Consider the following 56554-nt stretch of genomic DNA (forward strand, 5'->3'; position numbering starts at 1 on the left):
CCCGGGCGCGCCGGGCGGACGGGGGCCCTCGGGGGTGCGCCCGACCGGCAGCCGGCCGCCGCGCCGGCGGCCCGCGGGCGCCGGTGCGGGCGTCGCCGTCGTCCTCGTCATGGGCGCCGTCGTGGTCGGTGCCCTCGTGTACGGCCTCGACCGTCTCCGCGACCCCACCGTCGCCGCGCCCCAGCCCACCGTGACGCAGACCGTCCAGCCGTCCGCGGCGGAGCCGAGCCCCGAGCCCAGCGAGCCCGCGCCGAGCGAGCCGGAGCCGAGCGGGCCGGTGGAGCCGGAGTTCGTGAGCCCCGCGGGCGTCCAGCCGCTCGACCCGCTGGGCGACGGCGAGGAGAACGACCAGGAGGCCCCGCGCGCCATCGACGGCGACCCGTCGAGCGCGTGGACCACGCAGCGCTACAACTCGCAGGCCTTCGGCGGGCTCAAGGACGGCCTCGGCCTCGCCTTCGACCTCGGGGAGCCGCGGCTCGTGTCGGGGGTCAGCGTCGTCGCGCCCGGCAGCGACGGGGCCCTCGAGGTGCGGACCGCACCGGACGCGTCGTACGACGGCTCGGAGGTCGTCGGGACGCTCGGGACGGGCGGCGGCGAGCAGGTCGTCGAGCTCGACGAGCCCGTCGAGGCCCAGTTCGTCGTCCTGTGGTTCACGTCGCTGCCGGAGAACGAGGGCGACTGGCGCGCGCTCGTCAGCGAGGTCCAGGTGCAGGTCGCGCCGTGACCGCCGGCGGGAGCGACGCCGCCCTGCTCGACGCGCACCTCGCGGGTGACCCCGACGCGTTCGCCGAGCTGGTGCGCCGGCACCGGGACGTGCTGTGGGCCGTCGCCGTGCGCACCACGGGCAACCCCGCCGACGCGGAGGACGCGCTGCAGGAGGCGCTGGTCTCCGCCCTGCGCTCCGTCGAGCGCTTCGAGCGGCGGTCGGCGGTCCGCACGTGGCTGTACCGCATCGTCGTCAACGCGTCCCTGGACCGCCTGCGCCGCGCCGCCGCGCGACCCACCACCCCGCTGGACGAGCGGGTCGACCCCCCGTCCGGGGTCGACGAGCCGGCCCGCACCGCGGAGCGGCTCGACGTCGACGCCGCGCTGCGCACGCTGAGCCCCGGGCAGCGCGCCGCCGTCGTGCTCGTCCACATGCACGGGCTGTCGGTCGCCCAGGCGGCCGAGGTGCTCGAGCTGCCGGAGGGGACGGTCAAGTCGCGCTGCTCGCGCGGGCGCGCCCAGCTCGCCCGCGTGCTCCGGCCCGGCGGTGACGAGGAGCGCGCCGGTCCCGGCGACGACCACGCCGGCAGTGACGCGCACCACGCCGGGACGGGCGAGGGGAACCCGCGCGCCGACCACGACGTCCAACCCGGGACGCCTCCGACCGGGGGCGCGCGACCGCACGCGACGGGGACGGCAGGTGAGAACCGGTGAGCACGCACGACGACGACGCCTGGGTGGCCGAGCTGCTGGCCGCCGCGCCGCCGCCGGCCCTGCCGGACGACGTGGCCGCCCGCCTCGACCGCGCGGTCCGCGACGCCGTGGCCGGCCACCCCTCCGCAGGTGCCGCCCCGGCCGTCGTGAGCGCACCCACGGGAGCCGGTGCCCCCGCCGTGGCCACCGCGGCCACCGAGCCCACCGAGCCCACCGAGCCCACCGAGCCCACCGGGCCGGCGGACGGGCCGAGCGCGACGGACGCGACGGACCCGACCGCCACGACAGGTGCCGCGGGCGCCGCGGGGGGTGCCACAGGTGGTGCCACAGGTGGTGCCGCGGGTGCCGCCGCGGCGACGCCGCCCGCCGCGTCGGCCCCCACCCTCGGTGGTGCGGCAGCCGCCGTGCCGCTGCGCGGCGACGTCCCGCCCGCCGCGGCGGTCCCGCCCCGAGCCGCGGTCCCGCCGGCCGCGGCGCCGACGCCCGTCCCGTCCGGCGGGGCCGGTGACCCGGAGGGCGCCGACGGCCCCCTCCCCCGCGACCCGGACGCCGCGGACCCGGCCGCGGTGGGGGCCGAGGGCGGCCCGCGCCCGACGCCCGTCGCCGCCGTGCTCGGGACGTCCGCGGGGTCGGCCTCGCGGCGCGAGCAGCGCGAGGAGCAGCAGGACGAGCGGCGTCGCGCCCTCGCCACCCGGTGGCTGCCCGTGGCGGCCGGCGTCCTCGTGCTCGGCGTCGCCGGCGCCGTCGCGGTCGGTCAGCTCGGCGGCGGCGACGACGCGGCCGTCACCGAGGCCGCGGACGCGGGCGGGGCGGAGTCGGCCCTCGCCGACGCCCCGGCCCCGCGGGCCCTCGTCGCGACCGGCACCGACTACGCGACCGCCGACGAGGCCGCGTTCGCCGCGCAGGTCGACGCCCTCGTCGCCGCGGCGGCGTCGGGCTCCCCCGGCGAGATCGCCGAGGTCACCCCCGAGGACAGCGCCGGGGCCGCCGCGGAGGCCGAGGCGGGCGCGGACACCGCCGTCGGCGGGGACAGCACCGTGGCGCCGGAGGAGCCCGGGAGCGAGGAGGGCGAGCTGCTGAGCAGCGCGGGCGCGGCCGACTCGCGGTTCGACGCCCGGGCGGGTGCCGTGGGCAGCCCCCTCGCCGACCCCGCGCTGCTCGGCGAGTGCGTCGCCTCGCTGCACGGCAGCGAGGCGCCGGCCGCGGCGGTCGACGTCTCCGCGACGGTCGACGGCCTCGAGTCCACGGTCGTCGTGGTCCCCGACGCGTCGGGGCAGGGCTACTTCGTCTACGTCACCGCGCCGGACTGCGGCGACCTGCGCAACTTCTACCGCGTCGGCGGCTGAGCCGACGGGCCGCGCTGCGCCGGTCGGGTGCCCGCCCCGGGGTCGCGGCCGGGCCCGGAACACCGGGACCGCCCGTAGTGTTGACGACCCCGGAACCCGCTGATGTGCAGGAGGCGCACGCATGAGCACCGCCACGACCGTCACCGACGGCCAGGTCCGCGAGGTCGTCGTCGTCGGCTCCGGCCCCGCCGGCTACACCGCCGCCATCTACGCCGCCCGGGCGGAGCTCGCCCCGCTGGTCTTCGAGTCGTCGGTCGAGTCCGGCGGCGCCCTCATGAACACCACCGAGGTCGAGAACTACCCCGGCTTCCCCACCGGTGTCATGGGCCCGGACCTCATGGAGCAGCTCCGCGCGCAGGCCGAGCGCTTCGGCGCCGAGCTCGTCGCCGACGACGTCGTGGAGATGCGGCTCGCCGGCGAGGTCAAGGAGCTCGTCACCGGCAGCGGCGACACCGTCCGCGCCCGGACCGTCATCCTCGCGACCGGCAGCGCGTACCGCGAGCTGGGCCTGCCCGACGAGAAGCGGCTGTCCGGTCGCGGCGTCAGCTGGTGCGCCACCTGTGACGGCTTCTTCTTCAAGGAGAAGGACATCATCGTGGTCGGCGGCGGCGACTCCGCCGTCGAGGAGGCGACCTTCCTCACCCGGTTCGCCCGGTCCGTCACCATCGTGCACCGCCGCGACGAGCTGCGCGCCAGCAAGATCATGCAGCGCCGGGCGTTCAACGACCCGAAGATCTCGTTCCGCTGGAACAGCGAGGTCGCGGCGATCCTCGGCGACTCCTCGGTGACCGGGGTGCGTCTGCGCGACACCGTCACCGGCGAGGAGAGCGAGCTCGAGGTGAGCGGCGTCTTCGTCGCCATCGGGCACGACCCGCGCACCGACCTGGTCCGCGAGCAGCTCGAGCTCGACGAGAACGGCTTCGTCGTCGTCGAGGGCCGCTCCGGCAAGACGTCCCTGCCCGGGGTGTTCGCCGCCGGCGACGTGCTCGACCACGAGTACATGCAGGCCATCACCGCCGCCGGCTCCGGCTGCGCGGCCGCCCTGGACGCCGAGCGCTACCTCGCCGCGCTCGACGACACCGACGACGTGGAGACCGCGGTCGAGACCGCCTTCCCGGAGGCGACCGAGGAGCACCTGCAGCACGACCGGCCCGGCGAGCACGTCCTCGCCAGCGCCGACTGACCCACCCCACCGACCCACCACCACCACACCGACCACCGGGACCACCCGGGGAGAGGGAGCGACATGCCCACCAAGGCCACGACCGACGCCGACTTCGACAAGGACGTCCTGCAGTCCGACAAGCCCGTGCTCGTCGACTTCTGGGCCACCTGGTGCGGCCCGTGCCGGCAGGTCGCCCCGATCCTCGAGGAGCTGTCGAACGAGTACGCCGACAAGATCGACGTGGTGAAGGTCGACACCGACCAGAACCCCCGTACCGCGGCCGCGTACGGCGTCGTCAGCATCCCCACGCTCAACGTCTACAAGAACGGCGAGCTGGTGAAGAGCCTCGTCGGCGCCCACCCCAAGCCGCGCCTCGTCAAGGAGCTCGAGGAGTTCCTGGGCTGAGAGGGGCCGCCTCCGGCCCCGCGACACGAGGACCCGTCCACCCTCTGGGTGGGCGGGTCCTCGCACGTCGTGCGTGACAGACTTCGCCGGGTGACGGGCACGCGACTCGACCGGTGGCACGGCGCGTACAGCCGCCGCGCGACCGGCATGACCGCGTCCGAGATCCGCGCGCTGTTCGCCGTCGCGAGCCGGCCCGAGGTGGTGAGCCTCGCGGGGGGCATGCCGACGCTCGACGCGCTGCCGCTGGACGAGGTGGGCGCGATCGTGCGCCGCTGTGTCGAGGAGTCCGCCGCCACCGCCCTGCAGTACGGCTCGGGGCAAGGCGATGTCCTTGCGCAAGAGCAGATCGCGGACGTCATGACCACGGTCGGCTCCGACGTCGACCCGGACGACGTCGTCGTGACGACCGGCTCGCAGCACGCGCTCGACCTGCTCGTGCGCGTCATGGTCGACCCCGGTGACGTCGTCGTCGTGGAGTCCCCGAGCTACGTGGGGGCGCTCGGCGTCCTGCGCTCCTACGAGGCCGCAGTGCGCCACGTGGCCACCGACGAGGCGGGGGTCGTGCCGGACGCCCTCACGGAGCTCGTCGCGCGCGAGCGTGCGGCGGGCCGTCAGGTGAAGGCGCTGTACGTCGTGCCGCACCACCAGAACCCCAGCGGCGTGACGACGAGCGCGGCCCGGCGCGACGAGCTCGTCGACGTGTGCCGCCGGCTCGGCCTGCTGCTCGTCGAGGACGACCCGTACGCCCTCCTCGGCTTCGACAGCGAGCCGCTGGCCTCCCTGCACTCCCGCGACACGGACGGGGTCGTCTACCTCGGCTCGTTCTCCAAGACCTTCGCCCCGGGCCTCCGTGTCGGCTGGGCGGTCGCCCCGCCGGCGCTGCGGGCCAAGCTCGTGCTCGCCGCCGAGGCGTCGGTGCTCTGCCCGTCCGCCTTCAGCCAGCGCGTCGTCGCGACGTACCTGCGGGGCAGCGACTGGCGCGCCCACGTCAAGGTGCTGCGCGGGCTGTACCGGGAGCGCCGCGACGCCCTGCTCGGTGCCCTCGCACGCCACCTCCCGGACGCGCACGTCACCCGGCCCGACGGCGGCTTCTTCACGTGGGTCCGTCTGCCCGACGGCCTCGACACCGCCGCGATGCTGCCCCGGGCCGTCGCCGCCCGGGTCGCCTACGTGCCGGGGACCGCCTTCCACGCCGACGGCGGCGGGGCCGCCTTCGCGCGGCTCTCCTTCTGCTACCCCCCGCCGGACCGCATCGTGGAGGGGGTGCGCCGGCTGGCGACGGTCGTCGCGGCCGAGCAGGAGCTCGTCGCCACCTTCGGTGCCTCGCCGACGGGCGTGCCGCGGGTGCCCGCCGGCGACGCCGACCGTCCCGCGACGGACACCGCATGACGGCCGTCGAGGCCGGGCGCGGCCGGGCGGGCGGGGAGCGACCGGCGGCGACCACCCAGGTGCTCGTGCTCGCCGGCGGCCTGTCCGCCGAGCGCGAGGTGTCGCTGCAGTCCGGTCGCGGCGTCGTCTCCGCCCTCGCCGAGGTCGGGGTGGACGCGGGTGTCGCCGACGTCGGCGCCGACCTGCTCGACGTCGTGCGTCGCCACGCGCCCGACGTCGTCTGGCCCGTCCTGCACGGGGCCGGTGGCGAGGACGGCACCCTGCCGCAGGTGCTCGAGCTGCTCCGCGTCCCGTTCGTCGGCTCGCCGTCCGGCGCGGCCCGGCTCGCGTGGGACAAGACGGCGGCCGCCGAGGTCGCGGCCCGGGCCGGTGCCGCCGTGCCGCCGTCGGTCACGCTGCCGCAGAGCCTCGTCCGTGACGTCGGCCCCGCCCGGCTGCTCCCGCTCGTCGCCGAGCGCATCCCCGGTCCCGTCGTGGTGAAGCCGGTCCACGGCGGCTCGAGCCTCGGGGTCGGTGTCGTGCACGACCCGGGGGACCTGCCGCACGCGATGGTGAGCGCCCTGGGGCACGACAGCCAGTGCCGGGTGGAGCGGTTCGTGCCCGGGACCGAGGTCGCCGTCACGGTCGTCGACGACGGCGGGGGTCCGGTCGCCGCGCCCGCCGTCGAGATCGCCCCGGACTCCGGGGCCTACGACTACGGCTCCCGCTACACCGCCGGCGCCACGGTCTTCCACTGCCCGGCCCGCCTGCCCGACGACGTCGCGCAGCGGCTGCTCGCGCAGGCCGTCGCGGTCCACGTGGCGCTCGGGCTCGGCCACCTGAGCCGCAGCGACTGGATCGTCGACGCCGACGGGCGGGCCTGGTTCCTCGAGGTCAACACCTCTCCCGGGATGACGGGGACGAGCCTCGTCCCCCAGGCGCTGCAGGAGCAGGGCGGCGCGGCCGCGGTCTACGCCCGCCTCGTCGCCGCGGCCGGAGCCTCCTCAGCGGGCTGAGTACTCCTCGTCGGCAGAACCGGACGACCCGTCCGTGCTCCCGCCCCGGAGGCCGGGACCGCCGGGGTCGAGCACCGCCAGGATGCGGTCGAGGTCCTCGACCGTGGCGAACTCCACGGTGAGGCGGCCACGGTTCCGGCCGAGCGCGACCTTGACGCGGGTGTCGAGCCGGTCCGACAGCCGGCTCGCGACGTCGTCGAGCAGCGGCATGTGCCGGCCCGCGCGGGGACCGCGCGCCCGGGCCGGTCGCGCGCCGCCGCTGGCGACGATCTCCTCGACCGCCCGGACCGACAGCCCTTCGGCGACGATGCGGGAGGCGAGCCGCTCCGCCGCCTCCTCGTCGTCGAGCGCGAGCAGAGCGCGGGCGTGGCCGGCGCTCAGCACCCCGGCCGCCACACGTCGCTGCACGGCCGGTGGCAGCCGGAGCAGGCGCAGCGTGTTCGACACCTGCGGGCGGGACCGGCCGATGCGGCGCGACAGCTCGTCCTGCGTGCACCCGAAGTCGTCGAGCAGCTGCTGGTAGGCGGCCGCCTCCTCGAGCGGGTTGAGCTCGCTGCGGTGCAGGTTCTCCAGCAGGGCGTCACGCAGGAGGTCGTCGTCCTCGGTCGCGCGCACGACCGCCGGGACGGTGGCGAGACCGGCCTCGCCCGAGGCGCGCCAGCGGCGCTCACCCATGATGAGCTCGTACCGGACCTCGCCCTCGGGCTCGGAGAGGGGGCGTACGACGACGGGCTGCAGCACGCCGATCTCGCCGACGCTGTGCACGAGCTCGGCCATCTCGTCCGCATCGAAGACCTGTCGCGGCTGACGGGGGTTCGGCCGGATCTCCCCGAGCGGGATCTCGGCGAAGGTGGCGCCCGGCACGGCGACGAGGTCCGCACCGGCCGACGCCGTTTCACGTGAAACACCGGTGCTCGCGCGGTCGTCGACCGTCTCGTCGTCCGGCGCCACGGCGACGCGGTCGTCTTCCGAGGCGGGCCGCGTCACCGAGGGGAAGAACACGTCGACGGGACGCTCGCTCGGCGGAGCGACGACCGGGCGTGCCGCGGCCGGCGCGGGAGGGATGAGGGCGCCGATACCTCGGCCGAGCCCGCGTCGGGGGGTGCTCACGTGGCAGCTCCTCGCATGGCGATCTCCTGCGCGGCCTCGAGGTAGGAGAGCGCGCCGCTGGACGTCGGATCGTAGGTCATGACGGTCTGCAGGTGGCTGGGCGCCTCGCTCACGCGCACCGAGCGCGGGATGTTCGTCCGCAGCACGCGCTCCCCGAAGACCTCACGCACCTGGGCGGCGACGTCGGCGGACAAGCGGGTGCGGCCGTCGAACATCGTGAGCACGACCGTCGACACGTCGAGGTCCGGGTTGAGGTTCTGCTGCACGAGCTCGACCGTGCGCATGAGCTGGCTGACCCCCTCGAGCGCGTAGTACTCGCACTGGATGGGGATGAGGACCTCGCGGGCCGCGACCAGCGCGTTGAGGGTCAGCAGCCCGAGGCTCGGTGGGCTGTCGACGAGGACGTAGTGGGGAGGCTCGTCGCACGCCGCCACGTAGCGGTCGATCGCCTTGCGCAGCCGGTACTCGCGGGCGACGACCGGGACGAGCTCGATCTCGGCACCCGACAGGTCGAGGGTGGCCGGGGCGCACGACACCCCGCTCACGTGGGGGCAGGGGCTGACGACGTCCGCGAGCCCCACCTCGTCGAGCAGCACGTCGTAGACCCCGGCCACGTCGCCGTGGTGGTCGACCCCGAGCGCCGTGCTCGCGTTGCCCTGCGGGTCCGCGTCGACCACGAGCACTCGCAGCCCACCCTGCGCGAGAGCCGCGGCGAGGTTGACCGTGGTCGTCGTCTTCCCCACCCCGCCCTTCTGGTTCGCGACGGTGATGATCCGGGTGGTGGTCGGCGCCGGGAAGGTCCGGCCGTGCAGCGCGATACGCCTCCGTGCGTCGGTCGCGAGCTCGCGGGCCAGCGGCGTCTCCTCGTCGGGCGACGGCAGCGCGGAGGCGAGCTCGTCGCGCCAGCCGTCGTCACCGGCCGCCGCGGCCCCGTCGAGACGGCTGGCACTCCCGGACGAGGCCTCCGACGACGTCGATGTTTCACGTGGAACGGCGGGCGCGGACGACGAGTCGTTCGCGTCGGTGGCGGTTCCGTCTACCTGCGGGCTCCCTACGGGGGCGGATGCCCCGTCCACCGCGACGGCCGGCGCGGGGTCGACGGTCGACGTTTCACGTGAAACGTCCGCCGCCCCCGCCTCATGTGCCTCGGAGCCCACCGACGTGGTCTCCGGGCGTGCGGCGCCGGTCCCAGTGCCCACAGGAGCGTCCGCTCCCGCCGCGTCGCTGTCCGCGGGTTCGTGCGTCGTCGCCCCAGCGACACCGGGGTCACGCTCGCCGCGGGACTCGACCGACTCGGCTGTTCCACGTGAGACGTCGTCGTCGGTACCGGCCGCCGGGACGACCGACGCCCCGTTCACGGGCGCCACCGTTGCCGCTGCTCGACGCGGGTCAGCGGCCACGACGGCGTCGGCGGTACGCAACGACGACCGTCGTCTCTTCTGCCAGTACCCCACTCCCGCATCGTGCCACGCGCGCACCCGGCTCCCAGTCCGTCCACAGACGGGCCGGGACCGCAGCCATCTCCTCGCCGGCGGAGGCTCCCTTGAGCGCGAGCAGCAGACCGCCGTCGCGCACGAGGGGGGCACTCATCGGCAGCAGCCGCTCGAGCGCCGTGACCGCCCGAGCCGTGACGACGTCGGCGTCCCGGCCGCGCGCGGCCGCCGCCCGAGCCCGTGTGACGGTCACCCGGTCGGCGAGGCCGAGCTCGTCGACGACCTCCTCCAGCCAGGTCGTGCGGCGCAGCAACGGTTCGAGCAGCTCGACGGTGAGGTCCGGCCGCGCGACGGCGAGGGGGATGCCCGGCAGACCGGCCCCGCTGCCGACGTCGAGGACACCGGCCCCGTGGGGCACGAGCTCGGCGACGACGGCGCAGTTGAGCACGTGACGCTCCCACATGCGTCCGTGCTCCCGCGGCCCGACGAGGCCGCGCTCGGTCCCGGAGCCCTCGAGCAGACCGACGTAGGCCGCCGCGACGTCGACCCGCTCACCGAAGACGGCACGAGCCGCCTCGGGGACGGTCACCTCAGTCGGGCAGGACGACGACGAAGCGGTTGGGCTCGACGCCGTCGGACTCGCTACGCAGGCCGGCCTCGGCCACGGCGTCGTGCACCGCCTTCCGCTGGTACGCCGGCATCGGCTCGAGCTCCACGCTCTCGCCGGTCGCCCGCGCCCGCTCGACCGCCTCCGCCGCGATGCGCGAGGCGGTGCTGCGCCGCTGCTCCCGCCAGCCCGCGATGTCGAGCAGCAGGCGGGACCGCTCACCCGTCTTCGCCTGTGCCGCCAGCCGGGCCAGCTCCTGCAGCGCCTCGAGGACCTCGCCGTCCCGTCCGACCAGGCGGAGCAGGTCCTTGGCGTCGGAGCCGTCGGCCACGACCGCGACGCTCGCCCGGCCGTTCTCGACGTCGATGTCGATGTCGCCGTCGAGGTCGACGATGTCGAGGAGCTCCTCGAGGTAGTCCGCGGCGGCGTCGCCCTCCTGGTCGAGCAGCTGCTGACGCCTGGAGGGGCTGCGCTCCTCCTCGGCCGACCCGCTCGCGCCGGCCCCCGCCGTCGTGGCGCTCGCCGCACCGGGCTCCGCGCCCTCGGCCGTCGCCGTGCCTGTCGTCTCGTCCGCGGTGCTGTCCACGGTCGCTCCTGTCCTGCGTCCGCCCCGGGCGGGCGCCTCGTGCCCCGCTGCTGCGGTGGCTCCACGTGTTCCCGCTCGTCAGTGGTGCGTGGTCCTCGCCGACCGGGGCGGGAGACCCGGTCGACGACGGCTCGTGGGGCGGTTCGCGGACCGCCGTCCGTCAGGGGGTGCCGGTCTTGCGCTTGCTCCGGGTCTGCCGCTTGGGCTGGACGCGCTTGACGGGGTCGGCCGTGCTCGCGGCGGGGTCGGGCTCGGGGAGGCCGAGCACCTCCTCGACGCTCTTGCCGGTCCGGGCCGCCGTGCGCTCCGCCTTCTTCCGGCGCCGCGCCTCGAGCTCCTTCTCGGCGGGCGAGCCGGGCGCGGGCAGGCTGCGGATGACGATGGTCTGCTGCACGGCGCTGTAGATGTTGGTGACGCACCAGTACAGGACCAGGCCGATGGCGAAGCCGACGCCGGAGACGGCGAACACCAGCGGCAGGATGTACAGCAGCATCTTCTGCTGCTTGAAGAACGGGCTGTCCATCGCGGCCGGGCTCATGTTCTTGGTCATGAGCATGCGCTGCACGTAGAACTGGGACAGCGTCATGATGATGACGAGAATCGTCGCCACCAGGTACGTCCACGGGCTCGTCGCGCTGAGCATGGTGTCCGACAGCGGCGCCCCGAAGAAGCGCGCCTGCGCCGCCTCGTTCTGCAGCTGCTCGGAGAACGGACCGATCGCCCCGGCGTCGGGGTTGCGCAGCCGGTTGAGCACCCGGAAGAGGCCGAAGAAGATCGGCATCTGGATGAGGATCGGCAGGCAGGAGGCGAAGGGGTTCGTCTTGGAGCTCCGGTAGAGCTCCATCGTCTCCTTGGTCATGGCCTCGCGGGAGGCCTGGTCGTTCTTGCCCTTGTACCGGTCCTGGATCTTCTTGATCTCGGGCTGGATGATCTGCATCGCCCGGGACGCCTTGATCTGGCGCACGAACAGCGGGATGAGCAGCGTGCGCACGACGAGCACGACGGACACGATCGACAGCGTCCACGCGGGTCCGCCGTCGGGCTCGAAGCCGAGGTTGACGAGCAGGGTGTGCGTGCCGACCATCACCGTCGCCACGAACCACTCGATGGGGTAGAGGATGGTCGCGAAGAAGTCGCCCATCGGGTCCTGGTCCTCCTAGGACGCCGCGCGACGGTCCGCGTCGGACCGGGCGGCGCTCGTGTTCTCGTGGCGGTGCTCGTTGCCGTCGTGCTCGTGCTGGTGGTCCCCGCGACGCTCGGGCACCGGGTCCCAGCCGCCCGGGTTCCACGGGTGGCAGCGCAGCAGCCGTCGGACGGTGAGCCAGCTGCCGTGCAGGACCCCGTACCGGCGCACCGCCGTCACAGCGTACGACGAGCACGAGGGGGCGAACCGACACACCGGTCCCAGCACCGGCGACAGCGTGAGCTGGTACAGCCGGATGACGAGGACGAGCGCCTCGCGGGGCAGGCGCCACAGCAGGACCCCCGCCCGACGCGCGCGCTCAGCCATCCCGGCCGTCCCGGGTCAGGGCGCCTGCGCGCTCCAGCGCCCGGACGAGCGCGTGCGCGACGTCGTCGACGCTCGCGTCGGTGCTGCCGGGCAGGTAGCGGACCACGACGTCGGCCGGCGCCACGTCGCGCTCGCGCAACACCTGCAGCAGGGCAGCGTGCCCCCGTCGCCGCACCCGGTTGCGGAGGACGGCACCGCCGACCGCGCGCGGGGTGACCGACGCGAGCCGTACTGCGCCACCCGGCGCGGCTCGCTCGGCGGGTCGGGCGTCAGGGGGTGCCGGGGTCGCGGCGGAGCGCCGCCGCACGTGGACCACGACCGGACCGGTGCCGGTGCGCCGGCCACCCCGCACGGTCGCGGTGATGTCGGCGGAGCGGCGCAGCCGGTGCCGGGCGGGCAGCGACATCAGGCCCGGACGCGACAGCACCCTCGGGCCGACGTCGTGGTGACGTCCGGCACGAGGGTGCTCGCGCGGCAGCTGGCTCGCCCGCTCAGGCGGAGAGCTCGGTACGGCCCTTGGCGCGGCGCGCGGCGATGATCGCCCGGCCCGCACGCGTACGCATCCGCGCACGGAAGCCGTGGGTGCGGGCGCGCCGACGGTTCTTCGGCTGGAACGTGCGCTTGCTCACTGGGGACCTCTCAGCGTCTCGACTCCGGCGTCACCGCGTGCAGGCGCACGGGTGACAACCGCACAAAGGTACGGGGGGCCCGCGGACACGGTCAAACGAACGGCCTGCCGTGCCCGGGCGGCCGCCTCGTCGGCGGACCCGTGGAAGCCGTCAGCGTAGCGCCGCCGGCGGCCGCCGACATCCGTCCACAGCGGCCGCCCGAGAGGGCTGCACGCCCGGCGGCGAACCGTCTACAGTCGCACGAGCGCCGAGGAACGACAGCGAGGCGCGCGGAACGAAGGGCTCGGGGGCGAGGCCGGGGAGGGTCCCGGTGGTTGCACCGGGTGAGCCGACCACGTTACGTTCCGTGCCGCCCTCCGTCGCAGTCCACACCTGTGGACAGAGGTGTGGACGACCAGCGACGACGGAGGGGCAGCACGTGACGGAGGCAGGACCGGCGGCATCGCTGGACGAGCTGGCCGACACGTGGGCCGCGAGCATCCACGCGATGCCGAAGGACCTCTCGCCGCTGCACCGGGGCCAGCTCCGCTCGGCCCGGCTCGTGGCCCTCGACGGCGACACCGCGCAGGTGGCCGTCGCCTCCTCCTTCGACCGGCAGCTGCTCGAGACCAAGCTGCTCGACACCGTCACCGAGGCCCTGCAGGTGACGACCGGGTCCACGTGGCGCCTGGAGGTCGTGGTCGACCCTCGCCTCGGCGCCCTCGACGGCGAGCACGTGCTGCAGGTCGACTCCCGGGCGTGGGTGCCCGCCGACCCCGGTGCCGACCACGGCGACCCCGGTGCCGACCACGACGCCGACGACGTGCTCGACCTCACCGCCGCCGACCAGGTCCGCGGTGGGCGCCACGCGCAGGCGCTCGCCTCGCCGCGCCCCGCGACCCGGCGCCGCACCCTCGCGGAGGAGGCCGAGGCGCGGCTCAACCCGCGCTACACCTTCGAGTCCTTCGTCATCGGTGCGTCCAACCGCTTCGCCCACGCCGCCGCGGTCGCCGTGGCGGAGGCGCCGGCCAAGGCGTACAACCCGCTGTTCGTCTACGGCGACTCCGGCCTCGGCAAGACGCACCTGCTCCACGCGATCGGGCACTACGTGCAGAGCCTGTACGGCGGCATGCGGGTGCGGTACGTGAACTCCGAGGAGTTCACCAACGACTTCATCAACTCGATCCGCGACGACCGCGCGGCGGCGTTCCACTCCCGCTACCGCGAGGTGGACGTCCTCCTCATCGACGACATCCAGTTCCTGCAGAACAAGGTGCAGACGCAGGAGGAGTTCTTCCACACCTTCAACGCGCTGCACAACGCGAACAAGCAGGTCGTCATCACGAGCGACGTCCCGCCCAAGCAGCTGCAGGGCTTCGAGGACCGCATGCGCAGCCGCTTCGAGTGGGGCCTGCTCACCGACGTGCAGCCGCCGGACCTCGAGACGCGCATCGCGATCCTGCGCAAGAAGGCGATCGTCGACTCCCTCGCCGTGCCCGACGAGATCATGGAGTACATCGCCTCTCGGATCTCGACGAACATCCGCGAGCTCGAGGGCGCCCTCATCAGGGTCACGGCCTTCGCGAGCCTGCACCGCCAGCCGCTCACCACCCAGCTCGCCGACGTCGTGCTCCGCGACCTCATCCCGTCCGCGGACCAGCCGGCGATCACGTCGTCGCAGATCATGGCGGAGACGGCGAGCTACTTCGGCGTGAGCGTCGACGACCTCCACGGCTCCAGCCGGTCCCGTGTGCTCGTCAACGCACGGCAGATCGCCATGTACCTGTGCCGCGAGCTGACGGAGATGTCGCTGCCCAAGATCGGGCAGGCCTTCGGTGGCCGTGACCACACGACCGTCATGCACGCCGAGCGCAAGATCCGGTCCCTCATGAGCGAGCGGATGGCGGTGTACAACCAGGTCACGGAGCTGACGAGCCGCCTCAAGCGGCAGTCCGGGAACCGCTGACCCCCGCCCCCGACCGACCCTTCCTGCCCGCCGTGCGGGCTCGGCCCGCAGCCGTGCCCTGGCCCGCCCCGGGCCCTGTCTCCACAGGTTTGTCCACAACCTGTGCGTTCCGGCGCACCCGCGTGGGACAGGTCCGCGCCCGCACTTCTCGCCGGGAGCGTGCCGCGGCGACCCCTCGACCGCGTCGGGACGGCGTCCACACCCCCTGGGGAGGAGCTGTGCACGACGGGCGTCCGCTGTGGGCCGGGGCCGTCGCCGGGGCCGTCGCCGACCACAGGTCCGCGGCCGGCGTCCCGTCCGTACCCAGGTGCCCACGGCTCGCCGCCCCGTCGTGCACACCGCGTCCCCAGCCCCCGCGCGGGCGACGCCGCTGGCCACGTCGCGCGTCGCGCCAGGTGTCCACAGCGTCCACACGCCCTATGGAGAAGACGAGACTTCTCTGCTGGAGTGGAGGTGGGGACGCGCACAGGGCTGTGGAGCGCGACGAGGTGCCCGACGGCCCTGGCGCCGTCGGGCCGTCCGACTAGGCTCGGCACCCCCATCGACGTGTCGTGCCCGCAACTGGAGGTTCCGTGCGACTGCAGATCGACCGTGACGTGCTCGCGGAGGCCGTGGCGTGGACCACGCGCGTCCTCCCGGCCCGCCCGCCGGTCCCCGTCCTCACGGGCGTCCTCCTCGTGGCCGTGCCCGACGGCCTGCAGCTGTCGGCCTTCGACTACGAGGTCTCGGCCCGCATGACGGCGCCCGCGCAGGTCGAGGACGAGGGCCGGGTGCTCGTGCAGGGCCGGCTGCTCGCCGACATCGCCCGCGCCCTGCCCAGCCGGCCGGTCACGCTGCACCTCGACGGCGCCAAGCTGCGCGTCGAGGCGGGCTCGAGCCGCTTCGCGCTCCCCGTCATGCCCGTCGAGGAGTACCCGCAGCTGCCGCCGCCGCCGCAGCGCGTCGGCACGGTGCCAGGCGAGGTGTTCGCGGCCGCCGTCTCGCAGGTCGCCGTCGCCGCGGCCCGCGACGAGACCCCGCCGGTGCTCACCGCCGTCCGGGTCGAGGTCGACGGGGGCTCGCTGAGCCTCGTCGCCACGGATCGCTACCGGCTCGCGCTGCGCGACGTCGAGTGGCACGCGGACGACCCGGGCACCGCGACGGACTTCCTCGTCCGCGCGCGCACGCTCAACGACATCGCCCGCAGCCTCGGCGGCACCGAGGTGGAGATCGGCCTGTCGAGCGGGCCGGGCGAGCTCCTCGGCATCTCCGCCGGCGGCCGTCGCACGACCGTCCCGCTCATGGACGGCGAGTACCCGCCGGTGCGGCGCCTGTTCCCCGACAGCTCCGACACGACGGTCGTCGTCGAGGCCGCCGCGCTCGTCGACGGGGTGAGGCGCATGGCCCTCATCGGCGACCGGTCCCCGGTCCGGCTCACCGTCGGCAGCGACGAGATCGTGCTGGAGGCCGGCACGGGCGAGGACGCGCAGGCGACCGACGCGCTCGCCGTGGAGGCCGTCGACGGCCCCGGGCTGTCGATCGCGTTCAACGCGCAGTACCTGATGGACGGTCTCGGCGCGGCCGGCAGCAAGTACGTGAAGCTGTCGTTCACCCAGCCGTCGAAGCCCGCGCTGCTGTCGGGGCACGACCAGGCCGACGCCTCGGACACCCGCGGGTACACGTACCTGCTCATGCCGATCCGCATGGCCGGCTGAGAGTGGCCGTCGCGGCTCCGGGGGGCCAGGCTTGCCCGACATGAGCGAGCCCAGCAGCCAGCACACCAACGACCCGGTCCGTCACCTCGGCCTCGTGGGCCTCGGCAAGATGGGCGGCAACATGCGCACCCGGCTCCGCGAGGCCGGCCTAGAGGTGACCGGCTACGCCCCGGACCCCTCGACCACCGACGTGGAGACGCTCGAGGACCTCGTCGCCGCGCTGCCGACGCCGCGCACCGTGTGGGTGATGGTGCCGAGCGGCGAGCCGACCCGGCAGACGGTCGCGCGGCTCGGGGAGCTGCTCGAGGCGGGCGATCTCGTCATCGAGGGCGGCAACTCCCGCTTCACCGACGACCGTGAGCACGCCGCCCACCTGCACGAGCGCGGCATCCGCTACGTCGACGTCGGCGTGTCCGGCGGCGTCTGGGGCGTCACGGAGGGCTACGGCCTCATGGCCGGCGGCGACGCCGCCGACGTGGAGCGGGCGATGCCCGTCTTCGACGCGCTGCGTCCGGAGGGTCCGCGCGAGGAGGGCTTCTCCCACGCCGGCCCGGTCGGTGCGGGCCACTACGCGAAGATGGTCCACAACGGCATCGAGTACGCCGTCATGCAGGCCTTCGCGGAGGGCTACGAGCTGCTCGCCGCCAGCGACGCCGTCGACGACGTCACCACCATCTTCGGCGGCTGGCGGCGCGGCACCGTCGTGCGGTCCTGGCTGCTCGACCTGCTCGTGCGCGCGCTCGAGGAGGACCCGGGCCTGGCCAAGGTGAGCGGCTACGCCGAGGACTCCGGCGAGGGCCGCTGGACGGTCATCGAGGGCATCGCGAACGCGGTGCCCACGCCGACCATCGCGGCGTCGCTGTACGCGCGCTTCGTGTCGCGGCAGGAGGAGAGCCCGGCGATGAAGGCGATCGCCGCGCTGCGCAACCAGTTCGGCGGTCACGCGGTCCGGTCCACCCCGCCCGGCTCCAGCGAGCAGGTGCAGGCCTCCGTGCAGGAGGGCGCGCAGGCCGACCAGGAGCCCACGGGCCCGGCGTGACGTGCACGTCGAGCACCTCTCGCTGAGCGACTTCCGCTCCTACCCCGCCGCCGAGGTCGAGCTCGGCCCCGGCGCGACGACGCTGGTCGGCGACAACGGCCAGGGCAAGACGAACGTCGTGGAGGCGCTCGGCTACCTCGCGACCCTCGGCAGCCACCGGGTCGCGACCGACGCCGCGCTCGTGCGCGCCGGCGCCGAGCGCGCCGTCGTGCGCGGCCGGGTGCGCCGCGGCGGGCGCACCGCGCTCGTCGAGCTCGAGATCACGCCCGGGCGCGCCAACCGCGCGCGGGTCAACAAGGCCCCCGTGCGGCCGCGGGAGGTGCTCGGCCTTCTCCGCACGGTCCTGTTCGCCCCCGAGGACCTCGCGGTCGTCAAGGGCGAGCCGGACCAGCGGCGGCGCTTCGTCGACGACCTCCTCGTCGCGCTGCAGCCCCGGACGGCCGGTGTCCGTGCGGACTACGAGCGCGTCGTCCGGCAGCGCAGCGCCCTGCTGCGCAGCGGCCGGGGGCTGCGCGGGTCCGCCGCCGCCGGCGTCGAGAGCACGCTGGAGGTGTGGGACGCGCAGCTCGCGCAGCTGGGCGCCGACCTGCTCGCCGCGCGGCTGGACACGCTCGAGCAGCTCGCCCCGTACGCCGAGGCCGCCTACGGCGCGGTGTCCGGGGTGCCGGGGGCGCTCACGACGAGGTACCGCCCGCGCGGGCTGCACCCCCAGGTGCGCAGCGCCGACGCGGGCTCCCTGCCGGACCCGCCGCGCGAGCGGGCCGAGCTGCGCGACGCGCTGCTGGCCGCCGCCGCGGCTGCGCGACGCGCCGAGCTCGACCGCGGCACGACGCTCGTCGGCCCGCACCGCGACGACGTCGACCTGCTCGTCAACGCGATGCCCGCCCGCGGCTACGCGAGCCACGGCGAGTCGTGGTCGGCCGCGCTCGCGCTGCGCCTGGGCTCCTTCGACCTGCTCACCGAGACCGGCGGGGAGGACGGCGAGCCCGTGCTCGTCCTCGACGACGTCTTCGCCGAGCTGGACGCCCGGCGCCGTGGCCACCTCGCCGAGCGTGCCCTGCGGGCCGAGCAGGTCCTCGTCACCGCGGCGGTCGCCGAGGACGTGCCCCCGGGCCTCGCCGGCCGGGTGCTGCGCGTCGAGCGCGACCTCGCGACCGGCACGAGCACGGTGGCCGCGGCGTGAGCGGGCGTCGGGACAACCCGGGGGCGGGACGCGGCACCCGGCGACCGGCCGCCCGCGCCGGGTCGGGGACCGGCCCCGTCGCCGAGCCGGGCCCCGAGCCGGTCCCAGAGCCGGTCCCAGAGCCCGACGCCGAGCCCGACGCCGAGCCCGACGCCTTCACCGTCGCGTGGCAGCGGGCGCTGGCCGCCGCCCGCGCGCGCGGCTTCCGTCCGGCCGGTGGCGTGCGCGCCCTGCCGGGCGGGTCGGCGGCCGCGCTCGCCGCGGGCGGGCTCGGCGGTCGGGCCCGGTACGCGGCCCGCCGCGCCCGGGAGGAGGTCAACCTGTCCGGCGCCCGGCCGGGCCCGCGCGACCCCGCCCGCCTCGGCGACGTCACAGGCGCGCTCGTCGGGGCCGCCGGCTGGGACGACGCCGTCGCCGTCGGCGGGGTCATGGGGCGCTGGCCGGAGGTCGTGGGCCGCGAGGTGGCCGACCACTGCGTGCCCGTCGGCTTCGGCGACGGCGTCCTCACCGTCCGCGCGAGCACGACGGCGTGGGCGACCCAGCTGCGGATGCTCGCGCCGGACGTCGTGCGGCGCATGGGCGAGGTCGTCGGCGAGGGCGTGGTGCGCAGCGTCGACGTGCTCGCCCCCGACGCGCCGTCGTGGCGGCGCGGGCGGCTGTCGGTGCGCGGCCGCGGCGCCCGGGACACCTACGGCTGAGCGCCGTCTCGCGTCACGGACCCCCGCGCCCGTGTCCCCCCTCACGGAAGGGGTCCGCGCGGCTCCTGGGCGCCCTGGCGCGACGCGATCCGGCTCCCCGGCCTGTGGGTGACCGGATCGGCGAGCCCGGCAGGAGTAGACTGAGCGGGTTGCCCACCCACTCGAGGAGCACTGCCGCGTGACCGACGGGACCGTCCCCACCGACCCTACGACCGGCACCTCCCCCTCCCCCGAGACCGCTGCTGCCGCCCCGCCCGCGGCGGCGCCGACCGCGGGCGGCGGCTACGACGCCGCCAACATCACGGTGCTCGAGGGGCTCGAGGCCGTCCGCAAGCGCCCCGGCATGTACATCGGCTCCACCGGCCCCCGGGGCCTGCACCACCTCGTGTACGAGGTGGTCGACAACTCCGTCGACGAGGCCCTCGCCGGGTACTGCGACACCATCGAGGTCACGCTGCTCGACGACGGCGGCGTCCGCGTGGTCGACAACGGCCGCGGCATCCCCGTCGACATGCACCCCGTCGAGAAGAAGCCGGCCGTCGAGGTCGTTCTCACCGTCCTGCACGCCGGCGGCAAGTTCGGCGGCGGCGGGTACGCGGTCTCCGGCGGCCTGCACGGCGTCGGCGTCAGCGTCGTCAACGCGCTGTCGAGCCGGCTCGAGGTCGAGGTGCGGCGCGACGGCCGCGTCCACCGGATCGCCTTCCTCAGCGGCGTGCCCACGGGGCCGCTGGAGACCGGCGAGGAGACGTCCACCACCGGCACGACGGTGACGTTCTGGCCGAACGCCGACATCTTCGAGACCGTCGAGTTCGACGCCGAGACCCTCCGCAGCCGCTTCCAGCAGATGGCGTTCCTCAACAAGGGCCTCACGCTCACCCTCGTCGACGAGCGCACCGACCACGTCACCGACGGCGACAGCCCCGACGACGTCGAGCGGGCCGACGCCGCGGCGGCCGCCGCGCCGCGCGAGCGCCGCACGACGTACCGCTACGACGGCGGGCTCGTCGACTACGTCGCGCACCTCAACGACCGCAAGAAGTCCGAGCCGGTGCACGCGGAGATCCTCGCCTTCGAGTCCGAGGACACCGACCGCCACATCAGCGTCGAGATCGCCATGCAGTGGACGACCGCCTACAACGAGTCGGTCCACACCTACGCGAACACCATCAACACGCACGAGGGCGGCACCCACGAGGAGGGCTTCCGCGCCGCGCTCACGGGGCTCGTCGGCCGCTACGCCCGCGACAACAACATGCTCAAGAAGGACGAGCAGCTGACGGGCGACGACATCCGCGAGGGTCTCACCGCCGTCATCAGCGTCAAGCTCTCCGAGCCGCAGTTCGAGGGGCAGACCAAGACGAAGCTCGGCAACACCGAGGCGCGCAGCTACGTGCAGAAGGTCCTCAACGAGGAGCTCGGCGCGTGGTTCGGCTCCCACCCCCGCGAGGCGCGCGACATCATCCGCAAGGCCCAGCAGGCCGCCGCCGCCCGGGTCGCGGCGCGCCGCGCCCGCGAGGCCACGCGCCGCAAGGGACTGCTGGAGTCCAACTCCATGCCCGGCAAGCTCCGCGACTGCTCGAGCCGCGACCCCGCCCGCTGCGAGATCTACATCGTCGAGGGCGACAGCGCCGGTGGGTCCGCGGTCGACGGGCGCGACCCGGAGACGCAGGCGATCCTCCCGCTGCGCGGCAAGATCCTCAACGTCGAGAAGGCCCGGCTCGACCGCGCGCTCGGCAGCGAGGCCATCCAGTCGCTCATCACCGCGCTCGGCACGGGCGTCGGCGAGGACTTCGACATCTCCAAGCTGCGCTACCACAAGATCGTCCTCATGGCCGACGCCGACGTCGACGGCCAGCACATCCAGACGCTGCTGCTCACGCTGCTGTTCCGTTACATGCGTGGGCTCGTCGAGGCCGGGCACGTGTTCCTCGCCCAGCCGCCGCTGTACCGGATCAAGTGGAGCAACGCCGACCACGAGTACGCCTACACCGACCGCGAGCGGGAGGCGCTGACGAAGGCCGGCCTGGAGGCGGGCAAGCGCCTGCCCAAGGAGCAGTCGATCCAGCGCTACAAGGGCCTCGGCGAGATGAACTTCGACGAGCTGTGGGACACGACCATGGACCCCGCGACACGCACCCTGCTGCGGGTGACGCTGGAGGACGCGGCCGCGGCCGACGCCGTGTTCAGCATCCTCATGGGCGACGACGTGGAGTCCCGTCGGTCCTTCATCCAGCGCAACGCCAAGGACGTCCGCTTCCTCGACATCTGAGCGGCCACCGCGCGCCCGCCCCCGGGCCCGCGCGACCGCCGTCCCGCGCCCACCCACCTGACGGAGGCCCTCCACCGTGACCGAGACCGTCGACACCCCGCCCGGCGACCGCATCGAGCTGGTCGACCTGCAGCAGCAGATGCAGCGGTCCTACCTCGACTACGCGATGAGCGTCATCGTGGGCCGGGCCCTGCCCGACGTCCGCGACGGTCTCAAGCCCGTCCACCGCCGCGTCCTGTACGCGATGTACGACGGCGGCTACCGCCCCGACCGGCAGTACTCCAAGTGCACCCGCGTGCTCGGCGACGTCATGGGGCAGTACCACCCGCACGGCGACGGGGCGATCTACGACACCCTCGTGCGCCTCGTGCAGAAGTGGGTCATGCGGTACCCGCTCGTCGACGGGCAGGGCAACTTCGGCTCGCCCGGCAACCTCGGCGCCGCCGCCCACCGCTACACCGAGTGCCGCATGGCGCCGCTGGCCATGGAGCTCGTCCGCGACATCGGCGAGGAGACCGTCGACTTCGTCGACAACTACGACGGGCGCACCCAGGAGCCGTCGGTCCTGCCGAGCCGCTTCCCCAACCTGCTCGTCAACGGCTCCGCCGGCATCGCGGTCGGCATGGCGACCAACATCCCGCCGCACAACCTGCGCGAGGTCGCGGCCGCGGTGCAGTACGCGCTGGAGAACCCGGACCTGTCCGGGGCCGAGCTGCTCGACGGGCTCATGGAGCGCGTGCAGGGCCCGGACTTCCCGACGGCGGCGACGATCCTCGGTCGCGCCGGCATCGAGGACGCCTACCGCACCGGTCGAGGGTCGATCACGATGCGCGCGATCGTCGAGGTCGAGGAGCTGCAGGGCCGCACGTGCCTCGTCGTCACCGAGCTGCCGTACCAGGTCAACCCCGACAACCTCGCCGAGAAGATCGCGGAGATGGTCAAGGAGGGGCGCCTCGCGGGCGTCGCCGACATCCGCGACGAGACGTCGGGGCGCACGGGGCAGCGGCTCGTCGTCGTGCTCAAGCGCGACGCGGTCGCGAAGGTCGTGCTCAACAACCTCTACAAGCACACGCAGCTGCAGTACAACTTCAGCGCGAACATGCTCGCGCTCGTCGACGGCGTGCCCCGCACCCTCAGCCTCGACGGGTTCATCACCCACTGGATCGAGCACCAGCTCGAGGTCATCCAGCGGCGCACGCAGTACCGCCTGCGCCAGGCGCTGGAGCGGCAGCACCTGCTCATCGGGTACCTGCGGGCGCTGGAGAACCTCGACGAGGTCATCGCCCTCATCCGCCGCAGCCCGACGGTCGAGGACGCGCGCAACGGCCTCATGGAGCTGCTCGACGTCGACGAGACGCAGGCCCGGGCCATCCTCGCCATGCAGCTGCGCCAGCTCGCGGCCCTGGAGCGGCAGAAGATCGTCGACGAGTACGAGGAGCTGACCGCGCAGATCGAGGACTACCGCGAGATCCTCGCGACGCCGCAGCGCCAGCGCGACATCGTCTCCACCGAGCTCGCCGCCATCGTCGACAAGTACGGCGACGAGCGGCGCACGCGGATCATGCCGAGCTCGGCGGAGGTCTCGATGGAGGACCTCATCCCGGAGGAGGAGGTCGTCGTCACCATCACGCGCGGCGGGTACGCCAAGCGGACGCGGGCGGACTCCTACCGCGCGCAGCGGCGCGGCGGGCGGGGCATCCGCGGGGCGGCGCTGCGCGGCGACGACGTCGTCGAGCACTTCTTCACGACCTCGACGCACCACTGGCTGCTGTTCTTCACCAACCTCGGGCGGGTGTACCGCGCGAAGGCGTACGAGCTGCCCGAGGGCGCGCGGGACTCCAAGGGCCAGCACGTCGCGAACCTGCTCGCCTTCCAGCCGGACGAGCGCATCGCGCAGGTCGTCGACCTCGCCGGGTACGACGACGCGCCGTACCTCGTGCTGGCGACGAGGGACGGGCTGGTGAAGAAGTCCCGGCTGGCGGACTACGACTCCCCGCGCACCGGCGGCCTGATCGCCGTCAAGCTCCGCGACGGCGACGAGCTCGTCGCGGCACGCCTCGTGCGGGCCGACGACGACCTGCTGCTCGTGTCCCGCAAGGGCATGAGCATCCGGTTCACCGCGGACGACGCCACGCTGCGGCCCATGGGCCGCGACACCTCCGGGGTCACGGGCATGCGCTTCCGCGACGGCGACTCGCTGCTGTCGGCGGCGGTCGTGCCGGCGCAGATGCAGGCGGAGTCGGAGCAGGCGGAGAGCGCGGAGGGCGACGACGGCGTCGACGCCGCCGGCGGCTCCGACGACGCCGGGGCCGCGACGGTCGACGGTGGGTCCGCGGCGGCGCCGGTCGCCCACGACGTGCTCGTCATCACGGAGAACGGCTACGCCAAGCGGACGCCGGTCTCGGCGTACCGGGTGCAGGGCCGCGCCGGCTACGGCATCAAGGTCGCGCGGGCCTCCGACGAGCGCGGCGACCTCGTCGCCTCGCTCATCACGACGGACGGCGACGAGGTGCTCGTCATCATGCAGTCCGGCCGGGTCATGCGGTCCCGGGTCGCCGACGTGCGGTCCAGCGGCCGCGACACGTACGGCGTCATCCTCACGCGGACCGGCGACACGGTCCTGGCGGCCACGCTCAACAGCGAGGTCCGCAACGGCGAGGACGAGCCGTCGGACGCCGAGGACGGCGTCGAGGGGGTCGACGAGGACGGCGGGGCAGCGCAGCCGGCGGGTGACGAGCCCGGCGGCGAGGTGACCGATGCGGCGCCCGATGCCGTACCGTCGTCGGGTGAGGGGTCGGCCGACCCCGGTCGCGAGGCGACGGGAGGTGACGGGTGAGCACGACCGAGGGGACGAGCTCTCCCAGCACGGCGGGGCCCCGTCCGGGTGGCGCGTCCGCGCCCTCGGGCGCGCGTGAGCAGTCCGGTGGTCGTCCGGTGACGGGCAGCCAGCCGACGGCACGGCCCGCCGCGCGTACCGGCGACCCCCGCGACCTCCCGCCGGGGACGCCGGGCCGGGGCAGTGGACCGCGCCCGACCGGCGAGCACCGCCGCACGGCCCCCGACGGCTGGGCCGCGTCGGGTGCGGCGCGCACCGCGCCGTCCGGCCCCCAGGCGCGCAACGGCGCTCCGCGGCCGCAGCCCGGTGCACCGGCGCGTCCGGGTCAGCCGGGTCAGCCCGGTCCGTACGGCGAGCCCGCGGCGCGCGCCGGTCAGCCGGGCCAGGGCGCCCGCCCGGGCCAGCCGCGTCCCGGTCAGCCTGGTCAGCCCGTCCGTGCCGGTCAGCCCCGTCCCGGTCAGCCGCGTCCCGGTCAGCCCGGTCAGCCGCGTCCCGGTCAGCCGGGCGCGGCGCGCGGCGCGCGGCCGGGGGTGCGACGAGGTCCGCGCAAGGCGCGCCTGTCGGTGGCGAGACTCGACCCGTGGTCGGTGCTCAAGCTGTCGTTCCTGCTGGCCGTCGCCCTCGGCATCGTCGGGGTCGTCGTCACCGCGGTCGTGTGGAACGTCGTCAACGGCATGGGCGTCTTCTCCGACGTCAACGAGATCGTGCGGCAGGTCGACGGCAGCAACCGCTTCGACATCCTCGCCTACGTCGGGTTCGAGCGGGTCCTGTCGCTCGCGGTCGTCGTCTCGGTCGCGAACATCGTCATCCTCACCGCGCTGTCGACGCTGTTCGCCTTCGTCTACAACATCAGCTCCGGCCTGGTGGGCGGGCTGCACGTCACCCTCACCGACGAATGAGGACTCGGTAGACGATTTCGGAGCCTCCTCGCGCGTGCAGTACCCTCGGCGTGCGCACGAGCGCAGCGGGCCTATAGCTCAGTCGGTCAGAGCGCTTCCCTGATAAGGAAGAGGTCGGTGGTTCAAGTCCACCTAGGCCCACCCACGTCCTACGTCGGGTTGTCGCCCGCTCGGCGAACGGGCGTCCCGCCCTTCGCTCTCCGCCACCAGCCGTGGACCAGGTCCAGGTCGGGGCCGAGCACGACGACCTCCTCGCCGGAGGTCAGTTCGAGGACGGTCTCCGGGTCGTAGCGGCCCCTGCGTCGTACGTCGCGGACGTCGGACCACGCCGTGGTCCGCGCCCGCCAGCCCGGTCGGGTGAGGCCGTGCGTGTCGGCACGGTAGGCCGCGGCGTGCGGGAAGCGGGTCATCGCCAGCCCGAAGCCGCCCGCCACGACGAGGTAGGCGGCGACCACCCACGTGAAGGGCAGCTCGAAGACGATGCCGACCAGGTTCGGCAGCTGCAGACCCAGCGCGAGCAGCACGAACGGCGAGCCGAGCTGCGCGTGCACCTGCTCCCTGGGCAACCGCCACACCTGCGGCAGCGTGTCCTCCGGCCGGGCGCCGTCGAAGCGGTGCCGCCACGCCTCGACCAGCCCGCCGGGGGTGCGCCGCGGCAGGCGCAGCAGCTCGCCGGTGTCCCGCTCCAGGTGCAGGTCGAGGTGGTCGAACCCGACCGCGCCCTGGGTCCGCACCCGACGGAGCTCCTCCCACCGCAGGTCGACGGAGGACCGGCGGGTCGCGAGCTCGACGCCCGCCTCGGACGCGGCCACCCGACGGGGCCGGCGCCCTTCCGCGACGACGAGGGCGGCGCCCGTGAGCGCCGCGGCCACGGTCAGGGCGACCCAGCCGAGGTCGGTCGACCGCACCGTCATGGCCGCGGACACGAGCACGAGCAGACCGGCCGCGCCCACGCCCACCCACCACCAGCGCGACGGCGCGCGCTCGTACGCCGGCTCGCCCGTCAGTCCGGCGGCGCCGGGCGGCGGACCGGTCGGTCGAGCCGTCCGGGGCGCGACCGGTCGCGTCCGCGACGACCGGGACGCTCGCGGGGCCTCCGCCCGGTCCGGAGCGTCGTCGGTCCCGGCGTCGTCGGGGTCCCACCAGGCGCCGAGGTCGCGTGGGGTCATACCGGGTGCACCCCTCGGCTCGGACCCACGAGTCGGGGTCTCAGCGGCGCGTGAGCTCGAGCACCGGGATGACGCGGTCGGTCCGCTTCTCGTAGTCGGCGAAGCCCGGCGCCTCGGACGTGATCCGTCGCCAGGCGACGGCGCGCTCGTCCGGGTCGAGCTCGCGCACCTGCACCGCGACCTCGCCCTCGTCGGGCGCCTCGAGCGTCGTCGACGGGTTCGCGAGCAGGTTGCGGTACCAGGCCGGGTGCTCCGGCGCCCCGGCCTTGGACGCGACGACGAGCCAGCCGGCGTCGGTGGGGAAGCCCATGACGGGCGACACCCGCTCCGTCCCGGTGCGTGCACCGACGTGGTGCACGAGGACGAGGCTCCGGCCGAACTGCTCGACCTCGCCGCCGTTGGCGCGGAACGCCTCGATGATGCGCTGGTTCCAGTCCTCCGCCATGCCGTCCCCCTCGCCGCGACGCCGCTCCTGCCGCGACGGACGCTACCGTCGCCCGGCCTGCGCCGCGTCCGGACGGCGCCCTCGCGCCCCGTCGCTACGGTCACCGGCATGAGCGCAGACGACCGGTCCATGCGCGAGCGCATGCTCGCCGGCGACCCGTACCTCGCTGACGACCCGGAGCTCGCGGCGGCGACGACCGCGGCGATGGACCTCGCGGCCGCGTACAACGCGACGACGACGCGGCAGCAGCCGCTGCGCCGCGCGCTTCTCGAGCAGCTGCTGGGTGCCGTCGGCGAGGGCGCGGACATCCGCCCGCCGTTGCACGTGGACTACGGGACGAACATCCGCATCGGGGCCCGCTGCTTCGCCAACTTCGGGCTCGTCGCCCTCGACGTCGCCGCCATCACGATCGGCGACGACGTGCAGATGGGCCCCAACGTGCAGCTGCTCACCCCGACCCACCCGCTGGACCCCCGCCTGCGCCGGGACAAGTGGGAGGCGGCGGAGCCCATCACCATCGGCGACAACGTGTGGCTCGGCGGCGGGGTCATCGTCCTGCCGGGCGTCAGCATCGCCGACCACACCGTGGTCGGCGCCGGCTCGGTCGTCACGCGCGACCTGCCCGCCGGGGTCGTCGCGGTCGGCAACCCGGCCCGCGTCGTCCGCCACCTCGAGGTGCCGGAGGACTGACGACACCGTCGCGCACGACGGAGCCCCCGACCGTCCGGCCGGGGGCTCCGTCGTGCAGGCCGTCAGGCCGTCAGGCCGTCAGGGCAGCTCGGGGGCCGTGGTCGGCGCCTGCCGGGCGAGGTCGGTGCCCTCGACCGCCTCCTGGTAGCCGTAGGCGAGGCGCAGCAGGGTCGGCTCGTCGAACTCGCGACCGAGCAGCTCCATGCCCACGGGCAGCGCGGGCCGCGTGGCCGTCGCCTCGGTGAAGCCGGCGGGCATCGACAGCGCCGGGAAGCCGCTGTACGGGCTCAGCCGGTTGTTCGAGCCGGACGACGGGGACCCGCCGACCCGCGGCAGCGACACCACCGACGGGTACAGCAGGGCGTCGTAGGGCTCGCCGAGGGCGGTGCCGTCGAGGGTCGTGTTGTCGAGCGCCGCCTCCAGGCGCGGGCGCACGTAGCCGGGGCGCTCGAGGGTGTTGAGGTCGTAGTCCGGGTTGGCGTAGCGGTCGGTGCCGAACACGTCGTACGAGGCGAACGTCGACTGCCGGGACGGGGTGAGCGCACGCACCTCGTCGAAGGTCCGCGGGTAGCCGTCGACGGGCCGGTCGGACAGGTACCGGGTGAGGTGGTCCTTGAACTCGAACCGGGAGTTGCTCGTGAACGACGTGACAACGCCGAGGTCGGGGACGGTGACGTCCTCCACCGTCGCGCCGGCCGCCTCCATCGCGGCGATGGCCTCCTCCATGGTGGCGATCACCTCGGGGTCGTTGCCGAAGAGGGCGCGGACCACGCCGACGCGGGCGTTGCGCAGCCCCTGCGGCTTCAGCGCCTTGGTGTACGCGTCCGGCCGCACGCCGACGACCTCGGCGTAGGCGGCCTCGGACCCCAGCAGGACGCCACGGTCGTCGCGCTGCTGCGGCAGCGTGTACTGCCCGGAGCTGTCGGCGTCGTCGAAGCCGGCCATGACCTGCAGCGTGAGCGCGCAGTCCTCGACCGCGCGGCACATGGGACCGGCGGTGTCCTGGAACAGCGCGAGCGGGATGATCCCGTCCTGGGAGACCAGGCGCATCGTCGGGCGGATGCCGACGAGGCCCTCGACGGAGGACGGCACGCGCACCGAGCCGCCCGTGTCGGTGCCGAGGCCGACCATCGCGAGGCTCGCGGCGACGGCGGCGCCGGTGCCGGAGCTCGAGCCACCCGGACCGCGGGTGAGGTCGTAGACGTTGCTCACCTGGCCGCCGAGGGCGCTGGCGCCGCCGAAGCCGAAGGCGAACTCGTCGAGGTTCGCCTTGCCGAGCACGATCGCGCCCGCGTCGGTCAGCTGCTCGGTGACGAACGCGTCGTCGGGCGGCAGCATGCCGGCGAGGACGGGCGAGCCCGCGGTCGTCGGCAGCCCCTCGACGTCGATGTTGTCCTTGAGCACGACCGGCACGCAGAACAGCGGCGGGGTCGTGGCGCCGCGGGTCGCCTTCTGAGCGTCCAGGGCCGCCGCCTCGGCGAGCGCGGTGTCGCTGAGCTCGATGTAGCTGAGGTACTGGTCGTCGTAGGCCTCGATGCGCTCGAGGTAGCCCTCGACCACCTCGGTGCACGTCGTGCGACCGGTGACGAGCGCCTTCTGCAGCTCGTCGATGGTCGCCTCCACCAGCTGCAGCTCCTGCTGCGGCGGGACGGGACGGTCGGCGGGACGGGCCTGCGCGGGAGCGGTCACGAGCCCGGCCGTCGCGGTCGTCGCCGCGAGAACGGCCGCGCCGACGACCGGTGTGAGGCGTCTGCGGGCAGGGGAGGGCAGGGTCACGGGGACCTCCGGGGTCGGGGTGGGGGGTCGGCGACGGGTTCGTCGGCGCCGTCGACGAACCTAGGAACCGTCCGTGACGGTCGTGTGACGGCGAGGTTCCGGCGGTGTGCGGGGTCTGTGCGAGACTTGCGCCGTGAAGCGGATGCTCGTCGCCCTGGTCGCGGGACTGGCCGCCTTCGCCGCCTGGCGGAAGTGGACGGACCGCAAGCACGAGGCCGAGCTGTGGGCCGAGGCGACCGACCCGGTCTGACCGCCTCCCGCACCGCCAGCACCAACGGGTCCCGGCCCGTCACCACCCGGGGGCGTGGCGCAATTGGTAGCGCACCTGCTTTGCAAGCAGGGGGTTAGGGGTTCGAGTCCCCTCGCCTCCACCCAGGCCAGAGGCCCTCTCGGCTCGCCGCGAAGGGCCTCTGGCCTGTTCTGATAGCAGCGGAGTACAGCTGTCCGCCCAAGCTTCGCGTACTGCCAGACAGCAGCAGGCTGCATCGGAGTGTGCCCGCGGTCGTTGGTTGAGGGTGTCAGCGGTCCTGGGTTCGAGATCCGGAGACGCTGCGGGGCTGGGTCGCCCAGGTCGAGGTCGACGAGAGCGCCCGAGCGGGCACCACGACCGATGCGCTCGACGGCTGGCCGAGCTGGAGCGCGAGAACAAGGAGCTGCGCCGGACGAACGCGATCCTGCGCCGCGCGTCGGCCTTCTTCGCGGCGGAGCTCAACCGCCTACAGCGGTGATCGTCGACTACATCGACGCCCCACAAAAAGGAGCACGGGGTCGAGCCGATGTGCAGCGCCCTTAATGAGGCCGGCGTCACGATCGCCCCGAGCACCTACTACGCCGCCAGGGTCCGGCCACCGTCGCAGCGGTCGCGTCAGGACGTGGTCACGACCGAGGCGATCCGGACGCTTTACGCCCACAAGTACGGCGTCTACGGCGCCCGTAAGGCCCACGCCGATCCCCGCCGGACAGGGCACGTCGTCGACCGCGGCGACGGACCCCGACCGGTCGCGCGCTGTACGGTCGAGCGGCTCATGCGCGCCGCCGGCCTGCGGGGCATCACCCGCGCCAGAGTGGCCGCGCAAACCATCGTCCCCGGCCAGGGGCCGGACGGGCGACACGACCTGGTCCAGCGCGCCTTCGCCGCGACCGCCCCGGACCAGCTTTAGGCGTCCGACATCTTCTACTGCCGCACGTTCGCCGTCTGGGTCTACGCGGCGTTCGTCATCGACGTCTTCAGTCGGCGGGTCCTGGGCTGACAGCTGTCTAAGAGCCTGCGCACCGACCGCGCTCTCGACGCCCTCGAGATGGGGATAAGGACGCGGAATCACGCCGGGCACGCATCACCGGCCCTACCCACCCCAGCGACAAGAGCGTCCAGTAGGTCGCCGTCCGCTACACCCAGCGCCTCGCCGAGGCCGGCGCGGTCGCCTCGGTCGGCTCCAGCGGAGGCAGCTACGACAACGCCCTGGCCGAAGCGTTCAACTCTCTCTTCAAGGCCGAGCTGGCCCGGAATAAGGGCCTCTGGAGTCCATCGACGACCTCGAGATCGCCGTCGCGGAGGACATCGACTGTTTCAACCACAGGCGTCTGCACGAAGAGATCAGCCTCGTTCGACCCGCCAAGCTCGAGGACGCCCACTACCGTCACGACCCCGCCCCGACCATCGTCGAGGCGTTAATTCGGAGCCTCGACTGAACGCAGGGCGAGCCAGAACGCCTTTAAGCGCCAAGCCGTCGGATCTACCGCTCGAAGACTGCCTGCGGTTTAGGCGGTGTTCGGGGCTCTCTCGGCAAACTGAGCGCCTCGGTGACGAGGCGCACGGCCTCCTTGAGCTCGAGGTGCTCCCAGACACGGACGACTGTCCACCCGGCTCCGCCGAGAGCCTCGTCTGCGGCACGGTCTCGGACGGCCGTTCGAGCCAACTTCGGGCCCCAGTAGGACTGATTCGTAGTTGGTGCTCGGCCGTGAATAGGGCATGAGTGCCAGAAGCAGCCGTCGACGAAAACGGCAACACGACGTCTTGTGAAGACGACATCGGGTCGCACTGTCTTGCCCTCCAGTTCAAGACGAAGGTCCTTCCGGAACCGCAGGCCAGCTGCATGGAGGGCAGCCCGCAGGCGCAGCTCTGGCTTGGTGTCGGCCCGCTTGATCGCGCGCATGTTGCGGGAGCGACCCGGGCTGACAGCCGGCAGAGCACCCTCGACCGGATCAGGAGCATCCGTCGAGGGGGAGGGCATGAGCCACCACGATGCCCGTGTGGCGTCCTGGGCGCCAGACCTAGGCTGTACCAGGATGGCCCCCACGCCACGTGTTCCATCTCGATCGAGGAGCCAAAGTTGTCTGAGCTGACTGTCATCGAAGTCTGCGCTGGTGCAGGAGGACAGGCACTGGGCCTTGAGCAGGCAGGCTTCGCGCACCGACTCGCGATTGAGCTCGACTCCTGGGCCGCTAAGACGCTGCGGTCCAACCTTGGAGCCGACGTGGTGAAGGAGGGGGACGTCGCGGACCGAACCGTCTTCAACCCCCTCGACCATGTGGGGCAGGTGGATCTTCTCGCCGGCGGCGTGCCGTGCCCTCCGTTCTCGGTGGCCGGACGCCAGCTCGGCGCGTCGGATGAACGCGATCTCTTTGCTTGGGCCGTGGAGACGGCCTCGCAGCTTGAGCCGAGAGCACTACTCCTTGAGAACGTGCGCGGACTATCCGCGCCTCGCTTTCGCGGTTACCGCCAGCATGTGCTCGACCGTCTCAAGAAGTTCGGCTACGTCGCTGAATGGCGTTTACTCCACGCGGCTGACTATGGAGTTCCTCAACTACGTCCCCGCTTCGTCTTGGTTGCGCTCCGACCTGAAGATTGGCCGTTCTTCTCTTGGCCGACACGAATCGAGAATACGACTACCGTGGGAACGTCGCTACGAGACCTCATGGCGGCTAATTCCTGGGAGCACGCTGACGAGTGGATGGAAATGGCGCGAGGTATCGCCCCGACCATCGTTGGCGGCAGTAAGAAGCACGGTGGCGCTGACTTGGGGCCAACTCGCGCCAAGGCTGCTTGGCGTTTGCTCGGGGTGGACGCCTTAGGAGTGGCGGACGATGCGCCCCAACAGTCTGCGCCGCATCCAAGTGTTCGGTTGCCTCGTCTCACAGTGGGGATGGTTGCGCGTATTCAGGGCTGGGTTCGAGAGGATCAGCGCCATCAAGTTTGGCTGGAGAACTTGGCGGGCCGAAAGACTGCGCAATACCGCCAGATTGGTAATGCATTCCCGCCGCCAGTAGCCCGCGCGCTGGGCGACTCCCTTATATCGGCACTCCGGCACGAAAAGGAGCACGAAGTACTACCGACAAGCAGCGAGACGCAGGACGGGATCTACAGAGTGCTGAGCGCGTCTCGCTCGTTCCTCACTTCCGAATTGATCATGGAGCAAGCCTCCGAGCAACTCACGCTCCGCCAGTTCGAGCGGCGCATTGCCCATCTGTCCGAAGATTTTCATGTTGAGACTCGTGAGACCCCTGGTGGACCCGCCTACCGAATCTCAGGCTTCAAGGCTTTCGTCGGCCAGGATGGCCACGGACGTCATGAATACATGCGCACACATCGCAGCCGGGTGAGTTGAGTCATGTGGGCGGCACTCGAGACCATGGGCAGTACACCTTCTCTTTCGACAGCCCCGAAGGGATAAAACCAAGGAGTCCGCGCCCGCCATCGACGTCTGCTGAACAACCGAAATCGCAGAGGTCTACGTCCAATCTTTCAGGAGGTAGTCCGATTAACAGGAACATTGCAAGCGCGAAGGCCGCAGTGGAGCGGTTTGCGGGGCGCCTCGAGAAGCAGACCGAGTTCGACGAAAGTCTAGCTCTTGAGTACAACCGCCTCAAACGGGCCTTGGCTGCGAGCTTTCAAGAGATGGCGTTAGAAACCGTACCTCGAGATCAATACCCACTGAACGAGGTCAAGAGCGCGGTCATCTCCCAGATGCGGAGTCTATTTGCCGGTAGGGCCGACTCACATCTGCTCGTCATTCGGCGGTACACAACGCCGCATCCAGACCTATACGCGCTTCTTGCGGCAAAGGTGAACGAGCCGGTCCCGGCTTGGCGACTGCGCCTTCTGAGCGGCGACAAAACTCACACGGAAAGGAGAACCCGGGAACTCCGAGATCTCGGCCTCGAAATCGAAGTACTGGGAGAAGATGACGAGCCAACGTATCGGCTGGTGTCCTTGCAGCCTGACTTGATCTACGGCGCAGCGTATCAATTGCGCGAGAACGTGATTAAGTCTCGCACGTTGTCGGCGTTCGAAAAGGAGCTTCTCCGAAGGCTGGCCGAAGAGACAGCTGAACTCCCGCCTAGAAGGAGTGCCAACGATGGCGATTGAAGCCGACCGTCTGAGTGAGGACTCCACATCGCTCTTTGATGCGCCACGCCCCCTTCGGCTAGTTCCGGAGTTGCCCGATGGCCGGTCGCGTCGCTCATTTCAGACTACGTTGCAGCGGAGAGGATTGCGTAAGGAGAGCGCGGCAGCGGTCGCGCGGGCGGTTGTGCGCCCCGAAGTAGCACAGGCGAACCTCTCCAGTCCTACGTCATACCGTGTCCCGGGTGCGGAGCTGCTGGTCATCAGGGTTGAGGTCTATACGAACAGGGTCATCACGGATGCCACCAACCCGCGTATCCTCAACCACATCTTGTTTCCCGCTGCAGTTGCCCCCGGTAATCAGCGTGCGCTCTTCGAGCCGCTCGAGCCCCCCATCTCCCGGGAGAACGATTTTAGCATCGTCGTGAAGAGTCTTGAGCAACTGATCTGGCAACTTGATACAACAGTGCAAGCAACAATAAAGCAGAATGTTCCGCGCCCTCCCCTGATCGAGCAGGGCATCATGGAGCCGCCGCTGGCTGTGCCTGCTTCGATCGAACAAGCGGATGGCAAGGTACTGGCTGGGACTGTGCTGATTCGCGAAGGCAGTACGCGGGTAAGTCACGCCCAACATATCCTCGGGTTGACTTCCCGTGATGTTCTCGTTCGCTATTCCGAAGAGCAAGAGCAGGCCTCCCTGATTGCCGAGCTAAACACCATAGCGCAGTCGTCGGCATCCAGCATCTCGTTGAATGACGCCGGGCGAGTTCGAGTTGTGACCATGCCGGTGGACTTGGTTATTGGCGTACAGCCGGATGCAGGAGCTTCCACGACTCTCGGGGAGGCGGTTGCTGCGAAGGTCGCCCAGGACCATCTGAACCACAAGAAGCAGTGGGACGAATCGGCCAAGGATGTCCATCTCGGCGAATCTTGCCTGATCGCTTTGCGCGACGAATCGCTTCTTAGTGACGAGATGTACCACTGGTTGACTGGGCGGATGGCCGCGGGCACCAAGGTTGACGGACAAGCCGTTCATGAGGACGACCGTTGGACGGAACTTATCTGGTTGTTCACTACACGGAAGCGCCCCCAGTCCACCGTCATCAAGCGTCCGATCGCAACGGTGCTCGAACGCGAAGAAGGACGACGGTCGGTACGGAATAGAACCGACAAGGTGCCCCTCGCAGTGGCGCTCGCGATGCGATCCAGGCGCGGGGCGATCACCGAATCGGCGGTGGAGCGCGAGAGCCGGGTGCTTGAGGGAGCCGTCTTCAGCGCGGTCTTCGAGGTGACCTGGGTTCCGACGTCGACTTCGCTCGATGATCTCGCTGCGCGAGCGATCGATGCCGCCGGAAGCCGTAGTCCAAGCGCCGCCGGTGTGGAGTTGGCAGTCCGCGCGATGTGGTATCTAGCGAGGCATGGGCAATTATCTATGCCGCGAAACGACCTAGGACCTGGGGGGGACCGTAGGACGCCTGGTGAGCTTGTCACGGGCATGCTTGCCTCGAAGCAGGGGATTCAGCAGTTGCTGCGAACCATTCAGGATGGCAGGGCTGGCGAGAAGGCCGGCTACGTCGTCGATGAAGCTGGTCGCGTGGACATCAGTGGGATTGGGTCGCCGGTTGCACTGAGGGACGACCTCATCCGAACACAGCTGGTCCCAAGGTCGGGTCCGCCGGCTCCTCTGGCTCGCAACCCACGTGAAGAGTTCATGGACTCGATCGCAGCATTAACCCGCCAACTTCACTCAGTGGTCGCTGCGGATGATCACCTCCGTGGAATAGATGATGGCCACAGCAGACCTATGCACGAAGTTGAGGGCATCCCGTCAGCCCAAGCTGCTGACCTGTTGGAGTTGATTGACAACCTTAGGACTCATGTCGCTCAGTACGAGATCAACTGGCGCGTGGCAGAGGCGATACGTTCTCAAGGTGGGACCGGGCCACAAGAAGCATCGCCATGAACTACGACGCGATTGCTCTGTATGCGGGCAAGTACCTGCAGCAAGCCACTCCGATAGCTGTGGAGGTCGGGCGCGGCGAAACGATACCCGACTCCCCGGTGGGCGTGTATGTAGCCGTAGGTCTTGACGGCACGGTTCTTTACGTTGGCTCGGTTTACCGACCCCTTAATGATCGGGGGGTGCAAACCCGCGTCAACGAACATCTTAAGCGTCAGGATAGGTTTGAAACTTGGGACAAGGTCTTCGTCGTCACGCTTCGCCCGGACACTCCATTGGAAGCGGTCCGTCGGATCGAGGGTAGAATTGGGGCCCACTTGGCGCCAAGCGGTTCGAAGGCGCTACCTAGGTTGAAGTCTACCAAACGCCGTGACGTAGGCTAACGAGTTGGACGGCGAGCCGTCAGGTGCCCGCCCATGAGGTCGCCTGGCCCTCCACCGAGCAGCTCTAGCGGTAGGCCCCAATCGGCCCCGCGAGAAAGGCGCCAAGAGACGTGTCCATGGGCGGCCCATCGGGCCGGAGGGACACTGCTGCAATGACCTTCGCGACAGAGACGACCTGGGCGAGTCGTACAGCAGTGGGTACAGCAATCGCAACAATCAGTGCTAACCCTCGGCGGATCGAGATCCTGTCTAAGCAGCCACGACGCTCGTATCAACCCTTCCGGCCGCGACTTCGCAAGCAATGGCTTCAGGGTTAGAGTCCTCTCGCCTTCACCCAGGGTCGGGCGTCCGTCCCGCTCCGTTCCACCATCGTTCCGCCTCGGAGGTGCCGGCATGAGCGATCGGTCCCGCAGCCGGCTCGGCCGGGTGCTCTGCGCCTTCGGTCTGCACCGCCACGTGCGGCGCGTGCAGCCCGGGACCTCGGGCAACGGCACGTACTTCGAGTGCGTCCGCTGCGGTCACGACGCGACCCCGGGCCGCCCGGAGAACACGTGGGGCATGGTCCCCGACGACCGCTGAGGCGATTCGCAGGGTCGGAGTCACGCGCAGCCGGTCTCCGTCGCGGGTCCGACTGACAGGCGAACGACCTCACCCTCGACGGTGCGCAGCTCGGCTCGGCCGGACACCGGACCCATCGCCACCACGACGTCGATCGGGTAGCCGAGGCGGAGGCAGTCGTCGAGCGGCGTCGGCGCCCCCGTTCGGTGGATTCGCAGCACCACCGTCTCGCCCGGTCGGAGCGGTGTGTCGAGCACGGCGTGCGCCTCGAGCACGTCCGCGGGCGCGACGTGGGGGTCCGGTTCGACGCCGAGCCGTCCGGCCACGGGGGTCACCTTCGGGCCGTCGCCGACAGCGGCCCAGTAGACGACCGGTGTGCTGCCGGACCTGCCCGGGCCCCCGACGGCGTCCTCCACCGCGCGCAGCGTCACCGGCACCCGGGACGTGTTCGTCAGCTGCGTGACGAACGTGCAGCCCGTGCCAGGCGCCAGCCGCGCCGCGGTCGGCAGGCGTGCCGGGTCGTCGAAGCCGTCCGGCTCCTCGCTGGGCCCGCCGCGACCGCCCACCTCGCAGTCCCACCACGGCTGCGTGCCGGTCACCCTGCCGGCGACGGCGGGCGGCACGACGAGGGCCGCCGCGGTCCCGGCCACGACCAGACCGGTCAGCACGGCGAGCGCCAGCCCGTTCCGCAGGCGCCGCCGGGCGCCCTCGTCACGGCTCTCGCGCGGAGGGCGCGCGTAGGACGGGCCCTCCGGCCACCGCTGCAGCGAGCTCATCCGACCTCCGTGGACCTGTCGGGCGGAGCCTGCCAGCCCCCGCAACGCACGTCCACGGTGTCGGGACGGGCGGGACGGCGCACGCGTACGGTCACGCCGTGGACGCCCTCGAGCACGCCCGGCACGACCTGGCGGCCGGGCGTCCGTGGCTCGCCCGCGACCGGCTGCTCGGGACGCTCGGAACGCGCCACGGCGACCGGGACGCGCTGCTGCTCCTCGGCGAGGTCCACCTGGCCATGAACGACCTGCCGGCGGCCGGGGCGGCGTGGCTCCTCACGGACCGCGACGACGCGGCGGCGACGACGGCGGCCGACGCCTTCCGCGAGCGGTACCGGAAGCCGGCGGCGAGGGCCGAGCGGCTGCCGATGCACCGACCGCTCACCGAGTACCCGCCGGACGCGGTGGCCCGCGTCAGGGCCCTACGCGCCGAGCTCACCGCCGAGGGATGGACGTGGCACCCGCCCGCCCGGGCGCAGCCTCCGGGCCGAGCCCGCGAACGTCGACACCGCGACTCGTTCCCGGAGGTCGACGCCCCGCCCCGCGGCTGGCCGCGACGGCTCCGCGACATCGGGCTCGGCGCGCTGCTCGTCTACCTGGTCGTCGGGTTCCTCGCCGTCTGGGTCATCGGCTTCGTCACCGCGCTGCGCTGGATCTGGGGCTGACCCGTCACGCCGGGCCCGACGTCGACGTGACCGACACCCGGTTCAGGACGCCGGAACGGCTGTCGTCCGCCGGGAGGCCCGCGCGGCCACGGCCGCCCACGCGACCAGGGCGGCGCACGCCACGAGGGGTAGCAGTGCCATGACGGGGTAGCCCACGTGCAGACCGGCCAGCGTCACGGCTTCCGTCCGACACCCGTCACCCGTCAGAACCCCGTCGCGGCACACCGACGACCACGTGACCGGGTACAGCACCAACAGGACCGCGCTCGCGCCGGCCAGGGGCAGCAGCACGCAGCGTCCGGCCAGCTGGACCGGGGAGGGTCGGGGGGCCGGACCCAGGGCGACGCGGGCGGCCGTCGCCAGGAGGACGGCGGCGGAGACGGCCACGGCCGCTGCTCCGAGGCCGTCCGGCAGGGGAACACCGATCAGCGAGGTGAAGCCGCCGGCCTCGCACGTGTCGCCGCAGGAGAGCCAGAACGTCACCGGCCACAGCGCGACGAGGGCCACTGCGGCGACCACGGGCGCCGCCACCGCCCTCACCACCCGCACGGCCGCCATCATCCCCGCGGGACGGGCGTCGCGAGCCAGGATCCAGTGGCGGAGCGCCTCAGCGCACGCTGACGTGCACGTGGTCGTAGTGGTTGGCCGTGGCGCCGCCGCGGTCCTCCATCCACTCCCACGCACCCTTGGAGCTGCCGGCCATCCAGATCTGCTGCTCGTAGATCACGTAGGTGACACCGAGCTCGCCGGCGTGGGCCTGCACGAAGCGCGCGATCTCCCAGCCGGGCTGCCCGGACACCATGATGTCGACGGCGCGGCCCGACCCGTGGTCGCCGCTGTCGCCCGGGCGCAGCCCGCCGAAGGACGACACGGAACCGCCGTACGCCGCGCACACGGCCCGGTACACCGCGCGGGCGTTGCTCGTCAGGCTCGACTCGATCCCGGGGTTCTTCGAGCACGAGGCGCCGGAGACGGCCGGGTCGTCGGCCTCCTCGGCCTCCTCCGCCTGGGCGGCGGGCTCCGGCTCGGGCTCCGGCTCGGGCTTCGCGTCCGCGAGGTAGGAGCCGTTGACCCAGCCCGCACGCTCGTCGAGCACGACCTGCAGCCAGCCGTCCGCGCTCTCGCCGGTCACACCGACGGACTCCGCGCCGGCGAGGGAGCCGATGCGCTCGCTGCCGGCGGACGGGCTGGAGCGCACGTTGACGGCCTGCGTCGCCCACATCTCGTCGACGACCTCGGGCACCGGCGTCGGCGTGGGCGTCGGGGTGGCGGTGGGGGACGGCGACGCGCTCGGGGTGGCGCTCGGCTCGGCCGACGGCTCGGGTGACGGCGACGGCGAGGCGCTCAGGGTGGAGCGGGCGTCGCTGCGGCTGGCCTGCGCGTCCTCCCGCGCCCGCAGCGCGGACAGCTCGACCGCGTCGGCGCGGTCGGCCTCGGCGGCCTGCGTGGGCACGGTCGGCACGTCGGGCTCGACGGGCTGGCTGGGCATGGCGGCGACCAGGAGCGGTCCGCCGAGCATCGTCCCGGCCACCACGACGCCCAGCAGGGGCTGGACGAGCGGTCGCCGGACGGGCGCGTTGCGGTGACGGCCTCGGGCCACGAGCGTTCTCCGGAGGGGGTTTCGGGAGCGGAGGACGGGCCATCGTAACCATTTCTTGACCTTCCGAGTGCCGGGCGACGTCGGCACGGCTCCTCGGGGGCCCTCCTGCAGGCCTCAGACGGGCCGGTCGGGCGGCCCTGCCGCGGTCCCCAGGCGCCCGTCCGCGCGGGCGCCGTCGACCGACGACGTGAAGGGGAGGACCGCCTCGGCGAGCGGGGCCACGACGGGCTTGCCGAGGGCGTGGCCCATGCCACGGATGCTGACGGACCGCAGCCGGTCGGGGTGGTCGAGCAGCAGCAGCTGGGCGAGGGTCCCGCCGAGCGACATGCCGACGACGTGGGCGCGGTCCACGTCGCACGCGTCGAGCACGGCCACCGCGTCCTCGGCGAGGTCCGCGACGGCGTAGGGCCGCTCGTCGAGGGGCGTCGCGCGGCCGGTGTCGCCGGCTCACAGCCCCGACCGGTGGCCGTCCACCAGGTTTCAGCGGCCTCAGCGGCCTCAGCGGCCTCAGCGGCCTCAGCGGCCTCAGCGGGTCGTGGTCCTCGCCTCGGTCGCGGAGCGCGAGGCGGGCAGCCGCGGCGGTGCGCCCGCGCGGTCGGTCTGGTCGCCGACCCACGCCACGATCTGCAGCCCCCGGCCGAGCCCGACCACGACGAGCGCGGCGAGCAGCGACCCGAGGACGACGAGCACGAACAGCGGGACGGAGAACCGGTCCCCAGCCGCCGCGACGAAGAGACCCACGACGACACCCACGAGCAGGACGAGCCAGCCCACCGTCGCGAGGAGGGTCCCGAGTCGGGCGGCTCGGGAGAAGTCGGGCGTCGGCACGCGCTGCCCGGCCGTCGGCGTCGTCGGCACGGGACCACCGTACGCACGCCGGACCTGTCGTGGCCGGATGTCCTCGCAGGTCACACGGCGTGGCGCGGTGGGTCGGAGGGTGTGGTGCACGGCGGTGCACAGCCCCGTACCGGCCCTGTACCGACCGTGACGACGACGGCCCCCTCCCGTGAGCGGGAGGGGGCCGTCGTGGACGCGGGTCGGGTCAGGACCGCTCGTCGTCGTCCTTCGCGCCGTCGTCGGTCACCGTGTGCTCGCCGGGGGCGATCTCGGCGATGTCCGTCTCGGGACGCTGCTCCTCGTCGTCCGCGTCGTCGTCGCCCTCGCTGCCGCCACCGGTCGTGGGCGAGGCGGGGGCGGACGCCGGGGCGGGGCTGCCGTTCGGAGACGTCGTGCTCGAGGCGTCGCCGTCGGCGGCGGAGCCCGTGGGCGGGATCGGCGCGGGCGGGTAGGTCGGGTAGGGCTGCGCCCACGGGTCGCTCGCGTCGTCCTGCCGACGCAGCAGCACGGCCGCGACGGCCGCGAGCGCACCGAGGACGCCCAGCACCCACCACACCTTGCGCCCACGGCGCTTGGCCGGCTTCACGACGGCCTTGCCGCGCAGCACGTCGACGGCACCCGAGCCGCGCTCGCCGGCCGTCGCCTTCGCGGCGGCGGCCGCGGCGGCCGCCGCACCGACGCCCTCGACGACCTTCGGCAGCCACTCGTCGACGACCTTGTCCCGCGCGGAGTCCACGGCGGGGGCGATGCGGTCGGCGGCGGCCTCCACCTTGGGAGCCGCGTACGAGGCGGTCGCGTCCGCGGCGTGGCGCAGGCGGGGCTCCGCCCAGTCCTTGGCGCTGTGCAGGCGCGGCTCCGCCCAGTCCTTCGCGGTGGTGAGCCGAGGCTCGGCCCAGTCCTTCGCGCTGCTCAGGCGGGGCTCGGCCCAGTCCCTGGCGGCATCCACCCTGGGGCGCGCCGCGGCCTCGGCAGCACCGGCGACCGCGCCGACCCGCGCGGCGGCCCTGTGGGCGGCCTTGTCCGCGGTCTTCTCTGCCTTGCGGCGGGCCTTGGTGCTGCTCCTCGACACGGGTCCTCCTCGCGGTTCTGGTGCCGGTCGTGTGGTGCCGGTCCCCACACCGGGGCGGTCGCCCCGGGCGTGCGTCCGCCCATCCTGCCGCTACCGGGCGACGGACGCACCCAGTCACGTCGGTACCCGGTCGCCGCCGCGCCTACTCCTGCCGGCAGCCACCGGCGACGCACCCAGTCGGTGCCGCCTGAGAGACTGTGCCCATGCTTGCGACGCAGACCGCGACCATCTCCACGTCCAAGGGCGACATCCGCGTGGAGCTGTACGGCAACCACGCGCCGAAGACCGTCGCCAACTTCACCGGCCTCGCCTCGGGCGAGAAGCAGTGGGAGGACCCGAAGACCGGCCAGAAGCGCAACGACCCGTTCTTCGACGGGCTCGCCTTCCACCGCGTCATCGACGGGTTCATGGTGCAGGGCGGCTGCCCGCTCGGTACCGGCACCGGCGGCCCCGGCTACACCTTCGACGACGAGATCAACCCCGAGCTGACGTTCCAGGAGCCGTACCTGCTCGCCATGGCCAACGCCGGCAAGCGGATGGGCAAGGGCACGAACGGCTCGCAGTTCTTCATCACCGTCGTGCCGACCCCGCACCTGCAGGGCAAGCACACGATCTTCGGCAAGGTGGCCGACGCGGAGTCGCGCGCTGTCGTCGACGCCATCGCCACGAGCGCCACCGACATGCGCGACCGCCCGGTCGAGGACATCACCATCACCGGTGTCCAGCTCTCCTGACGCACCCGGGACGGCCGGGTCCGACGACGGACCCGGCCGCTCCGACCCGCGCGACGGTCCCGCGCAGGCGCCACCCGTCTGTCCGCGCCACCCCGACCGGGTCGCCTACGTGCGCTGCCAGCGCTGCGAGCGCCCGGCGTGCCCGGACTGCCAGCGCCCCGCGGCCGTGGGCGTGCACTGCGTCGACTGCGTCCGCTCGAACCCTGCCGTCCGCGCCCGTTCCGTCGCCGGCGCCGCCCTGGGTGACGGGCGTCCTCGCCTCACGCAGGGCCTCCTCGTCGGGCTCGTGCTCGTCTACCTCGGCCAGCTGACCGTGCCGGGGCTCACCTCCGCGCTCGGGTTCAGCCCCGTGCTGTCGCAGGCCGAGCCGTGGCGGTTCCTCACCGTCGGCCTCGTGCACTCCCCGGGCTGGCCGTTCCACCTGCTCCTCAACGGCTTCGCGCTGTGGGTCGTGGGCCGCGAGCTCGAGCCACTGCTCGGCCGGCTGCGGCTGGCCGCGGTGCTGCTCGTGTCGACCGTCGCCTCGGCGGTCGCGGTGCTGTGGCTGACACCGGTCGCCTCCGGCGGCTGGGTCGGCCTGACGGTCGGCGCGTCCGGCGCCGTCTTCGGCCTGCTCGGCACCGGTGTCGTGCTCGACGCGCGGCGCGGCGCGCGGGTCGGACGCCAGGTGGGTGTGCTCGCGGCGCTCGCCCTCGCGGGCTTCCTGCTGCCCGGCATCTCGTGGCAGGGCCACGTGGGCGGGCTCGTCGGCGGGCTCGCCTCCGCGGCCGTCCTCCTGCTCGCGCCCCGGTCCCGCCGCGGCACCTGGCAGGTGCTCGGCCTCGTCGCCGTCGTCGTGCTGCTCGTGCTCGCGGTGCTGCTCCGCTGGGCGACCGTGCCCGCCGGCTTCCTCCTCTGAGGGCCCTCGGGACCGTCCGTGGCGCCGTGGCGCCCCCCGCGGCTGTCGGACCCCTCGGGCACCCTCAAGGTGCCGCTGGTTCGTGCCGAGGTGTCCCGGGTACTCCCGTACCAGGTCGTGGGAGCGATCTCGGGCGCCCGCGGGGCTGTGACTGGGTTCTCCACACTGTGGAGGACGGCTGGGGACAACTTCCACCGATGTAGTTCGGCTGCTCATCCCCCGCTTCGTCTGGTCGTGCGTCCAATTGCGGCCGTCCGGCGTTCTCCACACTGTGGACAAGGCCTGGGGAAAACCGCTGACGGTCGTGACAAGGGCCTCTGCCGGGACGGCGGGACGGCCGTCGGCGGTGGGTGCCGACGGGCCGCCGCGCGCGACGACGCCGCGGACGGACGGCGTCGTCCGGGCGTCGGCGGTGGCGCGCGGCGACGGTCAGGCGCGGCGACGGTCAGGCGCGTCGGCGGTCGGGCACGCCGGAGGTCGGGGGCGCGCACCGTCGGGCCGGGGAGCCCCGCCTGCCGGGCTGCGAGGCGGGGCGGGGCTAGGCGGGGCGAGCGGGGCGAGGTGCGGGTGGCGCGCGGCCTCAGCGCCAGCGCGTCGTCATGAGGAAGCCGGCCATCGCGATGGCGAAGCCGATGCCGAGGTTCCACAGGTTGATGCCGGGGATCGGGTAGGCCTGCTGCGTCACGTAGAACACGACGATCCACACGAGCCCGACGACCATGAGCACGACCATGAGCGGCGCCCACCACTGCGGGCTCCGCGTGGGGGCCTTCGAGCGGGCGGCGGGCTCGGCCGCCGGCTTCTTGCGCGGCGGGGTGGACTCCGGCACGGACGGTCTCCTCGGGTGGACGGCCCGGGACGTCCCCGGGTCCTCGCTGGCAGGTACGGGGGCCAGGGTACGGCGAGCGGCCACGGCATCCGTCGAGGCAGGTGACAATGGGGACGATGCACCCGCCCACGCCACCGCCCGACGACGCGCCGGACGCGCCGGACGCCCCGGACGCGCCCGTCGCGCGGCCGGGCGTGCTGCGCCGGCTGCGCAGCGGCCCGGGCCTCGGGGTCGCGGCGACCCTCGGCGCCGCGGGGATGCTCTTCGTCGCCGGCGGTACGACCGCGCAGGGCACCGACCTGCGCAACGACAGCGCCGACCTCGCCTCGCTCGTCGCGGGCGAGCGCCGGCAGAACGAGCGGACCACGACGCTCGTGGAGTCCCTGCGCGAGGAGGTCACGCGGCTGGAGGCCGCCACCGGCGAGACCGACCCCGGGCTCGAGGAGGCGTTGGCGTCGATGACGCAGGCCGCGGGTATCGAGCCCGTCACCGGCCCGGCCGTGCAGGTGGTCCTCGACGACGCGGACCCCACGACCAACCGGGCGCAGCGCGCGGAGTCGCCGGACGACCTCGTCGTGCACCAGCAGGACGTCCAGGCCGTCGTCAACGCGCTGTGGCTCGGCGGTGCGGAGGCGATGATGCTCATGGACCAGCGCGTCATCTCCACCAGCGCCGTGCGCTGCGTCGGCAACACGCTGAGCCTGCAGGGCCAGCCGTACTCCCCGCCGTACGTCGTGACGGCCGTCGGCGACACCGAGGCGATGCTCGCCGCGCTGGAGCAGTCCGCGGGCGTCGGCACCTACCGGACCTATGTCGAGGCCTTCGGCCTGGGCTACGAGGTGAGCGAGCTGGCCGACGCCGACCTGCCCGCCTACACCGGTCCTCTCGAGCTGCGCTATGCGCAGGTCGTCGGGTGAGCGTCGAGGTGGCCGAAGCGGTGGACGTCCGGTGAGCCTCGCGCGCGGCGCCGTGCGCGTCAGCGGCGAGCTGCTCATGACGACCGGGGTTCTGCTCCTGCTCTTCCTCGCCTGGCAGCTGTGGTGGACCGACGTGGAGGCCGACCGGGCGCAGGCCCGCACGACCGCGGCGTTGGAGCGGCAGTGGCAGGCGGCCGCGGCGGAGCCGGCGGAGCCCGAGGGCACGGCGCCCGCGGAGGCGCCCGCGCCGCCGGCGGAGCCGGTGCTCGCCTCGCTGCCGACCGAGGCGGTCGCGCTGCTGCGGGTGCCGGCCTTCGGCGAGGACTACGTGCGCCCCGTCGTCGCGGGCACCGGCGAGCTCGAGCTGCAGCAGGGCGTCGGGCACTACGACGGCACCGCCGACCCCGGCGAGGTCGGCAACTTCGCCGTCGCGGGGCACCGCACCACCTACGGTGCGCCGTTCAACCCGATCGCCGAGCTCCGGCCCGGCGACCCCGTCGTCGTGGAGACCGCGACGGAGTTCCACGTGTACCGGGTCGAGCGCTCGGAGATCGTGCTGCCGACCGACGTGGAGGTCATCGCGCCCGTCCCGGACCGCCCGGGCGAGGAGCCGACGGAGGCCTGGCTCACCATGACGTCCTGCCACCCGATGTACAGCGCACGCGAGCGCTACGTCGTCCACGCGCTGCTGGAGTCGACGACCGCGCGCGCCGACGGGCCGCCCGCCGTGCTCGCCGGGGCGGGCGCCTGATGTACGGGGCGCTGTTCCGTGCGCTGCCCGGCCCGACGGCGCTGCGGGTCGTGCAGCTGCTCGTGCTCGTGCTCGCGGTCGTCGCGGTCTGCTTCCTGTGGCTGTTCCCGGCCGTGGCACCGTACGTGCCGTTCAACGACCAGACCGTCGACGCAGGAGAGGCACCGGCCCCGTGACCGCGACACCCCCCACCGACGGCCCGCGCGTGCTCGTCGTCGACAGCTACGACTCGTTCGTGTTCACCCTCGTCGGCTACCTCCGTCAGCTCGGCGCGCAGGTCGACGTCGTCCGCAACGACGAGGTGGGACCCGAGCACGCCGACTCCTACGACGGCGTCCTGCTGTCGCCCGGCCCGGGCACGCCGTCGGGGGCGGGGATCCTCGTCGCGACGGTGCGCCGCGCCGCCGAGCGCGGCCAGCCGCTGCTCGGGGTGTGCCTGGGCCACCAGGCGCTCGCGGAGGCGTTCGGCGCGACCGTCACGCACGCCCCGGAGCTGCTGCACGGCAAGACGAGCCCGGTCGTCCACGACGGCGCCGGCGTGCTGGCCGCGCTGCCGTCGCCGTTCACCGCGACGCGCTACCACTCCCTCGCGGTCGTCGACGGCACCGTCCCCGACGAGCTCCGGGTCACCGGACGCACGCCGGGCGGGGTCGTGATGGCCCTGCAGCACGTCGACCTGCCCCTGCACGGCGTGCAGTTCCACCCGGAGTCCGTGCTCACCGAGGGCGGGCACCTCCTGCTGGCGAACTGGCTCGCGGAGATCGGCGACACCGACGCACCCGCGCGCGCGGCGGGCCTCAGCCCGCTCGTGCGCCGCTGAGGGACCGCCCGCCGGGAGCGCCCGAGCGGCGCCGCGCGGCCGCCCGGGGCCCTAGCCGTCCTCGGCCGTGGGCTCCCCGGACGGCTCCGGCTCGGGCTCCGGCTCGGGCTCCTCGGTTGTCGGCTCGGGCTCGGGGTCGGGCTCCTCGTCCGCCGACGTGACGGTCTCGGTGACGGTCGTCGGCGTGGGCGGCGGCGGCACGGCGACGCCGATGACGACCTCGGTGCCGATGTCGAGGCGGCGGCCCGCCGTGCTCCCCTGGTCGACGACGGTGCCGGGGTCCTCGGGGCTCTCGACGGACTCCGTCGACACGGCGAAGCCGGCGTCCTGCAGCGCCTGGATCGCCTGCGTCTGCTCCGTGCCGATGACGTCGGGCACGGTGTTCTGGCCGCTCGCGAGCACGAGCGTGACGTCGGAGCCCTCGGTGACGACGGCCCCCTCCTCCGGGTCGGTGCGCAGCACCACGCCGCGCTCGGTGTCGGGGGAGTCCTCCTCCGAGGTGCCGGCGAACACGAGCCCGGCCGCCACGAGCGCGTCGCGCGCCTCGGCCTGCTCCAGCCCCGCGACGTCCGGCACCTCCACGTCGCCCGGTCCGCTGGCCACGGTGAGCACGACCGGGGTGTCGACCCCCACCGTCTCGAGCGTGTCGGAGGGCGCCGGGTCCTGGGCGGTCACCTCGCCCGCCTCCACCTCGGAGTTGTCCTCCGGCACGGTCGAGACGTCGGTGAAGCCGAGCTCCTCGAGCTCGTCGACCGCGACGTCCTGCTGGAGGCCGACCACGTCGGGCATGCGGACCTGCTCGACGGTCGGCTCGTCGTCGCCGCCGGCGAACAGCCAGAACAGGACGCCGATCAGACCGAGCGCGAGCAGGACGAGGAGCACGTACAGCCACACGCGCCGCTTCGGCTCCTCGTCATCGGCGAGGTCGTCGGCGTACGGGTCCCGCGGGCCGGTCGGCCAGCCCGGGTCGGTCTCGGTGACGGTCCGCTGCAGGCGCTGCGTGGCGGCCGCACCCGCGGCGGCGGGCATGAGCGCGGTCGCGGCCCCGGCGACGCCCGCGGGGGGCGGTGCGGCCACGGGCAGCCCCGTCGCCACCCGGTCGAGGTCGGCTATGAAGTCGCCGGCGTCCTGGTAGCGCTCGTCGCGGCCCTTCGCGAGCGCGTGGAGCACGACGTTGTCGAGGTCGCCCGGCACCTCGGGGTTGAGGCTGCTCGGCGGCTGCGGGGTCTCGCCCACGTGCTGGTAGGCGAGCGCGAGGGCGTTCTCGCCGACGAAGGGCGGCCGGCCGGTCAGCAGCTCGTACAGCAGGCAGCCGGCGGAGTAGATGTCGGAGCGCTCGTCGACGGTCTCCCCGCGCGCCTGCTCCGGCGACAGGTACTGCGCGGTGCCGAGCACGGCGTTCGTGCCCGTCATCGTCGCCGACGTGTCGGCCATCGCCCGCGCGATGCCGAAGTCCATGACCTTGACCTCGCCGGCGTCGGTCACCATGACGTTGCCCGGCTTGATGTCGCGGTGGATGATCCCCGAGCGGTGGCTGTACTGCAGCGCGTCGAGCACGCCCGCGCTGATCCGCATCGCGTCCTCGACGTCCAGCGGCGAGGACTCCTGCAGGATCTGCTTCACCGTCCGGCCGTGCACCTGCTCCATGACGATGAACGGCTGCGGGGCGGGGTTGCCGTAGGGGTCGGTCGCGGTGTCCTCGCCCGTGTCGTACACCGACACGATCGACGGGTGGTTGAGCGAGGCCGAGGACTGCGCCTCGCGCTTGAAGCGGGCCTGGAACGACGGGTCGCGCGCGAGGTCGGTGCGCAGCAGCTTGACGGCGACGGACCGGCCGAGCCGGGAGTCGCGGGCGGCCCAGACCTCGGCCATGCCGCCGCGGCCGATCTGCTCGGTGAGCTCGTAGCGGCCGCCCACCAGCCGGGCGCCGCCGGGCGTCGTCTGATCCGTCATCGTCCGTCCTCGTGGTCCGCCAGAAGGGTCGAGCGTGTCACATCGGGGCCGCCGGCCCGTGCCGCGACGGCGTCGGTGTCGCCCGCGTCGCCGCCGCGACCGAGCAGGCCGAGGGCCTGCAGGAGCGCGACGAGCAGCAGCAGCGCGACGAGCGCGAGCAGCGCGACGAGCGGCGGGCGCAGCGCGCGCCGGCGCCTCCGCGGGGCGCGCGGCACGACGCGGTGGGCGACGGGAGGGTAGCCGGCCCCGGTGCCGCGGCCGGCGGGCCGACCGACCCCGACGGGCCCGGGGCGCTCCCCGCCTGCCCCCCGGCCGGGCGCGGTCCCGCGGGCGGGGGCGGTGCCGTCCTGCACGGCGACGGGCACGGTGGGGCGCAGCGGCGCCCGACCGGCCGGGGCCGTCGCCGGCACCTGCGCGGCGGCCCGCTCCTCGCGCGCGTCCGGCACGCCCGCGGGCTCGGCCCACGACCCCTCGCCCGGGGCGTCGAGCCCCTCGCCGCGCCCCAGGGCGCGCAGCCGTTCGGCGAGCGCGGCGACGTCGGGCCGCTCCGCCGGGTCCTTGGCGAGGCAGCGCAGCACCGTCGCGCGCATCCCGGCCGGGACGGCGCGCGGGCCGTCGTCCGGCAGGGGCGGCACCGGGTCGTGCACGTGCGCGCGGGCGACCTCCGCCGGGTTCGCCGCGGTGAACGGCGGGTCGCCCGTCAGCAGCTCGTAGGCGACGACCCCGAGGGAGTAGACGTCGGAGCGGGTGGTCGCGCGCCGGCCGCGCGCCTGCTCCGGCGACAGGTACTCCGCCGTCCCCATCACCAGGCCCGTGCGCGTGACCGGGACCGCGTCGGCGGCGCGGGCGATGCCGAAGTCGGTGACGCTCACGTGCCCGTCGCACTCCACGAGGTTGGCGGGCTTGACGTCGCGGTGCACGAGGCCGATGCGGTGGGCGGCCGCGAGCGCGTCGGCGACCTGCGCGAGCAGGCCGGCGACCTCGGTGGCCGGCAGCGGGCCGCGCTCGGCGAGCAGGTCGCCGAGGGTCCGCCCCTCGAGCAGGTCCATGACGAGGTAGGCCACCGACCCCTCCGGCGTCGGTGCCTCGTCCTCGCCGTAGTCGTGCACCGCCGCCACGTGCGGGTGCCGCACCGAGGCGGCGTGGCGCGCCTCCCCACGGAAGCGCTCGAGGAACACCGCGTCGTCGGCGAGCTCCGGGCGCAGCACCTTGACCGCGACGTCGCGGTCGAGGGTGTCGTCGTGGGCGCGCCACACCTCGCCCATCGCCCCGACCGCGACCTGGTCGAGCAGGCGGTAGCGGCCGGCGAGCACGAGCCCCGGCCCGGGCACGCTCACGGTGCGAGCACCGCCTCCATGACCGCGCGGGCGATCGGGGCGGCCACGCGGCCGCCGCTGGTCTCGCTGCCGAGGTCGCCGCCGTTCTCCACGACGACGGCCACGGCGACCTGCGGGTCGTCGGCGGGGGCGAAGGACGTGAACCACGCGTGCGGGTCGGTGTCGTTGCCGGTCTGCGCCGTGCCGGTCTTGCCCGCGACCACGACGCCGGCGATCTGCGCGCTCGTGCCGGTCCCGGCCTCGACGACCTGCACCATCATGTCCGTGAGCTGCTGGGCGGTCTCGGGGGAGACGGCGGCGCCGATCGCCTCGGGCTGCGGCTCGTCGACGACCTGCAGGTCCGGACCGCGCACGGTCCGCACGAGCTGCGGGCGCATGACGACGCCGTCGTTGGCGATGCCGGCGCTCACCATCGCGACGTGCAGGGGGCTCACCCGCACGTCGAACTGCCCGATCGCGGCCTGCGCGCTCTGGGGGGCGTTCAGGTCGCCCGGCACGACGGCGGGCGTCGCGGTGAGCGGGATCTCGAGCTGCTCGAGGATGCCGAAGGCCGCGGCCTGGTCCCGGATGGCCCCGGCGCCGAGGTCGATGCCGATCTGGCCGAAGGCGGGGTTGCACGAGGTGCGCAGCGCGTCGGCGAGCGTCGTGAGGTCGTCCGGGCCGCACGGCACGCGGCCGTAGTTCGGCAGCGTCGTGGTCGTCTGCGGCAGGTCGAGCTCGGCGGGTCCGGGCAGCTGGGTCTCCGGGGTGTACTGCCCGCTCTCCAGGGCCGCCGACGCCGTGACGATCTTGAACACCGAGCCGGGCGGGTACAGCCGGCCCGCGATCGCGCGGTTCTCCAGCGGCCGCGACTCGGCCTCGTTGAGCTCCTGCCACGCCTGCCGCACGTCGCCGAGGTCGTGCGAGGACAGCCGGTCCGGGTCGTAGGACGGGCTGCTCACCATGGCGAGCACGCGCCCGGTCGCGGGCTCGAGCGCGACGACGGCGCCGCGCTGCTCGCCGAGCGCCTCGGCGGCGACCTGCTGGACCTCCGGGTCGAGCGTGAGCTGCACGGAGCCGCCCGAGGGGTCCTGTCCGGTGAGCACCTGCCCGATGCGGCTGTAGAACAACGAGTCGGCGGTGCCGGCGAGCACGTCGTTGTACGCGCGCTCCATGGCGCTCGTGCCGTAGACGATCGAGTAGTAGCCGGTCGTGTGCGCGTACAGCGGGCCCTGCGGGTACTGCCGCAGGTAGCGGTAGGCGCCGTCGACCTCGACGCTCTCCGCCACCGGCTGCCCCGCGACCACGATGGGACCGCGCTCGCGACCGAACTCGCGGTACACCTCGCGGACGTTGCCCTGGCCGGCGGAGACCCCCGCGGCGTCGACGAACTGCACCCACGAGGTCGACAGGAGCAGGCTGCCGAGGAGCAGGGCGACGACGACGGCGAGCCGGCGCAGCGGGCCGTTCACGGCAGCCTCACCACCTGCGTGGGGTTCTCGTCCTGCGGCGAGGCGGGGGCGAGGGCGGCGCCCGGACGGGCCGGCGGCAGGTCGGGACGGCGCGCGAGGTCTGACACGCGCAGCAGCAGGGCGACGACGATCCACGAGCCGAGCAGCGACGAGCCGCCGTAGGCGAGGAACGGCATCGTGAGGCCGGTGAGGGGGATCACCCCGGTGACGCCGCCCGCCACGACGAAGACCTGCAGCGCGATGGAGAACGCGAGACCGGCGGCGAGCAGCTTGCCGAAGCCGTCACGGACGCCGATCGCCGTACGCAGGCCGCGCTGCACGAGGATCCCGTACAGCACGAGGATCGCGAACAGCCCGGCGAGGCCGAGCTCCTCGCCCAGCGCGGCGAAGATGAAGTCGCTCTCGGCGAAGGGGACGATGTCGGGGCTGCCACGGCCGAGGCCGGTGCCGAGCAGGCCGCCGTCGGCCATGCCGTACAGCCCCTGCACGACCTGGTACGACCCGCCGGGCGCGTCGATGAGCTCGGGGTCGAACGGGTCGAGCCACACGCGGACGCGGTTCTGCACGTGGCCGAACAGCTGGTAGGCGACCGCGCACCCGGCGACGAACAGCCCGAGGCCGATGACGATCCACGAGACCCGCTCGGTGGCGACGTAGAGCATCGCGACGAAGATCCCGAAGAACAGCAGCGAGGTCCCGAGGTCGCGCTCGAAGACGAGGACCCCGACGCTCGCGAGCCACGCGACGAGGATCGGGCCGAGGTCGCGGGCCCGCGGCAGCCGCAGCCCGAGCACCTTCGGCCCGACCAGCGACAGCGTGTCCCGGGCGACGACGAGGTAGCCGGCGAAGAAGACGATGATGGCGATCTTGCCGAGCTCGGCGGGCTGGAACGTCGTGACGCCGAGGTCGATCCAGATCCGCGCGCCGTTGACCTGGCGCCCGAGGCCGGGCACGAGCGGCAGCAGGAGCAGCACGAGGCCGACGACCATCGCGGTGTACGTGCGCGCGCGCAGCCTGCGGTGGTCGCGGAGCACGACGAGCACGATCCCTGCGACCACGATGCTGATCGCGGCGGCCCCGAGCTGGCGCACCGCGAGCGACGTGCCGTCGGCCAGGTCGAGCCGGTGGATCATGACGAGCCCGAGGCCGTTGACGAGCAGCGCGATCGGCACGATGACGGGGTCGGCGTAGGGGGCGGCGAAGCGGACGACGAGGTGCAGCGCGACCCCGAGCCCGAGCAGGCCCCCGCCGATGGCGAGCAGGCGGACCGGCAGCGTGCCGTCGACCCCGAGCCCGACGAGGGCGTACGCGGCGCACGACACGACGACGGCCGCGACGATGAGCAGCAGCTCGAAGCCGCGCCGGGTGCCGGGGGAGAACGCGGTGACGATCGTCGTCATCGGCCGCTCCCCGGGGCCGAGGCCCCGCCCGTCGGCTCGGGGGCCGCCGTCGCCGCCGTCGTGCCCGTGCCTGTCGTGCCTGTCGTGCCCGTGCCCGTCGCGCTCGTGGACTGCGGCGCCGGGAGCCGCAGGCCCTCGGCGCGGGAGCGGGCGTCGTCGAGGCCGGAGGCGGTGATGCCCTCGCTCACGGGCCCGCGCTGGTACACGGGCAGCTGCTCGAGGGGGATGTCGGTGACCTCCACGACGCTGGACAGCCGCAGCGGCCCGAGGTCCTGCGGCAGCCCGCGGTACACCGCGACCACCTCGGTGCCGTCCTGGGCCTGGGCGACCCCGACGAAGTACTGCTGCTGCGACCACGTCCACGCCGCCCACACCGAGCCGGCGAGCCCGGCGACGAGCACGGCGACGACCGCCCAGAACACCCAGCGGCGCCCGAGCGGGGTGTCGTCGTCGTCCTCGTCGTCGGCGTCGGCCTGCCGGGTGAGCGAGGCCGCGCGCTGCGCCGGGGAGTCCGCCGCGGCGGCCGCGGCAGGACCGCCGCGGGTGCGGGCGGCGGCCGCCCCGACGACCTGCGGCGCGGTGGACGGCGGGTCGTCGAGGTCGACGACGTCGGCGACGACGACGGTGATGTTGTCCTGGCCGCCGCCGCGCAGTGCGAGGCGCACGAGGTTCTCCGCCGTCTGGGCGGGCGGGTCGCCGGCGGCGAGGGTGTCGTGGAGCGTGTCGTGGGACACGAAGCCGGACAGCCCGTCGGAGCACAGCAGCCAGCGGTCGCCGGGCCTGCCCTCGCGCACGGACAGGTCGGGCTCGTCGCCGTGCTCGCCGGTGAGCACGCGCATGACGACGTTGCGCTGCGGGTGGTTCTCGGCCTCCTCGGCCGTGATGCGGCCCGCGTCGACGAGGCTCTGCACGTACGTGTGGTCGGCCGTGACCTGCACGAGCTCGCCCTGGCGGAGCAGGTAGGCCCGGGAGTCGCCGATGTGGGCGAGGATCAGCCGGCTGCCCGCCCGCAGCAGGGCCGTGACGGTCGTGCCCATGCCCGCGAGGTCAGGGTCCTCGCGCACCCGGTCCTGCAGGGCCACGTTCGTGCGGCGCAGCACCTGCGCGAGGCGGGTCTGCCCCTCGCTGCTGCTGAGGGCCTCCCCGTCGAGCGCGGCGAGCTGGCCGACGGCGAGGGACGACGCGACGTCGCCGCCCGCGTGCCCGCCCATGCCGTCGGCGACGACGAGCAGGTGCGGCCCGGCGTAGCCGGAGTCCTGGTTGTTGACGTAGCGACCGAGGCCGATGTCGCTGCGCGCGGCGTAGCGGAGGGCGATGGACACTAGGCCCTCAGCTCCAGCACGGTGCGGCCGATGCGGATCGGCACCCGCACCTGCAGCGGGACCGTGCCCTGCACCTGCTCCTTGCGCACGTAGGTGCCGTTGGTCGAGCCGAGGTCCTCCAGCACCCACTGCCCGTCGGCGCGGGAGATGCGCGCGTGACGGCCCGAGGCGTACTCGTCGTCCACGACGAGGGTGCAGTCCGCGGCGCGCCCGATGGTGATCGCGCTCGTGCCGAGGGTGATGGTCGTGCCGCGCAGCGACCCCTCGGTGACGACGAGCTGGCGCGGCAGGGCCGGCTGCCGGGGCGCGGCCGGCTGCTGCGGGGCGGCCTGCTGGGGCTGCGCCGGCTGCCCGGAGGGCACGGGCTGGGCCGGCTGGTTCTGGCCGCGGGCGCCGCGGGCCGGCGCCTCGCGCGCCTGCCGCGGCTGCCGCACCGCGACGCGCGTGCCGTAGAGGTCGCCGCGCAGCACGCCGACCACCCCGAGGACGAACAGCCAGAGCAGGACCAGCAGGCCGAGCTGGAGCACGGTGAGGGTGAGCTCGCTCATGCGCCGGCCCTCACCCCGCGTCCCGCACGACGATGCGCGTGCGCCCGACGTGCACGGTGTCGCCGACCTCCAGGGCCTGGTGCCCGACCTGCTGCTCGGAGCCGTCGGGGTCGCCGGCCGCGGACACGTACGTGCCGTTCGTCGACCCGAGGTCGAGGACCGACAGGACGGTGCGGCCCGCACCGGGCTCCACGCGCAACTCGGCGTGCCGGCGGGACACCCCGGTGTCGTCGAGGACGATGTCGGCGTCCGAGCCGCGCCCGACCGTCGTGACCGGGCCGGTGAGCACGTAGGCGCGTCCGTCGACCTCGATGACGGGGCGTCCGGCGGTGCTCGTGCGGCTCGTCGCGGGCGCGACCGCGCCCTTGACCGTCTGGCTGCCGACGTCGAAGAGGCCGACCTCGAGGTCCTCGTCGCGGTCGAGCACGACCGTCACGGGGCCGACGAAGGCGTAGCGCTGCTTGTCGGCGTGCTCCATGACCGCGGCGGCGAGCTCGTCGGACAGCGCGTCCTCCCACTCGGCGAGCCGGTCGTGGTCCTCGCCGGACAGCGTGACGGTGAACGCGTTCGGCACCAGCGTGCGGCCGCGGCCGAGGACGGCGGCCCGGTCGTCGAGCTCGCGGCGCAGCGCGGAGGCGATCTCCACCGGCTGCACCTTCGACTTGAAGGTGCGGGCGAAGACGCTGCTCACGGCGCGCTCCACGCCCTTCTCGAAACGGTCGAGCAGACCCACGGTCGGTCCACCTCCTCCCACTGTGTGCTGGTTCGTGCGTGCCGGTGCGAGGGCACGACGGCGCACCGGGGCACGCCCGGCCGCTTCGCACAGTACCGGCGGGGGTGCCGGGCAGCAGCACGCGCGGTCCGTCGCAGGGGGTGCGTCGGTGTACTCTCGTCGCTGCGCGCGAGTGGCGGAATAGGCAGACGCGCACGGTTCAGGTCCGTGTGCCCGAAAGGGCGTGGGGGTTCAACTCCCCCCTCGCGCACGCGCAGCAGGCCGGGGCACCGAGGTGCCCCGGCCTCTCGTCAGTCCTGGCGCGGCCGAACGACTGGGGACCTGCCAGTGAGGGCGGCGACTACGAGCCCTGCGGCGTGTTCCGGGGCCTCGTGCTCCCACACCCTCAGGACGTCCCACCCGAGGTCGCGCAGGACCCGGGTCGAATCGGCGTCCCGCGCTTGGTTGGCGGCGATCTTGGTGGCCCACCACGCGCTGTTGCTGCCACCCGGGCGGGTCCCGTGCGCGGGGCAGCCGTGCCAGAAGCACCCGTCGACGAAGACAGCAAGACGCCTGCGCGTGAAGGCGATGTCGATCGTGCGCCGCCGCTGACCCGGGATCGGGTAGGCGACGCGGTACCGCAGCCCCTGGGCGTGGAGCAGCCGCCGGAGCTCCAGCTCGGGACGGGTGTCCCTGCGCCTCAGTCCGCTCATCCGACGCGAGACGTGCTCGGCTGCCCCGCCGGGGTGGGCGGGGACGGCTTGTGGCACCGTCCGTGGTGGGCAAGGGTCCATGCGTCGATCCTCGTGGAGCACCGTGCGGACGTCGTGTCCACAGGCGACGTGGCAGCACTCCATCCACATCCGCCGCCGCGTCGCCTTCTCACGGTGGCAGGTGTTAGCTAAGCTCTGAGCTATCACCATAACGAGGAGAGGGGGCTGCGGTGGGTCGCCCAGTCGGAACGGCACCATCGGTCGTCAGGCCCGCCAGCGGAGGGCGCGAGAGCGCCCCCTTCACTTTCGTCGACCTCTTCGCCGGCATCGGCGGCTTCCACGCCGCCCTGTCGGCACTCGGCGGCAGGTGCGTCTACGCATCGGAGATCGACCTGGCCGCGGCGCGCGTGTACGAGCGCAACTGGGGTCTTGCGCCGGCGGGTGACATCGTCGAGGCGACCGAGCAGCGGATGGACGTGCCGGAGCACGATGTCCTCGTCGCAGGGTTCCCCTGCCAGCCATTCTCGAAGTCAGGCATGCAGCGGGGCATGGACGAGGCGCGCGGCACGCTCTTCTGGAACATCTTGCGGGTCGTCGAGGAGCGCAGTCCCTCTGTCGTCCTGCTGGAGAACGTCCGCAACCTCGCGGGCCCACGTCACCGGCACGAGTGGCACGTGATCATCAAGTCGTTGCGCCAGCTCGGCTACCGTGTCTCCTCGGCGCCGGCGGTCTTCTCACCGCACCT

56 protein-coding genes, 3 tRNA genes, 1 pseudogene and 1 other annotated feature (1 of these 61 cut by a window edge) are annotated in these 56554 nt (G+C 73.4%); of the genes and pseudogenes, 33 read left to right on the plus strand and 27 right to left on the minus strand.

Translation table 11 applies throughout. From position 1 onward, the window contains the following. The 7 genes from WAA21_RS03950 to WAA21_RS03980 all read left to right on the plus strand — a co-directional run. Window positions 1-724 (plus strand): discoidin domain-containing protein (locus tag WAA21_RS03950; protein WP_336921462.1); only part of this gene is annotated, 724 nt, incomplete at its 5' end. Continuing rightward, window positions 721-1419: an RNA polymerase sigma factor SigM gene (sigM, locus tag WAA21_RS03955; RefSeq protein WP_336921463.1), complete on the plus strand. Its 699-nt coding sequence runs from the start codon at window positions 721-723 to the stop codon at window positions 1417-1419. The genes WAA21_RS03950 and sigM, both read left to right, overlap by 4 nt. Then, window positions 1416-2765 carry a hypothetical protein gene (locus WAA21_RS03960; RefSeq protein ID WP_336921464.1) on the plus strand — a complete coding sequence of 450 codons (1350 nt, stop codon included), beginning with the start codon at window positions 1416-1418 and terminating at the stop codon, window positions 2763-2765. The genes sigM and WAA21_RS03960 overlap by 4 nt, the downstream gene beginning before the upstream one ends. A gap of 121 nt (window positions 2766-2886) precedes the next feature. Next, entirely contained in the window at window positions 2887-3948 is a 1062-nt protein-coding gene (trxB, locus tag WAA21_RS03965) for a thioredoxin-disulfide reductase (protein WP_336921465.1), read from the plus strand. Between the two features lie 63 nt (window positions 3949-4011). After that, entirely contained in the window at window positions 4012-4335 is a 324-nt protein-coding gene (trxA, locus tag WAA21_RS03970) for a thioredoxin (protein ID WP_336921466.1), read from the plus strand. Window positions 4336-4425: 90 nt separating this feature from the next. Further along, the gene (locus WAA21_RS03975) at window positions 4426-5724 is read left to right on the plus strand and encodes an aminotransferase-like domain-containing protein (protein WP_442893224.1); all 1299 of its coding nucleotides are present in this window, start codon (window positions 4426-4428) and stop codon (window positions 5722-5724) included. Further along, entirely contained in the window at window positions 5721-6719 is a 999-nt protein-coding gene (locus tag WAA21_RS03980; RefSeq protein ID WP_336921467.1) for a D-alanine--D-alanine ligase family protein, read from the plus strand. Before WAA21_RS03975 ends, WAA21_RS03980 begins: the two co-directional genes overlap by 4 nt. Here the strand turns inward: WAA21_RS03980 and WAA21_RS03985 are convergent. From WAA21_RS03985 to rpmH, 8 genes are all read right to left on the minus strand, one after another. Continuing rightward, complete coding sequence (locus WAA21_RS03985; protein ID WP_336921468.1) at window positions 6708-7829, minus strand: ParB/RepB/Spo0J family partition protein; 1122 nt, start codon at window positions 7827-7829, stop codon at window positions 6708-6710. The genes WAA21_RS03980 and WAA21_RS03985 overlap by 12 nt on opposite strands. Next, the gene (locus tag WAA21_RS03990) at window positions 7826-8905 is read right to left on the minus strand and encodes an AAA family ATPase (protein ID WP_336921469.1); all 1080 of its coding nucleotides are present in this window, start codon (window positions 8903-8905) and stop codon (window positions 7826-7828) included. The genes WAA21_RS03985 and WAA21_RS03990 overlap by 4 nt, the downstream gene beginning before the upstream one ends. Window positions 8906-9218: 313 nt before the next feature. Continuing rightward, window positions 9219-9851 (minus strand): 16S rRNA (guanine(527)-N(7))-methyltransferase RsmG, encoded by a 633-nt coding sequence (gene rsmG / locus WAA21_RS03995; RefSeq protein ID WP_336921470.1) that lies wholly within the window; start codon window positions 9849-9851, stop codon window positions 9219-9221. A 1-nt stretch (window position 9852) separates the two neighbouring features. Then, complete coding sequence (locus WAA21_RS04000) at window positions 9853-10455, minus strand: Jag family protein (protein WP_442893225.1); 603 nt, start codon at window positions 10453-10455, stop codon at window positions 9853-9855. A 160-nt stretch (window positions 10456-10615) separates the two neighbouring features. Further along, complete coding sequence (yidC, locus tag WAA21_RS04005; protein ID WP_336921471.1) at window positions 10616-11596, minus strand: membrane protein insertase YidC; 981 nt, start codon at window positions 11594-11596, stop codon at window positions 10616-10618. A 15-nt stretch (window positions 11597-11611) separates the two neighbouring features. Beyond that, the gene (yidD, locus tag WAA21_RS04010; protein WP_336921472.1) at window positions 11612-11965 is read right to left on the minus strand and encodes a membrane protein insertion efficiency factor YidD; all 354 of its coding nucleotides are present in this window, start codon (window positions 11963-11965) and stop codon (window positions 11612-11614) included. Beyond that, on the minus strand, window positions 11958-12371 hold the full coding sequence (locus WAA21_RS04015; RefSeq protein ID WP_336921473.1) for a ribonuclease P protein component: 414 nt from the start codon (window positions 12369-12371) through the stop codon (window positions 11958-11960). Before WAA21_RS04015 ends, yidD begins: the two co-directional genes overlap by 8 nt. An 85-nt stretch (window positions 12372-12456) precedes the next feature. Beyond that, a complete protein-coding gene (gene rpmH / locus WAA21_RS04020) occupies window positions 12457-12594 on the minus strand; it encodes a 50S ribosomal protein L34 (protein ID WP_336921474.1) in 138 nt (45 codons plus the stop codon). A gap of 487 nt (window positions 12595-13081) precedes the next feature. Between rpmH and dnaA the strand changes: the two genes are divergently transcribed. From dnaA to WAA21_RS04065, 9 genes are all read left to right on the plus strand, one after another. Next, window positions 13082-14539, plus strand: a complete 1458-nt coding sequence (gene dnaA / locus WAA21_RS04025; protein WP_336921637.1) for a chromosomal replication initiator protein DnaA — start codon at window positions 13082-13084, stop codon at window positions 14537-14539. Window positions 14540-15111: 572 nt separating this feature from the next. Then, entirely contained in the window at window positions 15112-16233 is a 1122-nt protein-coding gene (dnaN, locus tag WAA21_RS04030; RefSeq protein ID WP_336921475.1) for a DNA polymerase III subunit beta, read from the plus strand. A gap of 40 nt (window positions 16234-16273) precedes the next feature. Next, the gene (gnd, locus tag WAA21_RS04035) at window positions 16274-17272 is read left to right on the plus strand and encodes a phosphogluconate dehydrogenase (NAD(+)-dependent, decarboxylating) (RefSeq protein ID WP_336921476.1); all 999 of its coding nucleotides are present in this window, start codon (window positions 16274-16276) and stop codon (window positions 17270-17272) included. Window position 17273: 1 nt separating this feature from the next. Continuing rightward, a complete protein-coding gene (gene recF, locus WAA21_RS04040) occupies window positions 17274-18455 on the plus strand; it encodes a DNA replication/repair protein RecF (protein WP_336921477.1) in 1182 nt (393 codons plus the stop codon). Next, a complete protein-coding gene (locus tag WAA21_RS04045; RefSeq protein ID WP_336921478.1) occupies window positions 18452-19153 on the plus strand; it encodes a DUF721 domain-containing protein in 702 nt (233 codons plus the stop codon). Before recF ends, WAA21_RS04045 begins: the two co-directional genes overlap by 4 nt. Before the next feature lie 178 nt (window positions 19154-19331). Further along, complete coding sequence (gene gyrB, locus WAA21_RS04050) at window positions 19332-21422, plus strand: DNA topoisomerase (ATP-hydrolyzing) subunit B (RefSeq protein ID WP_336921479.1); 2091 nt, start codon at window positions 19332-19334, stop codon at window positions 21420-21422. A 139-nt stretch (window positions 21423-21561) separates the two neighbouring features. Then, window positions 21562-24258, plus strand: a complete 2697-nt coding sequence (gene gyrA, locus WAA21_RS04055; RefSeq protein ID WP_442893226.1) for a DNA gyrase subunit A — start codon at window positions 21562-21564, stop codon at window positions 24256-24258. Between the two features lie 530 nt (window positions 24259-24788). Continuing rightward, complete coding sequence (locus WAA21_RS04060) at window positions 24789-25157, plus strand: DUF3566 domain-containing protein (protein ID WP_336921481.1); 369 nt, start codon at window positions 24789-24791, stop codon at window positions 25155-25157. 67 nt (window positions 25158-25224) lie between these two features. Beyond that, a tRNA-Ile gene (locus tag WAA21_RS04065) sits at window positions 25225-25298 on the plus strand. A gap of 8 nt (window positions 25299-25306) precedes the next feature. Here WAA21_RS04065 and WAA21_RS04070 read toward each other — a convergent pair. Together WAA21_RS04070 and WAA21_RS04075 are read right to left on the minus strand one after the other, a co-directional pair. Continuing rightward, complete coding sequence (locus WAA21_RS04070; protein ID WP_336921482.1) at window positions 25307-26326, minus strand: hypothetical protein; 1020 nt, start codon at window positions 26324-26326, stop codon at window positions 25307-25309. A 40-nt stretch (window positions 26327-26366) separates the two neighbouring features. Continuing rightward, window positions 26367-26771 carry a nitroreductase family deazaflavin-dependent oxidoreductase gene (locus tag WAA21_RS04075; RefSeq protein ID WP_336921483.1) on the minus strand — a complete coding sequence of 135 codons (405 nt, stop codon included), beginning with the start codon at window positions 26769-26771 and terminating at the stop codon, window positions 26367-26369. A 108-nt stretch (window positions 26772-26879) separates the two neighbouring features. Between WAA21_RS04075 and WAA21_RS04080 the strand changes: the two genes are divergently transcribed. Further along, the gene (locus WAA21_RS04080) at window positions 26880-27461 is read left to right on the plus strand and encodes a sugar O-acetyltransferase (RefSeq protein WP_336921484.1); all 582 of its coding nucleotides are present in this window, start codon (window positions 26880-26882) and stop codon (window positions 27459-27461) included. Window positions 27462-27539: 78 nt separating this feature from the next. Here the strand turns inward: WAA21_RS04080 and WAA21_RS04085 are convergent, their stop codons facing one another. Then, window positions 27540-29237 carry an amidase gene (locus WAA21_RS04085; RefSeq protein ID WP_336921485.1) on the minus strand — a complete coding sequence of 566 codons (1698 nt, stop codon included), beginning with the start codon at window positions 29235-29237 and terminating at the stop codon, window positions 27540-27542. A gap of 142 nt (window positions 29238-29379) precedes the next feature. Between WAA21_RS04085 and WAA21_RS04090 the strand changes: the two genes are divergently transcribed. From WAA21_RS04090 to WAA21_RS04100, 3 genes are all read left to right on the plus strand, one after another. Next, entirely contained in the window at window positions 29380-29487 is a 108-nt protein-coding gene (locus tag WAA21_RS04090; protein WP_336921638.1) for a DLW-39 family protein, read from the plus strand. A gap of 48 nt (window positions 29488-29535) precedes the next feature. Further along, a tRNA-Ala gene (locus WAA21_RS04095) sits at window positions 29536-29608 on the plus strand. 317 nt (window positions 29609-29925) lie between these two features. Next, window positions 29926-30055 (plus strand) — a sequence feature (AL1L pseudoknot). Window positions 30056-30109: 54 nt separating this feature from the next. Beyond that, window positions 30110-30397, plus strand: a complete 288-nt coding sequence (locus WAA21_RS04100) for an IS3 family transposase (protein ID WP_336921486.1) — start codon at window positions 30110-30112, stop codon at window positions 30395-30397. A 573-nt stretch (window positions 30398-30970) separates the two neighbouring features. On the opposite strand, the gene WAA21_RS04105 is transcribed toward WAA21_RS04100, so the two are convergent. Further along, a complete protein-coding gene (locus WAA21_RS04105) occupies window positions 30971-31468 on the minus strand; it encodes a very short patch repair endonuclease (RefSeq protein ID WP_336921487.1) in 498 nt (165 codons plus the stop codon). Window positions 31469-31567: 99 nt separating this feature from the next. Here WAA21_RS04105 and WAA21_RS04110 point away from each other — a divergent pair, with 99 nt between their 5' ends. From WAA21_RS04110 to WAA21_RS04125, 4 genes are all read left to right on the plus strand, one after another. Next, window positions 31568-32842, plus strand: coding sequence for a DNA cytosine methyltransferase (locus WAA21_RS04110; protein ID WP_336921488.1), 1275 nt, complete (start codon window positions 31568-31570; stop codon window positions 32840-32842). A 185-nt stretch (window positions 32843-33027) separates the two neighbouring features. Continuing rightward, a complete protein-coding gene (locus WAA21_RS04115; RefSeq protein ID WP_336921489.1) occupies window positions 33028-33603 on the plus strand; it encodes a hypothetical protein in 576 nt (191 codons plus the stop codon). 124 nt (window positions 33604-33727) lie between these two features. Continuing rightward, window positions 33728-35542 (plus strand): hypothetical protein, encoded by a 1815-nt coding sequence (locus WAA21_RS04120; protein ID WP_336921490.1) that lies wholly within the window; start codon window positions 33728-33730, stop codon window positions 35540-35542. A gap of 773 nt (window positions 35543-36315) precedes the next feature. Then, complete coding sequence (locus WAA21_RS04125; protein ID WP_336921491.1) at window positions 36316-36501, plus strand: hypothetical protein; 186 nt, start codon at window positions 36316-36318, stop codon at window positions 36499-36501. A 20-nt stretch (window positions 36502-36521) separates the two neighbouring features. Here the strand turns inward: WAA21_RS04125 and WAA21_RS04130 are convergent, their stop codons facing one another. Next, window positions 36522-37256, minus strand: coding sequence for a hypothetical protein (locus tag WAA21_RS04130; RefSeq protein WP_336921492.1), 735 nt, complete (start codon window positions 37254-37256; stop codon window positions 36522-36524). Window positions 37257-37354: 98 nt separating this feature from the next. Between WAA21_RS04130 and WAA21_RS04135 the strand changes: the two genes are divergently transcribed. Beyond that, the gene (locus WAA21_RS04135) at window positions 37355-37918 is read left to right on the plus strand and encodes a DUF6584 family protein (protein WP_336921493.1); all 564 of its coding nucleotides are present in this window, start codon (window positions 37355-37357) and stop codon (window positions 37916-37918) included. 42 nt (window positions 37919-37960) lie between these two features. On the opposite strand, the gene WAA21_RS04140 is transcribed toward WAA21_RS04135, so the two are convergent. The 5 genes and pseudogenes from WAA21_RS04140 to WAA21_RS04160 all read right to left on the minus strand — a co-directional run bounded on the left by WAA21_RS04140 (window position 37961) and on the right by WAA21_RS04160 (window position 41424). Beyond that, complete coding sequence (locus WAA21_RS04140; protein ID WP_336921494.1) at window positions 37961-38467, minus strand: hypothetical protein; 507 nt, start codon at window positions 38465-38467, stop codon at window positions 37961-37963. Window positions 38468-38525: 58 nt separating this feature from the next. Further along, window positions 38526-39518 (minus strand): SH3 domain-containing protein, encoded by a 993-nt coding sequence (locus WAA21_RS04145; RefSeq protein ID WP_336921495.1) that lies wholly within the window; start codon window positions 39516-39518, stop codon window positions 38526-38528. 114 nt (window positions 39519-39632) lie between these two features. Continuing rightward, window positions 39633-39923 (minus strand): annotated as a pseudogene (locus WAA21_RS04150) (alpha/beta fold hydrolase); the annotation flags it as partial. Between the two features lie 120 nt (window positions 39924-40043). Next, a complete protein-coding gene (locus WAA21_RS04155; protein WP_336921496.1) occupies window positions 40044-40376 on the minus strand; it encodes a hypothetical protein in 333 nt (110 codons plus the stop codon). A gap of 184 nt (window positions 40377-40560) precedes the next feature. Then, window positions 40561-41424 (minus strand): hypothetical protein, encoded by an 864-nt coding sequence (locus WAA21_RS04160; RefSeq protein ID WP_336921497.1) that lies wholly within the window; start codon window positions 41422-41424, stop codon window positions 40561-40563. A 203-nt stretch (window positions 41425-41627) separates the two neighbouring features. On the opposite strand from WAA21_RS04160, the gene WAA21_RS04165 reads away from it, so the two are divergent. Further along, a complete protein-coding gene (locus tag WAA21_RS04165; RefSeq protein WP_336921498.1) occupies window positions 41628-42158 on the plus strand; it encodes a peptidylprolyl isomerase in 531 nt (176 codons plus the stop codon). Next, complete coding sequence (locus tag WAA21_RS04170; protein ID WP_336921499.1) at window positions 42142-43056, plus strand: rhomboid family intramembrane serine protease; 915 nt, start codon at window positions 42142-42144, stop codon at window positions 43054-43056. Before WAA21_RS04165 ends, WAA21_RS04170 begins: the two co-directional genes overlap by 17 nt. A gap of 580 nt (window positions 43057-43636) precedes the next feature. On the opposite strand, the gene WAA21_RS04175 is transcribed toward WAA21_RS04170, so the two are convergent. Next, window positions 43637-43885: a cell division protein CrgA gene (locus tag WAA21_RS04175; RefSeq protein ID WP_336921500.1), complete on the minus strand. Its 249-nt coding sequence runs from the start codon at window positions 43883-43885 to the stop codon at window positions 43637-43639. A 116-nt stretch (window positions 43886-44001) separates the two neighbouring features. Here WAA21_RS04175 and WAA21_RS04180 point away from each other — a divergent pair, with 116 nt between their 5' ends. From WAA21_RS04180 to WAA21_RS04195, 4 genes are read left to right on the plus strand one after another with little or no spacing between them, the layout of a single operon-like run. Next, on the plus strand, window positions 44002-44802 hold the full coding sequence (locus tag WAA21_RS04180) for a DUF881 domain-containing protein (RefSeq protein ID WP_336921501.1): 801 nt from the start codon (window positions 44002-44004) through the stop codon (window positions 44800-44802). Window positions 44803-44833: 31 nt separating this feature from the next. Beyond that, complete coding sequence (locus tag WAA21_RS04185; protein WP_336921502.1) at window positions 44834-45553, plus strand: class E sortase; 720 nt, start codon at window positions 44834-44836, stop codon at window positions 45551-45553. Beyond that, complete coding sequence (locus WAA21_RS04190) at window positions 45553-45729, plus strand: hypothetical protein (protein ID WP_336921503.1); 177 nt, start codon at window positions 45553-45555, stop codon at window positions 45727-45729. Before WAA21_RS04185 ends, WAA21_RS04190 begins: the two co-directional genes overlap by 1 nt. Next, a complete protein-coding gene (locus WAA21_RS04195) occupies window positions 45726-46373 on the plus strand; it encodes an aminodeoxychorismate/anthranilate synthase component II (RefSeq protein WP_336921504.1) in 648 nt (215 codons plus the stop codon). Before WAA21_RS04190 ends, WAA21_RS04195 begins: the two co-directional genes overlap by 4 nt. Window positions 46374-46424: 51 nt before the next feature. Here WAA21_RS04195 and pknB read toward each other — a convergent pair whose 3' ends face one another. The 7 genes from pknB to WAA21_RS04230 are packed head-to-tail and all read right to left on the minus strand — an operon-like array spanning window position 46425 to window position 55117. Beyond that, window positions 46425-48326, minus strand: coding sequence for a Stk1 family PASTA domain-containing Ser/Thr kinase (gene pknB, locus WAA21_RS04200; protein WP_336921505.1), 1902 nt, complete (start codon window positions 48324-48326; stop codon window positions 46425-46427). Continuing rightward, entirely contained in the window at window positions 48323-49663 is a 1341-nt protein-coding gene (locus WAA21_RS04205) for a serine/threonine-protein kinase (protein ID WP_336921506.1), read from the minus strand. Before WAA21_RS04205 ends, pknB begins: the two co-directional genes overlap by 4 nt. Continuing rightward, window positions 49660-51114 (minus strand): peptidoglycan D,D-transpeptidase FtsI family protein, encoded by a 1455-nt coding sequence (locus WAA21_RS04210; RefSeq protein ID WP_336921507.1) that lies wholly within the window; start codon window positions 51112-51114, stop codon window positions 49660-49662. The genes WAA21_RS04205 and WAA21_RS04210 overlap by 4 nt, the downstream gene beginning before the upstream one ends. Continuing rightward, window positions 51111-52514 (minus strand): FtsW/RodA/SpoVE family cell cycle protein, encoded by a 1404-nt coding sequence (locus WAA21_RS04215; RefSeq protein ID WP_336921508.1) that lies wholly within the window; start codon window positions 52512-52514, stop codon window positions 51111-51113. Before WAA21_RS04215 ends, WAA21_RS04210 begins: the two co-directional genes overlap by 4 nt. Further along, window positions 52511-53836 carry a PP2C family protein-serine/threonine phosphatase gene (locus tag WAA21_RS04220; RefSeq protein WP_336921509.1) on the minus strand — a complete coding sequence of 442 codons (1326 nt, stop codon included), beginning with the start codon at window positions 53834-53836 and terminating at the stop codon, window positions 52511-52513. The genes WAA21_RS04215 and WAA21_RS04220 overlap by 4 nt, the downstream gene beginning before the upstream one ends. Beyond that, window positions 53836-54384 carry an FHA domain-containing protein FhaB/FipA gene (locus WAA21_RS04225; protein ID WP_336921510.1) on the minus strand — a complete coding sequence of 183 codons (549 nt, stop codon included), beginning with the start codon at window positions 54382-54384 and terminating at the stop codon, window positions 53836-53838. The genes WAA21_RS04220 and WAA21_RS04225 overlap by 1 nt, the downstream gene beginning before the upstream one ends. Before the next feature lie 10 nt (window positions 54385-54394). Further along, entirely contained in the window at window positions 54395-55117 is a 723-nt protein-coding gene (locus WAA21_RS04230) for a DUF3662 and FHA domain-containing protein (protein WP_336921511.1), read from the minus strand. A 166-nt stretch (window positions 55118-55283) separates the two neighbouring features. Between WAA21_RS04230 and WAA21_RS04235 the strand changes: the two genes are divergently transcribed. Then, window positions 55284-55367, plus strand: a tRNA-Leu gene (locus WAA21_RS04235). Window positions 55368-55407: 40 nt separating this feature from the next. On the opposite strand, the gene WAA21_RS04240 is transcribed toward WAA21_RS04235, so the two are convergent. Then, window positions 55408-56067 carry a very short patch repair endonuclease gene (locus WAA21_RS04240; protein ID WP_336921512.1) on the minus strand — a complete coding sequence of 220 codons (660 nt, stop codon included), beginning with the start codon at window positions 56065-56067 and terminating at the stop codon, window positions 55408-55410. Between WAA21_RS04240 and WAA21_RS04245 the strand changes: the two genes are divergently transcribed. Next, on the plus strand, window positions 56040-56554 hold the start of the coding sequence (locus tag WAA21_RS04245) for a DNA cytosine methyltransferase (RefSeq protein ID WP_336921513.1). Its footprint extends 883 nt past the window's final position; the window shows 515 of its 1398 coding nt (coding positions 1-515); the start codon lies at window positions 56040-56042; its stop codon lies off the right edge, out of view. The genes WAA21_RS04240 and WAA21_RS04245 overlap by 28 nt on opposite strands.

The organism is Aquipuribacter sp. SD81 (assembly GCF_037153975.1).
Classification (GTDB): Bacteria; Actinomycetota; Actinomycetes; order Actinomycetales; family JBBAYJ01; genus Aquipuribacter.

Bases quoted from the DNA above. Each gene is read 5' to 3' on its own strand.
- trxB (WP_336921465.1), top strand. From the start codon at position 2,887: ATGAGCACCGCCACGACCGTCACCGACGGCCAGGTCCGCGAGGTCGTC.
- trxA (WP_336921466.1), top strand. From the start codon at position 4,012: ATGCCCACCAAGGCCACGACCGACGCCGACTTCGACAAGGACGTCCTG.
- WAA21_RS03980 (WP_336921467.1), top strand. From the start codon at position 5,721: ATGACGGCCGTCGAGGCCGGGCGCGGCCGGGCGGGCGGGGAGCGACCG.
- yidC (WP_336921471.1), bottom strand. From the start codon at position 11,596: ATGGGCGACTTCTTCGCGACCATCCTCTACCCCATCGAGTGGTTCGTG.
- yidD (WP_336921472.1), bottom strand. From the start codon at position 11,965: ATGGCTGAGCGCGCGCGTCGGGCGGGGGTCCTGCTGTGGCGCCTGCCC.
- WAA21_RS04015 (WP_336921473.1), bottom strand. From the start codon at position 12,371: ATGTCGCTGCCCGCCCGGCACCGGCTGCGCCGCTCCGCCGACATCACC.
- dnaA (WP_336921637.1), top strand. From the start codon at position 13,082: ATGCCGAAGGACCTCTCGCCGCTGCACCGGGGCCAGCTCCGCTCGGCC.
- gnd (WP_336921476.1), top strand. From the start codon at position 16,274: ATGAGCGAGCCCAGCAGCCAGCACACCAACGACCCGGTCCGTCACCTC.
- gyrA (WP_442893226.1), top strand. From the start codon at position 21,562: ATGCAGCGGTCCTACCTCGACTACGCGATGAGCGTCATCGTGGGCCGG.
- WAA21_RS04070 (WP_336921482.1), bottom strand. From the start codon at position 26,326: ATGACCCCACGCGACCTCGGCGCCTGGTGGGACCCCGACGACGCCGGG.
- WAA21_RS04075 (WP_336921483.1), bottom strand. From the start codon at position 26,771: ATGGCGGAGGACTGGAACCAGCGCATCATCGAGGCGTTCCGCGCCAAC.
- WAA21_RS04080 (WP_336921484.1), top strand. From the start codon at position 26,880: ATGAGCGCAGACGACCGGTCCATGCGCGAGCGCATGCTCGCCGGCGAC.
- WAA21_RS04090 (WP_336921638.1), top strand. From the start codon at position 29,380: ATGCTCGTCGCCCTGGTCGCGGGACTGGCCGCCTTCGCCGCCTGGCGG.
- WAA21_RS04105 (WP_336921487.1), bottom strand. From the start codon at position 31,468: ATGCCCTCCCCCTCGACGGATGCTCCTGATCCGGTCGAGGGTGCTCTG.
- WAA21_RS04125 (WP_336921491.1), top strand. From the start codon at position 36,316: ATGAGCGATCGGTCCCGCAGCCGGCTCGGCCGGGTGCTCTGCGCCTTC.
- WAA21_RS04130 (WP_336921492.1), bottom strand. From the start codon at position 37,256: ATGAGCTCGCTGCAGCGGTGGCCGGAGGGCCCGTCCTACGCGCGCCCT.
- WAA21_RS04165 (WP_336921498.1), top strand. From the start codon at position 41,628: ATGCTTGCGACGCAGACCGCGACCATCTCCACGTCCAAGGGCGACATC.
- WAA21_RS04180 (WP_336921501.1), top strand. From the start codon at position 44,002: ATGCACCCGCCCACGCCACCGCCCGACGACGCGCCGGACGCGCCGGAC.
- WAA21_RS04190 (WP_336921503.1), top strand. From the start codon at position 45,553: ATGTACGGGGCGCTGTTCCGTGCGCTGCCCGGCCCGACGGCGCTGCGG.
- pknB (WP_336921505.1), bottom strand. From the start codon at position 48,326: ATGACGGATCAGACGACGCCCGGCGGCGCCCGGCTGGTGGGCGGCCGC.
- WAA21_RS04215 (WP_336921508.1), bottom strand. From the start codon at position 52,514: ATGACGACGATCGTCACCGCGTTCTCCCCCGGCACCCGGCGCGGCTTC.
- WAA21_RS04225 (WP_336921510.1), bottom strand. From the start codon at position 54,384: ATGAGCGAGCTCACCCTCACCGTGCTCCAGCTCGGCCTGCTGGTCCTG.
- WAA21_RS04240 (WP_336921512.1), bottom strand. From the start codon at position 56,067: ATGGTGCCGTTCCGACTGGGCGACCCACCGCAGCCCCCTCTCCTCGTT.